The sequence below is a fragment of the Pseudomonas sp. RP-B7 genome, from assembly GCF_059803535.1.
This window is the reverse complement of sequence record NZ_JAPFHC010000023.1, coordinates 56,759-99,018: the sequence shown is the minus strand read 5'-3', so window position 1 is coordinate 99,018 and position 42,260 is coordinate 56,759. Positions and strand designations below refer to the sequence as shown.

Sequence of the window (42,260 nt, the reverse complement as noted above, 5' to 3'; positions counted from 1 at the left end):
AACCTGTAAACCATGTCCCCGGTTAGATATGTAAACGATGTCCCCGGTTTGTACCGGGGCAAGCCCGCTCACTACAGGGTCAGTCGTTTTCGTGGGTCAGCTCGAGCACCCGGTCTACCAGCTTGTTGATGCCCGACGCCACCTCGCTGATGCTTTTGCCCACCATATAGGCCGGTGTGCTCACCAGCCTGCGCGCCGTGTCCTCGACGATGTCGTCCACCGCGCATTCCTGGTGGGTGGCGCCCATCTTGTCCAGGGCCGCTGCCGTGTCAGCGCAATTGCCGATGGTGCAGGTCACGCCGGGGCCGTAGATCTTCGCGGCCAGGGCCGGGGAGATGCAGATCAGTCCTACCGGCTTGCCCGCTTCGGCAAAGGCTTCGGCCAACGCCAGTACCTGCGGGTTGACGCTGCAACCGGCGCCTTCCACGGCAAAGTTCGACAGGTTTTTCGCCGCCCCAAACCCTCCGGGCACGATCAGCGCGTCGAAGTCGGCGGCGTTGGCCTCGCCAATGTCCTTCACGTCACCGCGAGCGATACGTGCCGACTCCACCAGTACATTGCGCGACTCGGGCATTTCTTCGCCGGTGAGGTGGTTGATCACGTGCAGTTGCGCAATGTCCGGGGCAAAGCATTGGACCTGAGCGCCGCGCTGGTCCAGACGCAGCAGGGTGATCACGCTTTCGTGGATTTCGGCGCCGTCGTACACGCCGCAGCCGGAAAGGATCACTGCAATTTTTTTGCTCATGGGCATTTCTCCTAGGGTCTTGGCGTTAAATGTCTACTAATTTGTCACCTGTTGCCAATGGGCTCTCGCGGCGCTACACCTACTCTAGATGTAACAAAAATAGACCGGACTAGCCCATGGACTTCGTGCCTTACGCGGTACCGTTTTTCATCGCCTTGATCGTGGTAGAGCTGCTTGCCGACCGCTGGCGCGGCGCGCGCAATTACCGGGTGGCAGACGCCATCAACAGCCTCAGCACCGGCGTGCTGTCCACCACCACAGGCTTGCTGACCAAAGGCGTGGGGCTGCTCACCTACGCGTTTGCCCTCAAACACTTGGCGCTGCTTGAATTGCCTGCCCAGAACCCCTGGACCTGGGTATTCGCTTTCGTGTTCTACGACTTCTGCTACTACTGGCTGCACCGCATGGGCCACGAGCGCAATATTTTGTGGGCCGCGCATTCGGTGCACCATCAGAGTGAGGACTACAACCTCAGCACCGCCCTGCGCCAGACCAGCACCGGTTTCCTGCTGAGCTGGATCTTCTACCTGCCGCTGGCGGTGGTCGGCGTGCCGCTGGTGGTGTTTATCAGCGTGGCGTCGCTCAACCTGCTGTACCAATTCTGGGTGCATACCCGCCACGTGCCCAAGCTTGGCTGGTTCGAATGGTTCTTCGTCACACCGTCCAATCATCGGGCGCACCATGCACAAAACGCTCTCTACATGGATCGCAACTACGGCGGTGTGTTCATTATTTGGGACCGGCTGTTCGGCACCTTCCAGGAAGAAGACGACAACGAACCGGTGATTTTCGGCGTGACCACGCCCCTGGCCAGTTGGAACCCACTGTGGGCCAACCTGCAGTTTTATGCCCAGCTGTGGAGTGATGCGCGGCGCACCGAGAAGTGGTGGGACAAATTGCGCATCTGGTTCATGCGCACCGGCTGGCGCCCGGCGGACGTGAAAGCCAGGTACCCGTTGGCCAAGCACGACTTGAGTCAGTTCCGCAAATTCGAGGTGCCGCTGGATGTGCGCCAACAGGTGTACATCGCCCTGCAATTTGCCGCGTATGTGGGGTTTGGCAGCTATCTGATGAATTTCGGTGAAGGCCTGCCGACCGCGGCGTTGATTCTGGGCTGGAGTGCCATGGCACTGGGATTGTTTACCCTGGGCGTGGCCCTGGAGGACCGGCCGTGGGCGCTGAAGGCTGAGCTGACGCGGCTGGCGCTGAATGTGCCGCTGGTGTGGCTGGCGCCGCAGGTCGGGCTGTGGCCGGCCAGCAACCTGGGCTGGCTGGGCCTGGCGAGTTACAGCCTGCTCAGCGTGATCGGCCTCTACTGTTGCAGAAGCCGGCTTACTCGACTGGTGTCTTAGACGCCTCGACCGCCGCCGGCTCGGCCGCGAGCCGGGCCTTGGCGTCGGCGCAGGCTTGACGGGCGATGCGCGCGTTCTTGATCCGGCGGCGCAGCCACAGGCCAAAGCCCAGCACCAGCAGCGCGCCCAGCACCCACAGCTCGTACTTCTTGACGCTGCCGAGCATGCCTTCGAGCACCGCGCCGAAGTGGTACGCCGCTGCGCCCAGCGCTGCCGCCCAGATCGCCGCGCCAATGCCGTTGAGGATCAGGTAACGCACCGGCGGATAACCGGAAAGGCCGATCGCCACGGGCATCACCGTGCGCAAGCCGTAGACGAAGCGGAAGCTCAGTACCCAGATGTCCGGGTGCTTGCGGATATGCTCCAGGGCTTTGTCGCCCATCAATTGCCAGCGCGGCTTGCGCGCCAACAGCTTGCGGCCGTGCTTGCGCCCCAGGAAGTACCACAACTGGTCGCCGGCATAGCTGCCGAAGAAGGCAACGACCACCACCAGATTGATGTCCATGTACCCACGGAACGCCAGGAAGCCTGCGAGCACAAGGATGGTCTCACCTTCAAAGAAGGTGCCCAGGAAGAGCGCAAAGTAGCCGAAGTCATGCAGGAATTGTTGAAGCATGGTCTGGGGTGCTGGCGAAATGAACGCGCAGCCTACGCCTTCGTGAACATTCATGAAAGTATCGAGATGTGTCTTGAAGTGAACAATTCCTACATAAATGACGAATGCGGCTACAGGTCGCACCGTTAAGCACAACTGTCATTCATTCGTCATAATGCCCGCTTATAACTGCAACGCTCGCCCGTAAACGCGGGCTCAGGAGTCTGTCGTGAGCTTTACCCCTGCCAATCGCCTGTTCCCCGCCACCCGCCTGCGTCGCAATCGTCGTGATGATTTTTCTCGCCGTCTGGTCCGTGAAAACGTGCTGACGACGAATGATCTGATCCTGCCGGTGTTTGTGCTCGACGGCGAGAATCGGCGCGAAGCAGTGGCGTCGATGCCGGGCGTGGAGCGCTTGACCATCGATCAGTTGTTGATCGAGGCGGCGGGTTGGGTCGAGCTGGGGATTCCGGCGGTGGCGTTGTTCCCGGTCACACCGGCGGGGCTCAAATCTCTCGACGCGGCCGAAGCCTGGAACCCGCAGGGCATCGCCCAGCGCGCCACCCGCGCCCTGCGCGAGCGTTTCCCGGAGCTGGGCGTGATCACCGACGTTGCCCTGGACCCGTTCACCACCCACGGCCAAGATGGCATTCTGGACGAAGACGGCTATGTTCAGAACGACATCACCGTCGATGCGCTGGTCAAGCAAGCCTTGTCCCATGCCGCAGCCGGTGCCCAGGTGGTTGCACCGTCGGACATGATGGACGGCCGCATCCAGGCGATCCGCGAAGCCCTGGAGCTGGCCGGTCACGTCAATGTGCGGATCATGGCCTACTCGGCCAAGTATGCCAGCGCCTATTACGGCCCGTTCCGCGATGCGGTGGGTTCGGCACTGAACCTGGGCAAGGCCAATAAGGCCTCGTACCAGATGGACCCGGCCAACAGCCACGAAGCCCTGCACGAAGTGGCGGCCGACCTGGCCGAAGGCGCCGACATGGTGATGGTCAAGCCCGGCATGCCGTACCTGGACATCCTTTACCGGGTCAAAGAGGAATTCAAAGTGCCGACCTTTGTCTATCAGGTCAGCGGTGAATACGCCATGCACATGGCCGCGATCCAGAATGGTTGGTTGAGTGAAGGGGTGATCCTTGAATCCCTGACTGCCTTTAAACGTGCCGGCGCTGATGGCATCCTGACTTACTTCGCCGCCCGCGCTGCCCAATTGCTTAGAGAGCAACAATAGCCCTCACAGGAACACTTGATGAATACCGAAGGACTCACAGAAGTTGCCGTAAAAGACGCTCACCCGGTGGTTGAACCTGTCACCGAGACCCCGCCGGAGCTGGAGCCGGCCCCACCTGTCGTGGTGGTCGAAACACCGGCCCCGGCGCCTGTGGCGGTGGTGACCAACCTGGATGACAGCAGCCTGTACATCCATCGCGAGCTGTCACAACTGCAATTCAACATCCGCGTGCTGGAACAGGCGCTGGATGAGTCCTACCCGTTGCTGGAACGCCTGAAGTTCCTGCTGATCTTCTCCAGCAACCTGGACGAGTTCTTCGAAATCCGCGTCGCCGGCCTCAAGAAGCAGATCACCTTCGCCCGTGAACAAGCCGGCGCCGACGGCCTGCAACCTCATCAAGCGCTGGCGCGCATCAGCGAGCTGGTGCATGGCCACGTGGACCGCCAGTACGCGATCCTCAACGACATCCTGCTGCCGGAACTGGAGAAACATCAGGTCCGCTTCATCCGTCGCCGCCACTGGACCACCAAGATCAAGACCTGGGTGCGCCGTTACTTCCGTGACGAAATCGCGCCGATCATCACCCCGATCGGTCTCGACCCTACGCACCCGTTCCCGTTGCTGGTGAACAAGAGCCTCAACTTCATCGTCGAGCTGGAAGGTATCGACGCCTTCGGTCGCGATTCCGGCCTGGCGATCATCCCGGCGCCGCGCTTGCTGCCACGGATCATCAAAGTACCGGAAGAGGTGGGGGGCGCTGGCGATAACTATGTATTCCTGTCGTCGATGATCCATGCCCATGCCGATGACCTGTTCCAGGGCATGAAGGTCAAAGGCTGCTACCAGTTCCGCCTGACCCGCAACGCCGACCTGGCGCTGGACTCCGAAGACGTCGAAGACTTGGCCCGTGCCCTGCGCGGCGAGCTGTTCTCGCGGCGCTACGGCGATGCGGTGCGCCTGGAGGTGGCCGACACCTGCCCGAAACATCTGTCGGACTACCTGCTCAAGCAGTTCAACCTGGGCGAGACCGAGCTGTATCAGGTCAACGGCCCGGTGAACCTGACGCGCCTGTTCAGTATCACCGGCCTGGACAGCCACCCGGAGCTGCAATACACGCCGTTCACCCCGCAGATCCCGAAACTGCTGCAAAACAGCGAGAACATTTTCAGCGTGGTGAGCAAGCAGGACATCCTGCTGCTGCACCCGTTCGAGTCGTTCACCCCAGTGGTCGACCTGCTGCGCCAGGCCGCCAAGGACCCGCACGTTCTGGCCGTACGCCAGACCCTGTACCGCTCCGGCGCCAACTCGGAAATCGTTGACGCCCTGGTCGACGCTGCGCGCAACGGCAAGGAAGTCACCGCGGTGATCGAGTTGCGGGCGCGCTTCGACGAAGAGTCCAACCTGCAACTGGCCAGCCGCCTGCAAGCGGCCGGTGCGGTGGTGATCTACGGCGTGGTCGGCTTCAAGACCCACGCCAAGATGATGCTGATCCTGCGCCGCGAAGCGGGTGAGATTGTGCGCTACGCCCACTTGGGCACCGGCAACTACCACGCCGGCAACGCCAAGCTCTACACCGACTACAGCCTGCTGACTTCCGACGACGCCCTGTGCGAAGACGTCGGCAAGTTGTTCAGCCAGTTGATCGGTATGGGCAAGACGCTGCGCATGAAAAAGCTGCTGCACGCGCCGTTCACCCTCAAGAAGGGCATGCTCGACATGATTGCCCGCGAAACCCAGTTCGCCCTCGACGGCAAGCCGGCGCACATCATTGCCAAGTTCAACTCGCTGACCGATCCGAAGATCATCCGCGCGCTGTACAAGGCCAGCCAGTCCGGCGTACGCATCGACCTGGTGGTGCGCGGCATGTGCTGCCTGCGTCCGGGGATTGTCGGCGTATCGCACAATATCCACGTGCGCTCGATCATCGGCCGCTTCCTGGAGCACACGCGGGTGTTCTATTTCCTCAATGGCGGCGAAGAGCAGATGTTCCTCTCCAGCGCCGACTGGATGGAGCGCAACCTCGACAAGCGTGTGGAGACTTGCTTCCCGGTAGAAGGCAAGAAGCTGATCATGCGCGTCAAGAAGGAGCTGGAAAGCTACCTGACCGACAACACCCACAGCTGGAGCCTGCAATCGGACGGGCGCTACGTGCGCAACACGCCAACCGGCAACCAGAACCCGCGCAGTGCGCAGGCGACGTTGTTGGAGCGGTTGGGTAGCCCGATCCTGACGGTGAGCTGAAACCTGCGACAAACCAAATGTGGGAGCGGGCTTGCCCGCGATAGCGGTAGGTCAGTCAAAGATGCATTGACTGACACTCCGTCATCGCGGGCAAGCCCGCTCCCACATTTGTTTTTGCAGCGTTCTTTAGAGCGCCTCAGCGCACGTTCAGCGTGAACCCCACCCGCGTCAACCATTCCGCTTCTTGCGCAAAATCCGCCTGGGTCAGCTGGTTTTCATCCAGCCAGCCTTTCGGGAACACCACGTCCAGGCTCTCGGCGTCGGCGCGCAAGGTCACCTGGGGCATTTCCTGGGTACCACGGATGTGATGGAACAGGATCGCAAAACGCAGCAGCACGCACAGGCGGATCAGCTTGATGCCGTCGTCGCCGAACTCGGCAAACTTGTCCTTGGGGATGTTGCGGCGGTGGCCGCGCACCAGCAGGGCGAGCATCTGTTGGTCTTCGCGGGAGAACCCGGCGAGGTCGGAGTGCTCGATCAGGTAGGCGCCGTGCTTGTGGTAATGGTAGTGGGCGATGTCCAGGCCCACTTCATGCACCTTGGCCGCCCAACCCAGCAGCTCACGCCAGACACCGTCTTCCAGGTCCCAGTCGGCCGCGACCTGGTCGAAGGCGTGCAGGGCTTTGCGCTCCACGCGCACCGCTTGTTCCATGTCGACGTGATAGCGCTCCATCAGCGAGCCGAGGGTGCGCTCACGCACGTCTTCGTGGTGATGGCGGCCCAGCAGGTCGTAGAGCACGCCTTCACGCAGGGCTCCGTCGCAGTGGTCCATGCGTTGTAGTTCGAGGGCGTCGAAGATCGCCTCGAGAATCGCCAGGCCCGCCGGAAAGATGGTGCGACGGTCGGGCTTGATGCCGTCAAAGTCGATTTTTTCCGCGTCACCCAGCTTGAACAGCTTGCGCTTGAGCCACGCCAGGCCTTCGGCATTCACCTCGCCGGTGCCATGGCCGCCGGCTTTCAGGGCCAGGCCGATGGCGCGGATGGTGCCGGAGGAGCCGATGGCTTCGTCCCAGGTCAGGCGGTGCAGGGCGTGCTCGATGCTCATGATCTCCAGCCGCGCCGCCGTGTAGGCCTGGGCGTAGCGTGCCGGGGTGATCTTGCCGTCCTTGAAATAGCGCTGGGTGTAGCTGACGCAGCCCATCTGCAGGCTTTCGCGCAACAATGGCTCGAATCGTTGGCCGATGATGAATTCGGTACTGCCCCCGCCGATGTCGGCGACCAGGCGTTTGCCGGGGGTGTCGGCCAGGGTGTGGGATACACCGAGGTAGATCAGGCGTGCTTCCTCACGGCCGGAGATGACTTCCACCGGGTGCCCGAGGATCTCTTCGGCGCGGCGGATGAATTCGCCACGGTTGCGCGCTTCACGCAGAGCATTGGTGCCGACGATACGCACGGCGCCCAATGGCATACCGTTGATCAACTGGGCAAAACGCTTGAGGCAATCGAGGCCGCGTTGCATGGATTCTTCGTTGAGCTGACGCTCATCATCGATCCCGGCTGCCAGTTGTACTTTCTCGCCGAGCCGCTCAAGGATGCGGATCTCACCGTTCTGGGCCTTGGCCACGACCATGTGAAAGCTGTTGGAGCCCAGGTCGATGGCGGCGATCAGGGACAGATTCTTGGCTTGGGATTGCGGCATGGTTTGGGGGTCTCGGTCGATAACCTAGCCATCGTGCCACGATCGACCGCTGGAGCCAACGCGTAGTGCTTCGGGAATTTCGCTGAGGCCGCTTGTGAAGCTTTTTTGCAGAAAATATAGGTTGTCTTTACGGGCTTATGTCGAGGTGGATGACGGATATGTAGGAGTTGTTAACTGGGGACTGTTGTAGAACTTCTTATGACTTCTCCTACAGTAGTTGGTCAATGTTCTTTTTGTTTTATTGTTCTGCGCCTACCACTGAGGCGGGCTCTTTGCGCAACTTGTCTTTTACTGGTCCTACGCTAACTGATGTGTTGTCTTATTCTTTAATGGAGTACCAAAGCGACAGACTGTCACCCGGCAATTTCGCCGTGGTGTTATTTATTTATGGATTTATGTTTCCAGGATAAAAATAAATACGCCTGATAACTTTAAGTGACGGGTCGACTATGAAGAAAATTATTGGATTGACGCTTGGTATCGCTTGCCTGGCAGCAACGCTTAGCGCCCAGGCAACCACCAGCGCTCAGTTGGTGGTCAGGGGCTCAATTACACCTGCCGCCTGCAACCTCAGCCTGGCGGGCAGTGGCATTGTCGATTACGGCGTGATCCGTTCTGGTGAGCTCTCCCAGACAGCATTCAACCCGCGCGAGGAGAGGACCACTTCCCTGGTCGTCAACTGCGGTACGACGCCAGCGAAGTTCGGCCTCACCTTCACCGACCTGCAAGCGGGTAGCAAGGTGACGGGTATCCTGGGTGCCGGCTTTACCGAGGCGCAGAACTATGGCTTGGGCATGGCAGGAAACCGCAGAACCGGCGGCTACTCGATCACGCTCAAGGATCTGCGGTCTTCCGGCGTAACGCTGTATCCGATCATGCGCTCCGGTGGCGGAGCTTGGCAGAGCAGTGATGGCAAGGTTGCGCAGTCACCCAGCCAGTACTCCTGGCGCAACGGTGCGACGATTACACCTGCCTCCATCACCCAACTGACAGGGACCATTGCAGTGAAGGCCGTCATCAATAAAGCCCAGGACTTGGACCTGAGCCGCGACGTCTCCATTGATGGGCGAGCCACGCTGGTATTGAGTTACATCTAAACGACGACAATACAGCCGTTCAAGAAGTGTAACTACTTCTTGTCGGCTGTTTTACGTGGGCGCTTGGCTATCAACCGTTAACTTCATGGATTGCGGGGAATACTGCGTGCGTGGTTCTTCAGTAATAAACAGTGTGCTGTTACAGGTGGCAAGTTTATTTATTCTTTTAACCAATGTTGCGGCAGCGGACGGCATGCAGCCGGAAAGTACTGTGGTCGTGCTGTATGAAGAAGCGGGTGAAGCCACACTCAATGTCAAGAACACGGACGCGGGCCCGGCGCTGCTGCATTCCGTCGTAGAAAATGTGCCCGAGGACCAGGCCCCGCTACTGATTGTCACGCCGCCGATCACACGGGTGGAGGCGGGCGATACGCAGCTGGTGCGTTTTATCGGCACATCGACGGAACCGCTGAAGACCCAGCGGCTCAAGCGTGTGTCCTTCGAGGGGATTCCCCAGGCACGTGCCGCCGGCGCTGCGACCATCGGTATCACCCTGCGCCAGAATTTGCCGCTGATCCTTCACCCGCGGGGCCTGCCTTGGCATCACACGCCCTGGGAACTGCTGGTGTGGCGGCGGGCCGGTGAGCAGCTCACGGTGCATAACGACAGCGCGTATGTCGTACGCCTGGCGCCAGACGTGCGTTTGTTGCCGCAGGGCGTCCCGGCCACATTGCCGCGTGCCTACCTCTTGCCGGGTGAAACGCTGACCGCGAAGGCCGACGGGCCCATGGCGGGCTCAGTCACGGTCGAGATCCAGCCGGCCACGGTCTACGGTTTCTCGGTAGACAGTTACCAGGCGCCGATCACCCAGGGCGAGGGTTGATCAGCCCATGACAAACCTGTCGACTGTCCCCATTACGGCCTCTTCCAGGTCGCGCCGGCCGTCACTGTTCGTGGGGGTTGCCACGCTCTGGAGCTTGCCGGCCCTGGTATCGGCCCTCGAGTTGGGCGAGGGTTTCGACCTGGCGGCGCTTACCACCCTTGGCATTGACCCGAAGGTCTCCGATTATTTTCGCAGCGCCGCGCGTTTTCGCGAGGGCGTCCATGTGGTCGGTTTGCGGGTCAATGGAAACCCGCTCGGGCTGGTGGATGCCCGTTTCGATGCACAAGGCCGATTGTGTTTTACCCCTGGTTTGCTGGAAAAGGCCGGGTTGGTCAAACCCGATACGGTCATTGGCGAGGGCGCGGCACCGGGCGAGGCCTGTCATGACTTCCTCGGTGAGTTCCCGACGACCATGGTGAGACTGCGCCCCGGCATCGACGAAGTCGCGTTGGTGGTGCCCACCCAGTCATTGCGTGAGCCCCAATGGGAAGCCGGACAGTTTTCCCAAGGCGGAGGGGCGGCATTGTTCAACTATGACCTGCTGGGTTTTGACAGCCGCTCGCGCAGTGGGCCCAGCCGGTTCGTGTCGGCCTATACGGAGGCGGGCTTCAACTGGGAGGACTGGATCGTTCGCAGCCGCCAGTTTTATGTGTCGGATAACGGCAAGGTCCGCACCGAGCACCTGTACGCCTATGCCCAGCGGGACATCGCTGCGTTGCAGTCGACCTTTCAACTGGGCCAGATTTCCAGCAACAACCCGCTGTTTGGCGGTGTGCAGTTGTCGGGTTTGCAGTTTTCCCCCGATGGCCAGTCGCGAGTGCCGGCAGGCAGTCATAACGCGGTGGTCGAGGGGCTTGCCCATAGCCAGTCGCGGATCGAGGTGCGTCAATCCGGTGTGCTGATCCACAGCACGCTGGTGCCCGAGGGGCCGTTTCGTCTGACGGGGTTGCCCCTGCTCAATGGCACCAGTGACCTTGAAGTCAGCGTGATCGATGTGCGGGGCGCCAAGCGCAGCTTTGTTGTGCCGGCCGCGTCGTTCGGCGGCGCTGCGGCTGCCCCCGGCTACTACTTCTCGGTGGGGAAGGCGCGTGAAAGCACTGGCGAAGGGGCGGCGTCACCGATGGTTGCCATGGGCAGCGGCACCTGGGGGCTTGGGCGCGATTCGTCCATGGGGCTTGGCGTGTTGGGCGCCGAAGACTACTGGTCGGCGGGAGGCAGTTTGAGCAACGTGTTTTTCCAGCGGGTTGCAGTGGGCGCGCGCCACAACCTTTCCCGGGACAGCCGCAACGCAGTGTCCGGTTCGCGCAGTACCGTGTCGGTGAGCAGCCCCGTTTCCGCCAATGTGCAAGCCAACCTCAGCGCCACCCGCCAGACCCGTGGTTATCGGGAGGTGCTCGAAGCGGGCCGGTCATGGACGGCCGATGAGCTGGGTACGCGGTTCAAGAACCAATATACGGCGGGCATGAGCTGGGTTGATCCCTCGCTGGGCGTGTTCTCCCTGGGATATACCCGCAGTGCGCAATTCGACGGGCGAGCCACCGAGCAGGTGTTCGCTTCGTGGAACAAGTCGTTCAATCGCGTGGATGTCGCGTTGATTGCCGATTCGCAGGTAGGCGGCACGCGTGATTCCACGCCCGACGGCAACCGCCGCAACGCGCCCCAGGACAATGACCTGGCGGTACGCCTGCAAGTCAGCGTGCCCCTGGGCGCTGATCGTCGCCTGAACAGCTATGCCAGCCGCCGTGGGGATCAGTTCGGCGCCGGCACTGCGCTGAACGAGCGGGTCAACGAGTACGTGAACTACGAGGTGGGCGTCGAGCGAGACCTCAAGGCTGGGGAGCAATCGACTCGCGCTCATGTCGACCTGCTGCCGCGCTATACGCGGGTCGGCCTGGGGGTCAGTCGCGACCCGCTGGGCACCAGCTACTCGGGACAGTTGCAGGGCGGGATCGTGGCACACGAGCGCGGCGTGACCTTTTCGCCCTACGCCGTACAGGACACGTTTGGCATCGTTTCCGTGGGCGACATCGGCTCGGCCCGGATCGAAACCCCGCAAGGCCCGGTGTGGACCGACTACCGTGGGCACGCGGTGATCGCCGGCTTGCCGGCGTATACCAACAGCCGCGTCGAAGTGCAGACCCGCTCGCTGCCCAAGCGCGTCGACTTGAAGAACGGCACCCAGGTGCTTGCTGCTGGCCGTGGTTCCGTCAATACCGTGGATTTCGATGTGGTGAAAGTCCGTCGCGTGTTGCTCAACGCCAGTGATGCGCAAGGCCGACCACTGCCCCAGGGGGCTGCGGTACTCGGCAAGGGCAACCGCTTCCTTACCAGCGTGGCGGGTGAGGGCATGGTTTTTCTGAATGATGTCAATGAGTCGCAAGACCTGCGGGTATCACTGCCGGACTCCTCCACCTGCTCACTGCGTGTCGACGCCGAGGCCAAGCCGGATAATGACAAGTTCTACGAGACTGCATCGGCGGTGTGCCATGCTCTTTAAGTGGGCAATGCTGCTTTGCGCGGTACTGATCGCTCCGGGAGCGTGGGCCGAAAACTGCCGCTTGTCGTTGAGCCAGGCTCATATCGACTACGGTGCCATTCGCCGGGCCGGGCCGGTGACAGGCGCCTCCATGGCACTGCCGACTCGCTCGCTGCACCTGACTGTGCTGTGTGCCGAGCCCTCGGCAATGGCGTTGCGCTTTACCGGCGCGGCTGCCGATGGCCAGGGGTTTCAGTTTGGTCGCCCAGGGCGCTTTCGCCTGAGCCTCAAGCACGCGCGGGTGGACGGCCGCGCGGTCGAGTGGGCGGCGATGCAACGGCCCGACGAGTCGGCGGATGGGCAATTGCTGCCTGGCCAGACCCTGGAGGTGCGAGTGGCGGGGATGCGGGTGGCAGGGCGAAGGCTGACCGCTCAAGTCGACATCGACACCGACCTGCCAGCCGATGCCCTGGAGGTGCGCAACGAGGCGCGCCTGGAAGGACGCGGCAGCCTTGAGCTGATCAGCCTGCCTGCTCCACCGAGCCAATGAAGTTGGCGAACTCAGTGGTCTGCGGGTTGGCGAACAGCACCTTGGGGTCGCCCACTTCATGCACCTTGCCCTGGTGCATGAACACCAGCTTGTCGCCGACTTCGCGGGCGAAGCGCATTTCGTGGGTCACCATGATCAGGGTCATGCCGTCCTTGGCCAACTGGCGCACCACGCTGAGCACTTCGTTGACCAACTCCGGGTCCAGGGCCGAGGTGATTTCGTCGCACAGCAAGACTTTCGGCGACATGGCCAGCGCACGGGCAATCGCCACGCGTTGTTGCTGGCCGCCGGACAAGCGATCAGGGAAGGCATCGAATTTTTCGCCGAGCCCGACGCGTTCCAGCATCTGCCTGGCCAGTTGCGCGGCCTTGGCCTTGGGCACTTTCTGCACCACCTGTGGTGCGAGCATCACGTTTTCGCCCACCGTCAGGTGTGGGAACAGGTTGAATTGCTGGAACACCATGCCGACTTTCTGTCGCAGGCTGCGCAGGTCGGCGCGAGCGGCGTCGAGGTACTCGCCGTCGACTTCGATCACGCCGTCGTTGATCGATTCCAGGCCGTTGAGGGTGCGCAGCAAGGTGGACTTGCCCGAGCCGCTGCGGCCGATGATCGCCACCACCTGGCCTTCTTCAACGGTCAGGTCGATGCCCTTGAGGACGTGGTGATCGCCGTAGTACTTATGCAGGGCGGAAATTCTAAGCAGAGGCATGCAGTCTCCTTTCCAGGTAGCGCGCGCTGAGGGACAGGGGGTAGCAGAGCAAAAAATAACCAAGGGCCACCAGGCCGTAGACCATGAAGGGCTCGAAGGTGGCGTTGGCGAGCATGCCGCCGGTCTTGGTCAGTTCGGTGAAGCCGATGATCGAGGTCACGGCGGTGCCTTTGACCACCTGCACCGAGAAGCCCACGGTGGGCGCCACGGCAATTCGCAGGGCCTGGGGCAGGATCACGTAGCGCAGTTGCTCCAGTGGGTTGAGCGCCAGGCTGGCCGAGGCTTCCCATTGCCCGTGGGCGATGGAGTCGACGCAGCCGCGCCAGATTTCGGCGAGGTAGGCACTGGTGAACAAGGTCAGGGCAATCGCGGCGGCAAGCCAGGGCGAAATATCCACACCGAGCAGGGCGATGCCGAAAAACACCAGGAACAGTTGCATCAGCAACGGTGTGCCCTGGAACAGTTCGATATAGGTGCGCGCCACGTTACGCGGGAACGCCGTGCTGCTGATGCGCAGGGTCATCACCAGCAAGCCGATCAGGCCGCCGCCGATGAACGCCACCAGCGACAGCAATAGGGTCCATTGCAGGCCGGTGAGCAGGTTGCGCACGATGTCCCAGAACGAAAAATCACTCATCGGCTATTCCTCATCACAAACCGGCGGCCGATCCAGTTGAGCAACTGGCGAATCATCAAGGCCATGCACAGGTACACCAGGGTGGTCAGGGCATAGGTTTCAAAGGCGCGGAAATTGCGCGACTGGATAAAGTTGGCGGCAAAGCTCAACTCTTCGGTGGCGATCTGCGAGCACACTGCCGAACCGAGCATCACGATGATGATCTGGCTGCTCAAGGCCGGCCACACCTTGCCCAGTGCCGGTAGCAGCACCACGTGGCGAAACGCTTCGAAACGCGTCATCGCCAGCGCCGCTGCGGCTTCCAGTTGCCCACGGGGGACGGCCTGGATGCCGGCGCGGATGATTTCGGTGGAGTAGGCGCCCAGGTTGATCACCATCGCCAGCACGGCGGCTTGCCATTCGGTGATCTTCAGCCCCAGGGACGGCAGGCCGAAGAAGATGAAGAACAGCTGCACCAGGAACGGCGTGTTGCGGATCAACTCGACGTACACGCCGAAGAACCAGGCGAACGGCTGGATCTTCCACGCCCGCACCACGGCGCCGGCAGTGCCCAGGGCCACCCCGAGAATCGCGCCAATGGCGGTCAGCTCCAAGGTGAACAGCGCGCCACGCAGCAGCAGGTCGGTGTTGGCCAGCACGGGCACAAAGTCGAACTGATAGGCCATGGGTCAGCTCCGCCTTCAAAGATCAGCCGGCAAAGGCTCTTTCAGCCATTGCAGGGCGTTCTTTTCCAGGCTGCCATCGGCCTTGGCGGACACCAGGATCTGGTTGACCTTTTCCAGCAGCGCCGGCTCGTTCTTGTTCACGCCCACGTACACCGGCGAATCCTTGAGCTTCACCTTCAGCGCAGGCACGCGTTTGGGGCTGCGCTCGCTGATCGCGACCATCACCACGTTGCCGCTGGCGATCAGGTCGACCTGGCCGGCCAGGTAGGCGGCGATGGTCGAATTGTTGTCTTCGAAGCGCTTGATCGTGGCTTCCTTGGGCGCAACGGCGGTCAGCTCGATGTCTTCGATGGCGCCACGGGTCACGCTGATGGTCTTGCCCTTGAGGTCGTCGAGGCCAGTGATCGCCGCGTCAGGCGGGCCGAATACGGCCAGGTAGAACGGCGCGTAGGCCTTGGAGAAGTCGATGACCTTTTCCCGCTCGGGGTTCTTGCCCAGGCTGGAGATCACCAGGTCGACCTTGCCGGTGGTCAGGAACGGAATGCGGTTGGTGCTGTTGACCGGGGTCAGCTCCAGCTTGACCTTGAGCTGGTCTGCCAGCAGCTTGGCGGTGTCGATGTCCAGGCCGCGCGGTTTCATGTCCGGGCCGACCGAGCCGAAGGGCGGGAAGTCCTGGGGCACGGCGACCTTGAGGGTGCCACGGGCGACGATGTCGTCCAGACCGTTGGCCTGGGCGGGTGCCTGGCTCAGCATCAGGCTGGCAAACAGGGCAGTGAGCAGGGCGCTGTAGCGCTTGGTCATGGCAACTCTCCGAGAAGGGCGAAGGGGTTTTCTGGATTGGGCTGATGGGGTAATTGCACAGCCCATGCCAGCCTGCGCAGGATCGTCTGCAAGGCAGGGTTTTGCTGCGCTGCGCTGGTCTTACTGGTCTGAACAGTGGTGGGGCTTTTCGCACCCTTTTCGAGCGCCGTTAAAACCGCGCGAGCCCCTTTGGGGCGTGGCTTGCCGCCGGCCGCGAATAGCTTTACAACTAGCCGCTCAGTTGACTGGAACCTTGAGTTTTTTATGAATTCCATCGCCCAAGCCGTACCGGAAGCGGCCCTGCAGGCCATCCGCAAACTGATCAAGGAGCAAGGCTTCGGGCCGGGCGATGCATTGCCGTCCCAGCGCGATCTGGCGCTGCAGTTGGGGGTGAGCCGGGCGTCTTTGCGCGAGGCGCTGTCGTCTTTGAGCGCCTTGGGCGTGGTCAGCGTGCAGCCGGGCAAAGGTGTGTTTGTGCAAGCAGTCGACGAGGCGCCGGGATTTGCCTGGCCGTTTGCGGCACAGGCCACGCCGTTGGATATTTTCCAGTTGCGCTATGCCCTTGAAGGCTTTGCGGCGGGTCTGGCGGCGGTGACGTTGACCATCGACGAGCTGGACAGCCTGGACGATAACGTCGAGGCGATGCGCAAGGTGCTCAAGGCCGGTGACTTTGAAGCGGCGGCGCGGCTGGACTTCGAATTCCACCAGCGCATCCTGCTGGCCAGTGGCAATCAGGCGATGGTGAGCATCCTGAGCGCCAGCGCCGAGGTGTTCCTGGAAAGTCAGAAACTACCGTTCATCCGGCCGGAGCGGGCCATGGAAACCTGGCAGGAACACCGCAAGATCCTGCGCGCCCTGGCCCGGCGCGCCAGTGCGGCGGCGCAGAAAACCATGCAGGAACACGTGCGCAATGCGGCGCTGCGCACCGGCATTGCCTTTGTGACTCCCGTAGCGCCTTGAGTTGGGCTATACCCAAACTCATGCACCACCATAGCAAGACTCAATCAGAGGCGGCTTCCTGAACGGGGGAAGGGCAGCTATGATGGGCCACGTTTTTTTTGCTTACAATCCGGAGACATCCATGAGCAACGATCTTATCAAGCACGTCACCGACGCGACCTTTGAGGCCGAAGTACTCAAGGCTCAAGGCCCGGTGCTGGTTGACTACTGGGCTGAATGGTGCGGCCCTTGCAAAATGATCGCTCCTGTTCTGGACGACATTGCAACCACCTACGAAGGCAAATTGACCATTGCCAAGCTGAACATCGACGACAACCAGGAAACCCCGGCCAAGCACGGCGTGCGTGGTATCCCGACGCTGATGCTGTTCAAGAACGGTAACGTCGAAGCCACTAAAGTGGGCGCGCTGTCGAAGTCCCAGTTGCAAGCTTTCCTCGACGCGAACATCTAAACGTCGTCAGAAAGGCCCCGCAAATTGCGGGGCTTTTTCGTGAAACAGGGCTAGACGCTCCGAAACTCAGGTGGTACATTCGGCCCCGCACTGGTTTCTCCACTGCCCCCTGCATGCCGTCGCCGACGCACTCCTTTTCGATTAGTACGCGATCCTGTCGCCTTCTCTGCGGCGCGGCCTCATTAAGCCAAAAGCTTAATTTCCCCCCTCCATAAATGATTACGTCATTCCTATATGAATCTGACTGAACTCAAGCAAAAGCCGATTACCGACCTGCTCCAGCTGGCCGAAGAAATGGGCATAGAAAATATGGCCCGTTCGCGCAAGCAGGACGTGATTTTCTCCCTGCTGAAAAAGCACGCGAAAAGCGGCGAGGAAATCTCCGGTGATGGCGTGCTGGAGATTCTCCAGGACGGCTTCGGCTTCCTCCGCTCTGCAGACGCCTCCTATCTTGCCGGCCCAGACGACATTTACGTCTCGCCGAGCCAGATCCGTCGCTTCAACTTGCGCACCGGTGACACCATCGTTGGCAAGATCCGCCCTCCAAAGGAAGGCGAGCGTTATTTCGCCCTGCTCAAGGTCGACACGATCAACTTCGATCGTCCTGAGAACGCGAAAAACAAGATTCTCTTCGAGAACCTGACCCCGCTGTTCCCGACTGTGCGCATGAAGATGGAAGCCGGCAACGGTTCCACCGAAGACTTGACCGGTCGTGTGATCGACCTGTGCGCCCCGATCGGCAAAGGCCAGCGTGGTCTGATCGTCGCACCGCCGAAAGCCGGTAAGACCATCATGCTGCAGAACATTGCAGCGAACATCGCGCGTAACAACCCTGAAGTTCACCTGATCGTGCTGCTGATCGATGAGCGTCCGGAAGAAGTGACCGAAATGCAGCGCACCGTGCGCGGCGAAGTGGTTGCCTCGACGTTCGATGAGCCGCCAACCCGCCATGTGCAGGTTGCCGAAATGGTGATCGAGAAGGCCAAGCGCCTGGTCGAACACAAGAAGGACGTGGTGATCCTGCTTGACTCCATCACCCGTCTGGCCCGTGCCTACAACACCGTGATCCCGAGCTCCGGCAAGGTATTGACCGGTGGTGTCGACGCCCACGCCCTGGAGAAACCGAAGCGTTTCTTCGGCGCCGCGCGCAACATCGAAGAAGGCGGCTCGCTGACCATTATCGCCACCGCACTGGTTGAAACCGGTTCGAAGATGGACGAAGTGATCTACGAAGAGTTCAAGGGTACCGGCAACATGGAACTGCCCCTGGACCGTCGCATCGCGGAAAAACGCGTATTCCCGGCCATCAACATCAACCGTTCCGGCACCCGCCGTGAAGAGTTGCTGACTGCCGACGACGAACTGCAGCGCATGTGGATCCTGCGCAAGCTGCTGCATCCGATGGATGAAGTTGCTGCCATCGAGTTCCTGGTCGACAAGCTGAAGACCACCAAGACCAACGACGAGTTCTTCTTGTCGATGAAGCGTAAGTAATACGACGCTTGCGGTCCGAAAGAATGGCGCCCCCAGGGGCGCCATTTTTTTTGCGCCCGCTTTTTAAGTGCTCCGGCAGCCAAATGCCCCTCGGAGCAGGTAGGATGTACGCCTATTTTACGGGTGGCATGGTTAATGAAATTCAAGGATCTTCGGGATTTCGTGCAGCAGCTTGAGCAGCGCGGAGAGTTGAAACGTATCCAGATGCCGGTTTCCCCGGTGCTGGAAATGACTGAGATTTGCGACCGTACCCTGCGCAACAAGGGCCCGGCGCTGCTCTTCGAAAACCCGACCGGCTTTGACATTCCGGTGCTCGGCAACCTGTTTGGCACCCCCGAGCGGGTGGCGTTTGGCATGGGCGCCGAGTCGGTCAGCGAGCTGCGCGAAATTGGCAAGCTGCTGGCTTTCCTCAAGGAGCCCGAGCCGCCCAAGGGGTTGAAGGACGCCTGGTCGAAGCTGCCGATCTTCCGCAAGATCATTGCCATGGCCCCCAAGGTGGTCAAGGACGCGGTGTGCCAGGAAGTGGTCATCGAAGGTGATGACGTCGACCTCGCCATGCTGCCGGTGCAGACCTGCTGGCCCGGCGACGTCGGCCCGCTGATCACCTGGGGCCTGACCGTCACCAAAGGCCCGAACAAGGACCGCCAGAACCTCGGCATCTACCGCCAGCAAGTAATCGGCCGCAACAAGGTGATCATGCGTTGGCTGAGCCACCGTGGCGGCGCGCTGGATTACCGTGAATGGTGCGAAAAACACCCAGGCCAGCCATTCCCAGTCTCCGTGGCCCTGGGCGCCGACCCGGCCACCATCCTTGGCGCCGTGACGCCGGTGCCTGACAGCCTGTCCGAATACGCCTTCGCCGGCCTGCTGCGCGGTAACCGCACCGAGCTGGTGAAGTGCCGTGGCAACGACCTGCAAGTGCCGGCCACCGCCGAAATCATCCTCGAAGGCGTGATCCACCCGGGGGAAATGGCCGACGAAGGCCCGTACGGCGATCACACCGGCTACTACAACGAAGTCGACAGCTTCCCGGTGTTCACCGTCGAGCGCATCACCCACCGGATCAAGCCGATCTACCACAGCACCTACACTGGCCGGCCGCCGGATGAGCCGGCCATTCTGGGCGTGGCGCTCAACGAAGTGTTCGTGCCGATCCTGCAAAAGCAATTCCCGGAAATCACCGACTTCTACCTGCCGCCGGAAGGCTGCTCGTACCGCATGGCCATCGTGACCATGAAGAAGTCGTACCCAGGCCACGCCAAGCGGGTAATGCTCGGTGTGTGGTCGTTTTTGCGACAGTTCATGTACACCAAGTTCGTTATTGTCACCGACGACGACATCAACGCCCGCGACTGGAACGACGTGATCTGGGCCATCACCACGCGCATGGACCCCAAGCGCGACACGGTGATGATCGACAACACGCCGATCGACTACCTCGACTTCGCCTCGCCGGTGTCGGGCCTGGGCTCGAAGATGGGCCTGGATGCCACCCACAAATGGCCGGGTGAAACCACGCGCGAGTGGGGCCGGGTGATCGTCAAGGACGAAGCTGTCACAGCCCGTGTCGATGCAATGTGGAAAGAATTGGGAATAGATTGATGCGTGTAACCCTGCAACCGTCCGGCGCCGTGCTGGAGTTGGTCCCTGGCGAGCGAATTCTTGAAGGCGCCCGTCGCCTGGGCTACGAGTGCCCCCAGGCCTGTCGCAACGGCGTGTGTCACATATGCGCGGCGTTGCTGGTGGAAGGCCGGGTGCAGCAAGCCGGTGAGGTGCGCGACCACGGTGAGTTCTACACTTGTATCGCCGAGCCGCTGGAAGATTGCATTGTGTTGTGGGATGGCGTGCTGGCGCCGGGAGAGTTGCCGTTGCGCAAGTTGTCGTGCCAGTTGAGTGAGTGCGTGGACGTCGGCGGCGACGTGTGGCGCGTGCGCCTGCGTGCACCGGCCGGCAAGGCGGTGCGTTACCACGCCGGTCAATACCTGATGATCGAGCGGGACAATGGCGACAAGTCGGCGTTCTCCCTGGCCTCGGCGCCCCACGCCGGGCGTGACTTGGAGCTGCACGTGCTGGCCCGTGAAGACAGCGCCCGCAGCTTGTTGGCGCAGTTGCAGCGCAACCAGATGGCGCGCGTCGAGCTGCCATTTGGCGACACCCACCTGGCCGAACTGCCGGACGGGCCGCTGGTGCTGATCGCCGCCGGCACCGGCATGGCACAGATGCACAGCTTGATCGAACACTGCCGCGCCTCGGGCTTCAAGCACCCGGTGCATCTGTATTGGGGCGTACGTCGCCCGGAAGATTTCTACACCATCGAGCACTGGGACCAGTGGCTGCAACTGCCCAACCTGTTCCTGCACAAAGTTGTCAGCGACCTGTGCGGCTGGGACGGGCGTTGCGGGTTGTTGCATGAAGCAGTGTGTGAGGACATCGCCGACCTCAAGGCCGTGCACGTCTATGCCAGTGGTTCGCCGGCGATGATATACGGCACATTGGATGCCCTGGTCGAAGCCGGGATGGACGCGCACCAGATGCGCGCCGACGTATTTGCCTACGCTCCCCGTCCATAAATTACTGGCCTACACCGATCAAAATGTGGGAGCGGGCTTGCTCGCGAAAGCGGTGTGTCAGCCAAAGATGTTTTGACTGATCCACCGCTTTCGCGAGCAAGCCCGCTCCCATACAAGCCCGCTCCCACATTGGATTGTGTCGTGTCAGGGTCAGAAGCGTACGCCGGTTGTCACCATCGCCGCATTGAACCCCAGCAACACCAGTTCCGCCGCCACCGGCCCGTAATGGGTGCCCACTGACGGAATGATCACCGGCGCCACGCCGAAACGGTTCAACGGAATCTTGTCGCGGTATTCGCCGCGATAGCCCTGGATCACCCCGCCGGTCAGCTTGAGGTACACCGGATAGTCGCTCATGTCATAGCGCTTGCCCGCATAGGCGTAGTACGAGCGCTGGCTGAACGAGTTGCGAAATGTCGCCCCGCCATATACCCAACCAGATGCGTCATTGCGCTCCAGGCCGATCAGGTCCTGGTTGTTGTTGTGCTTGGGGTCCGGTGAGAAGTGCCGGGTGTAGACGCTGGTCTGCGCGTACCAGAAGCCCTTGTCGTCTGGCGCAGCGGTTTCGTTGGCCAGGGCAGCGGTGGCTTGTGCCAGAAGCAGCAAGCCGAGGAAAAGCTGTTTCATGATCCGACCTCGGTAGTCGTTTGGATGGGCGGCTAGTGGGGTCGCTTAATCCCTGTAGTTTGACGGCTAGCGCCCGACCTGGCCTGAACGTGGGCTGAAAGTATGACCGCCTATGCTTATGCATTTAAGGTCTTTTAAATGTAGGAAAAGTCTTATTAAGATATAAGGCAACGGACTACCGACGTTCTGCCAAACACCAACAACTGACCGCCACCGCCCGCCAGCCGGATCGATCGTACGCATTCAGAGCATGACGTTCTGATAGATGATTCCAAGGGGAGCGGTATGGGGAGCTACAAGAAACACGCGCTGTACTCGGCGATTTTGTCAGCCAATTTGCTGACCGCCGCAGGCTTCAATCCTGTCTTTGCGGCCGAAACGTCCGCCACCGATGCGCCTAAGCTCGACACCGTGATCGTCACCGGCACCCGCGCCCAGGAGCGGACTGCCAGTGCCTCGCTGTCGCCGGTGGATGTGATTTCCGGCGACACCCTGCGCAGCACCGGTTCCGATGAGCTGGGCGCAGTGTTGGCGCGGCTGATTCCGTCGATCAACTTTCCACGTCCAAGCCTGGTGGATGGCGCCGAACTGGTACGCCCTGCGCAGCTGCGCGGGTTGTCGCCGGACCAAGTGTTGGTGCTGGTCAACGGCAAGCGCCGCCACACTAGTGCCTTCGTCAACCTCGGCGGGGCGGTGGGGCGTGGCTCGGCCCCAGCGGACCTGAACGCGATCCCGCTGTCGGCGGTGGACCATATCGAAGTGCTGCGCGACGGCGCGTCCGCGCGCTACGGTTCGGACGCGATTGCCGGGGTGATCAACGTAATCCTCAAGCATGCCGACCATGGCGGCTCGATCTCCAGCAAGTTCGGCCAGTACAAGAAGGGCGACGGCATCCAGCGCAATATCAGCGGCAACACCGGCCTGGCCTTGGGCGACAACGGCTTTATCAGCCTCTCCGGCGAAGGCGCCGACAACGATTACACCAACCGTGCCGGCAAGGATTACCGCACTGCCAGCATTGGCTCCACCACCTACGGCCAGCGCGTGTTCCGCCAGGGCGAACCGGCGACCAATGAAGGCAAGCTGGCGTTCAACTCCGAATATTCCTTCAACGATGCGGCCGAGTTCTACAGCTTTGGCGGTTACAGCAAGCGGCGTGGCGAGACGGCGGCGTTCTACCGTGCAAGCAATGCGTCCAACAACATCGCGGCGCTCAACCCCAATGGCTACCTGCCGCTGATCAAGGGCAGCCTGGAAGACACCTCGCTGGTGGTGGGCCTGCGCGGCTTGCTGGCCTATGACTGGCATTACGACCTGTCGGCCAACTACGGCAAGAACACATACGAGCTGAGCACCGAAACCATCAACACCTCCCTGGGCCTGGCCACGCCGCGCAAGTTCGACAACGGCACCCTGAGCAACGACCAGAAGCAAGTCAGCCTGGACCTGTCCCGTGAGTTCGACGTGGGCTTGCTGCCGTATCCGGTGTCCGTCGCGTTTGGCGGTGAATACCTGCGCCAGGGCTATGAAATCGAAGCGGGCGAGCCTGCATCCTACTACCAGAGCGGCAGTTCGGGCCTCGGCGGCTTCCGTGAGGCTGACGCCGGCAGCAGCTCGCGCCACAACTGGGCCCAGTACCTGGACCTGGAAACCAACTTCACCGAAAAACTCAGCGCCTCGGCCGCCGTGCGGCATGAGGATTACAGTGACTTCGGCTCCAATGTCAGCGGCTCGCTGTCGGCGCGCTACGATTTCACCCCGCAGGTGGCCTTGCGCGGCAGTATTTCCAACGGTTTCCGCGCACCGTCCCTGGCCCAGCAGAACTTTGCGTTTACCTCGTCCCAACTGATCGGCAGTGAAATCCGCGAGGCCGGCACGTTCCCGGCCTCCAGCCAGGTTGCCCGCCTGCTTGGCGCAGAGGACCTGAAGGCCGAGAAATCGCGCAACTACAGCCTCGGCCTGGTACTGGAGCCCGCCGATGACCTGACCGTGACGCTGGATGTGTACCGCATCGATATTCGCGACCGCATCAGCCTATCGTCCAACCTCAACCTGAGCCCCGCGACCCAGGCCTACCTGCAAGCCAACGGCGTCGGCAACATCAACTACACCACGGCGCGCTACTTCACCAATGCCACCGACACCAGCACCGACGGCGTCGACCTGGTGGCCAACTATCGCTACCAGTTCGACAACGGCATCCGCTGGAACAGCACCGTCGGCTACAACTACAACCACACCAAGGTCACGGACGTGAAGGCCAACCCGGCGATCCTCGACAGCCTGGGGGCCAACCTGGTGCGGGTCGACCGCCGCGAGAAAAGCGGCCTGCTCGGCGATACCACGCCAGAGCACAAGCTGAGCCTGGGCAACGACTTCACCTTCGGCAATTGGGCGTTGCACAGCAACCTGGTGCGCTATGGTGAGTTCACCAGCTATCAGGCGGACAAGGTCAACGACCAGACCTTCAAGGCAGCGTGGGTGCTGGACCTGTCGGCGGACTACAAGTTGCAGAACTGGACCTTCACCCTGGGCGGCGACAACGTCACCGATAAATACCCGGAAAAGGTCAATGCGTTCGCCAGCAGCGGCGGCAACCTGGCCTACAGCACATTTTCGCCGTACGGTTACAGCGGCGCGTTTTATTACGGTAAAGTTGCTTACAACTGGTAACACACAGGAGACCTAAGCGATCTGCCATGACCGTTATTGAATCCGATCTTATGCAATTGGCTTACCCTCCGCGGCTCGATCTGGGGCCGCAACTCACTCACGAGCAGTTGATGAGTTCGATGCAGGCGACCATGGGCCGGCACAAGGGTGGGCCGGTCTGGCTGTTCGCTTACGGCTCGTTGATCTGGCGTCCTGAATGTTCATCCACCCAACGCGTGCGGGCGCGGGTCCACGGTTATCACCGTGGCCTGTACCTGTGGTCCCACGAGCACCGGGGGACGCCGGAATTGCCGGGGTTGGTCTTTGGCCTGGATCGCGGCGGCTCATGCAGCGGGTTTGCCTACCGTTTGCCGGAAGACCAGCTGGAAGCCTCGCTCTACGCACTGTGGTGCCGCGAAATGCCGTACCCCTCGTATCGGCCACACTGGCTCAGTTGCCGTCTTGAAGATGGCAGTCAGGTGCAGGCCTTGGGGTTTGTGTTGGAGCGGCACTTGCCCAGCTACGCGGGCAATCTTCCCGACGCCATCTTGAACCACGTGTTGGAAAGCGCTTGCGGGCGTTACGGCACTACGCGCGATTATGTCGAGCAGACCGTCCACGCCCTGCGTAGCCACGCCATGCCAGATAAAAACCTGGAGGCGCGGCTCAAGCGTTGTGCGAAGGGGTGTTCAGGCGGTTAACGCGCCGAACTGACGCTGTTGGTGTGCCACAGCGTGGGGATCAGGAACGCAATCGCCAACACGCACGCGCCGATCAGCAGCACGAAACCACCGTCCCAGCCGAAGTGGTCCACGGTGTAGCCCATGGCCGCACTCGCCGCCACCGAACCGCCCAGGTAACCGAACAGGCCGGTGAAACCCGCCGCCGTACCGGCAGCTTTCTTCGGTGCGAGTTCCAGCGCCTGCAGGCCGATCAACATCACCGGGCCGTAGATCAGGAAACCGATGGAGAACAGCGCGATCATGTCGATCATCGGGTTGCCCGGCGGGTTGAGCCAGTAAACCAGGGTCGCCACCGTCACCAGCGCCATGAACACGATGCCGGTCAGGCCACGGTTGCCACGGAAGATCTTGTCCGACATCCAGCCGCACAGCAGCGTGCCCGGAATACCGGCCCACTCGTAGAAGAAGTACGCCCACGACGACTTGTCGACGGTGAAGTGCTTGGCTTCCTTGAGGTACGTCGGTGCCCAGTCCAGCACGCCGTAGCGCAGCAGGTAGACGAACACGTTGGCGAAGGCGATGTACCAGAGCATTTTGTTGCGCAGCACGTACTTGACGAAGATTTCCTTGGCGCTGAATTCGTCTTCGTGGCTGGCGTCGTAGCCTTCCGGATAGTCGTTCTTGTACTTCTCGATGGGCGGCAGGCCGACCGATTGCGGGGTATCGCGCATGGTGATGAAGGCAAACGCTGCCACCAGCAGGGCCACGGTGGCCGGTACGTAGAACGCCGCGTGCCAGTCGTTGAACCAGGCCATGCCAAGCAGGAACAGCGGGCCGATCAGGCCGCCGCCGACGTTATGCGCCACGTTCCACACGGAAACCACGCCGCCGCGCTCCTTCTGCGACCACCAGTGCACCATGGTCCGGCCACTTGGCGGCCAGCCCATGCCTTGGGCCCAGCCGTTGATGAACAGCAAAATGAACATCATGGTCACGCTGGACGTCGCCCAAGGTGCGAAACCGAAAATGAACATCACACCCGCTGAAACCAGCAGGCCGAAGGGCAGGAAGTAACGCGGGTTGGAGCGGTCGGACACCAGGCCCATGAGGAACTTGGACAGGCCGTAGGCAATCGCGATGGCGGACATCGCCAGGCCCAGTTCGCCGCGGGTGTAACCCTCGTCGATCAAGTACGGCATGGCCAGGGAGAAGTTTTTACGCAGCAGGTAGTAGCCGGCGTAACCAAAGAAAATACCGGCGAAGATCTGCCAGCGCAGGCGTCGGTAGGTGCTGTCTATTTTTTCTTCAGGCAGGGGCGCCTGGTGTGCGGCAGGACGAAAGAAAGCAAACATTCAAGAGCTCCAAATTTCTTGTTTTGACTGCGGATGCGAATGTTACAGTTTCGTTACCGAAAATAGCATCGCCTCTTATCTGCAAACACAGGAAATGAGCGTCAGTGGATGTTCTCTTACGAACATGTCGCGAATGGATAAGTGTGGGTCGTGATGGGGTCTCGCAGGACACTGGAGATCCAAATGTGGGAGCAAGCTTGTGTGGGAGCGGGCTTGCTCGCGAATGCGGTGGATCAGTCACCGAATATATTGACTGGCACACCGCTTTCGCGAGCAAGCCCGCTCCCACATTTAACTGTATTTCAAGTGGGTTAGCGGGTTTGGACGACGACTTTCCCGACAGCCCGGCGCTGCCCCAGGTCATTGATCGCCTGCGCCGCCTGTTCCAGCGGATACACCTGCGACACCAACGGCTTCAACTTGCCCTCGCCATACCAAGTGAACAGCTGCTGGAAATTCGCGGCATTGTCTTGCGGCTGGCGCTGGGCGAACGAGCCCCAGAACACCCCGACCACCGCCGCGCCCTTGAGCAGCGCCAGGTTCACCGGCAGCTCCGGGATGCGCCCGCTGGCAAACCCCACCACCAGCAAGCGGCCGTTCCAGGCGATGCTGCGGATGGCCTGGTCAAACAGGTCGCCACCCACCGGGTCGTAGATCACATCCGCGCCGTTGCCGTCGGTGAGGCGCTTGATCTCATCCTTCAGGCTGGTTTCGCTGTAGTTGATCAACTCATCGGCACCGGCGGCTTTTGCCACCGCGAGTTTGTCGGCGCTGCTGGCCGCCGCGATCACACGGGCGCCCATGGCCTTGCCGATTTCCACCGCCGCCAGGCCCACGCCACCGGAGGCGCCGAGTACCAGCAGGGTTTCCCCGGGTTGCAGGTGGCCGCGCTGTTTGAGCGCGTGCATCGAGGTGCCGTAGGTCATGCTGAAGGCGGCGGCGGTGTTGAAGTCCATGCTCGGCGGGATCGGCAGCACGTTGTAGCCCGGCACCGCGACCTGCTCGGCAAAGCTGCCCCAGCCGGTCAGGGCCATGACCCGGTCGCCGACCTTCAGGTGGCTGACCTTCTCGCCGACTTCACTGACCACACCCGCCGCTTCGCCACCCGGCGAGAACGGAAAGGGCGGCTTGAACTGGTACTTGCCCTCGATGATCAAGGTGTCCGGGAAGTTGACCCCGGCAGCATGCACGTCCAGCAGGATCTCGTTTTTCTTGATCGCTGGGCTTGCGACATCTTCCAGCACCAGGGTTTCGGCAGGGCCGAAGGCTTTGCACAGCACAGCTTTCATCGGACTATTCCTTTGGGCGTCGTGGCCGATAAGTGTAGAAGGGTGCGTCTGGGGGTCAACGAGCATGCTCGTGCCTGATACGTCGCCATAAGCTTGTGCTGAGCGTTGCTAGCGTTATGCTAGCGCGCAACCGAATGTGAGGAATGAACTGTGAAAGCGTGGATCCTGTTGATGCTGGCCCTGATCTTGCCGATGGCAGCCCAGGCCCAGGAAGCGAAAGAAGGCGAGGCGCCGAAAGTCAGCTATATCAGCCTGACGCCACCGTTCGTCGGCAACTATGGCCTGGACGGCACCGCCAAGCTGAAGGTGTACAAGGCCGACATCGCCCTGCGCGTGACCGGCACCGAGGCGGCCGCGGCGGTCAAAGCCAACGATGCGTTGATCCGTAATCAACTGGTGGCGCTGTTCACCCAGCAGACCAACGAGACCATGAGCACCGTCGAAGGCAAAGAGAAACTGCGCCAGGAAGCGTTGAAGCAGACTCAGCAAGTGATGAACGATGAGACGGGCAAGCCAGTGGTGGAAGATCTGTTGTTCAACAACCTGATCATTCAGTAACCCGGGCGCTTCGCGCCATTCGCGCGCAAGCCCGCTCCCACAGTTGACCGCATTCTCATGTTGAAACGCGGTCAACTGTGGGAGCGGGCTTGCTCGCGAAGAGGCCCTGACAGTCACCTCAGGACGCCAAACTCTTCCTGAACCGTCCCAGCGCCACCGCAAAAAACACCAACCCGATCCCCGCCAGCGCCAGCAAGTCCGGCCACACCACACCCACCCCCGCATCCCGAAACAGAATCGCCGCGCTCAGGCTTACAAAATGCGTCGAGGGCGATGCCTGCATCACCCACTGCAACCACTCGGGCATGCTGTCCAACGGCGTACTGCCGCCGGACAACAACAGCATCGGGATAATCACCGGAATCGCCAGCAAGCCAAATTGCGGCGTCGAACGGGCCAGTGTGGCGAGAAAGATCCCCAGTGCGGTGCTGGCAAACAGATACAGCGCCGTGACAAACAGGAACAACCCCAGCGACCCCGCCAGCGGTACGCCGAGCAAACCCTTGACCACCACCTCCAGCGACACCCAGGTGCACAACACCACCACCAGCATGTTGCTCCAGATTTTTGCCAGCATGATCTCCAGCGCGGTCAGCGGCAGCACCAGCAAATGGTCGAGGGTGCCGTGCTCGCGTTCCCGCAGCAGCGCAGTGCCGGTGAGCACGACGGCGAGGATGGTGATGTTGTTGACGATCTGGATCACCGCCAGAAACCAGCCGCCTTCCAGGTTGGTGTTGAACAGCGCGCGGGTGGTCAGCAGGGCCGGCGTGTTGCTCGCGGCAGCGGTCTGCCCGCTATAGGCCAGCAGCTCACGCTGGAAAATCCGCCCGATGTAGCCCGCGCCCATAAACGCCTGGCTCATCGCCGTGGCGTCCACATTCACCTGCACGCCGGGTTGGCGACCGGCCAGCAGGTCGGCCTGGAAGTTCGCCGGCACATTGATGACGAAGGTATACGCGCCGCTGTCCATGACCTTGTCCAACTGGTCATAGGCTAATGGCACAGGCGCTTGAAACTCGGGTGGCTGCAGCGCTTCGGCCATCTGCCGCGAGAGCGTGCTGTGGTCTTCGTCGATAAACGCCACACTGGCGTTGTGTACGCCAATCACCGAACCGGCGGCGGGCATATAGATGGCTACGGTGAAGGCGTAGAACAGGAACAGCAGCAAGACGCTGTCGTGGCGCAGGCTGGTGAGTTCCTTCAGACCCAGGCGCAGGATGTGCGCGAACTTGTGCATCAGGCCTCCTGCTTCTTGAGCATGATCAGGCTCAACCCGGTGAACCCGACGAAAAACCCGAACAGCGCCAGGCACTGCGGCCACAGCTGGCGCAGGTCCAGGGCCTTGGTAAAGGTGCCTACCGCAATGTCGAGGAAATGCCCCGCCGGAAACAGCATGCCCATCAGCGCGGCGGCGCCTTCCAGGGACGAACGCGGCACGATCAGCCCGGAAAACTGGATAGTCGGCAGGCTGGTGATGATCATGGTGCCGAGGATCGCGGCGATCTGGGTGCGGGTGAACGCGGAAATCAGCAGGCCCATGCCGGTGGTGGCCAGCACATACAGCAGGCCGCCGAACGCCAACGTCAGGCCGCTGCCCTTGAATGGCACGCCGAACAGCCAGCGGTTCATCGCCACCAGCAGTGCCAGGTTGATCAGGCTGACGGCCAGGTACGGCGCCTGTTTGCCCAGCAGGAACTCCAGGCGTGTAAGCGGCGTGGCGTAGAAGTTGGTGATCGAGCCCAGCTCCTTTTCACGCACGATGCCGAGGGCGGTGAGCATCGCCGGAATAAACGCCAGGATCAGCGCCATTACGCCGGGGCCGATGGCGTTTACGCTGACCACGTCCTGGTTATAGCGAAAGCGCGTTTCCAGTTTGGCCGCTGCCGGGGTGTTTTGTGGCCGGCTGCTCAGTTCGCCCAGTTGCTGGAGGTTGGCTTGGTGCACGGCTTCTACATAGTTGCGGCTGGTTTCCGCACGAAACGGCATGCCGCCGTCGAGCCAGGCGGCCACGGTGGGTTGGCGACCGGCGTAGAGGTCGCGGCCAAAACCGGGGGGGATCTCCAGGGCCAGTTTGATTTCCGAGCGTTGCAGGCGCCGGTGCAGTTCGCTCGAATCCTGAATCGCCGGTTGCTCCTCGAAGTACCGCGAGCTGCGGAACGCCTCCAGGTAGGCGCGACTCTGCGGGGTCTGGTCTTGGTCATAGACGGCGAAGGCGAGGTTTTCCACATCCAGGGAAATGCCGTAGCCGAAGATCACCATCATGAACATCGCGCCGAGCAGGGCGAAGGCCATGCGCACCTTGTCGCGCAGCAGTTCCTTGCCTTCGCGGCTGGCCACGGCCAACAGGCGCGCCAGGCTGAAACCGCGCTTGCTCACCGGCGGCGCCGCGGTTTCGCTGACCGTGGCGGTGGGCGCAGTCGGCTCGGGTTCGCCCTGGGCCTGTTCCAGGCAGGTGACGAAGGCGGCTTCGAGGGTGTCGCCGTGGAACTGCTGTTGCAGCGCGTGCGGCGTGTCGCAGGCCAGCACCTTGCCCGCGTGCATCAAGGAAATGCGGTCGCAGCGCTGGGCTTCGTTCATAAAGTGTGTGGACAGAAAGATGGTCACGCCCTGTTCGCGGGACAACTCGATCAGCAGCCGCCAGAAGTCATCCCGCGCCGCCGGATCGACGCCCGAGGTCGGCTCGTCGAGGATCAGCACTTCCGGGCGATGCAGCACCGCCACCGCCAATGACAGGCGCTGGCGCAGGCCCAGGGGCAGTTCGCCGGAGGGTTGCTCGGCGACATCACCGAGGTCGAAACGCTGGATCAACTCGTCGATCCGCGGCCCGCTCTCGGCCGGGTTCAGGTCGAACAACTGCGCGTGCAGTACCAGGTTCTGGCGCACGCTGAGTTCGCCATACAGCGAGAAACTCTGCGACATGAACCCCACGCGCTTGCGGGTGGCCAGGTCCTTGGCATTCACCGGGTTGCCCAGCAACTTCGCGCTGCCTTCGGTGGCCGGCATCAGCCCGGTCAGCACCTTCATGGTGGTGGTCTTGCCGCAACCGTTGGAACCGAGGAAACCGAAAATCTCGCCACGGCCGATGGCGAAACTGACCTTGTTCACCGCGGTGAAATCACCGAAACGCAGGGTCAAGTCGTGGGCTTCGATGGCGATGTCGGTGTTGGCACTTTCCCGGGGTGGGATCAGCAGCGGTTGGTTGTCGTGGGCGCTGTCGCCCTGGAAGTGGGTGAAGGCCTCATCCAGTTTGCCACTGGGTGTGGCGGCGGCCAGTTCGCTGCTCAGGCCGTCGGCGATCAGTTTGCCGCGATCGAGCATCAGGCAATGTTCGAATTGTTCGGCTTCTTCCATGTAGGCCGTCGCCACCAGCAACGTCAGCTGCGGGCGCTCGCTGCGTACGGTTTCTACCAGCTCCCAGAAGCGTCGGCGCGACAGCGGATCGACGCCGGTGGTGGGTTCGTCGAGGATCAGCAGGTCCGGGTCGTGGATCAGCGCGCAGCACAGGCCGAGCTTCTGCTTCATCCCGCCGGACAGCTTGCCCGCCGGGCGTTCGGCGAAGCGTGCGAGGTCGGTGGCCAGCAGCAGGTTGTGCATGCGCTGGTCGCAGTCGGCTCTGGACAGGCCGAACAGCGTGGCGAAGAAACGGATGTTTTCGCTGATCGACAGCTCGGGGTACAGGTTGCCGCCCAGCCCTTGGGGCATGAAGGCGATGCGCGGGTAGAGGCTGTTGCGGTGGCGCCGGTCCTGGATCGAGCCGCCAAGCACCTCTAGCTGGCCTGCCTGGAGCTTTTTGACCCCGGCGATCAACCCCAGCAGGCTCGACTTGCCTGCGCCGTCCGGGCCGATCAAGCCGCAGCGCGTTCCGGCGGGCAGGCTGAAGGCGATGTCGAGCAAAGCCTGTTGTTTGCCGTAGCGATGGCTGATCCCGCTGGCGTGCAGCGCCAGGCCGGTCATTGCAGGTTGGCCGGCCAGGCGATGTCTGCCGTGCGCACGTAACCGGCGCCGGGCATGCCCGGTTTGGCTTGGGGCACGGCGTCGGGTTGGGTCAGGCGCAGTTTGACGCGGAACACCAGTTTCTGGCGCTCGTCGCGGGTTTCCACTTCCTTGGGCGTGAACTGGGATTTGGCGGCGACAAAGCTGATCTTGGCCGGCAGCGGTTGCTGGGGCAGGGCATCAAGCAGGATGCGCGCGTCGCTGCCGACGGTCAGGCGACCGGTGACGGAGGCGGGCAGGTAGAGGTTCATGTACTGGTCATTCGGATCGATCAACAGCAGCACACGTCCGCCCGCGCCAAGCACTTCGCCGGGCTCGGCCAGGCGCAGTTGGATGATCCCGTCGATGGGCGCGCGCAGGCTGCTGTCGTCGATCTCGCTGTTGAGCTGGGCGACTTGGGCCTGGGCCGCACCGATGGCGGCCTTCACCGAGTTGACCTGGGCTTGCGCGGCGATCACCGCGGCGTTGCCGGTGTTCTGCCGGGCTTGCTGCTGGTCGATCAGTTGGCTGCTGGCGAAGCCGCGCTTGTACAGCTCCTGGGTACGCTTGAGTTCCTGGTTGGCCAGCAACTGCTCGCTTTGGCGCAGTTGCACATTGGCCTCGGCGGCGGCGAAGTTTTCCTTGGCGCGCAGCACTTCGGCCTCGGCCTGGGCGCGTTGGGCCTCGAGGGTGCGGGTGTCCATGCGTGCGAGCAGTTGGCCTTTGAGCACCTTGTCGCCTTCGTCCACGCGCACCTCGGCCAGGCGCCCGGGGATCTTGGCGGCGATCTGCACTTCGGTGGATTCCAGGCGCCCGTTGCCCATGCTCAGGCCTTCGGGGAGGCGGTCCTGGAGGGAGCGCCAATAGCCGAAGCCGCCGGCACCCAGCAACAGGGCGATGAGTGCGATGGCGAAAAGACGGGAGGTGTGGTGATTCGTCGACATGGCGGCTTCCTGCGGCATTAGCATCCTAGTTTGACCGGATGGCGCCCAGGGGCGGTTGATTCCGGTCAAATGAAGCACCAGCCTAACCCGCCCGGCGTGCAGATGCATGCGTCTGGCGCGTGACTGCCGGGTTCTGGGTGTTTAACCCAGGGCGAGCACCGCCGCCCATTGTTCGGCGGTCACCGGCATCACCGACAGTCGGCTGCCTTTTTGCACCAGCGGCAACTCGGCGAGGGCGGTTTGCTGCTTCAGGTAGCCCAGGCCCAGCACCTTGGGGAATGTCTTGACGTGGGCGACGTCGATCGCGCTCCACGGATTTTTGTCCGGGGTGGCCTTGGCGTCGTAGTAGTGGCTTTGCGGCTCCAGGGCTGTGGGGTCCGGGTAGGCTGCCTTGATGATTTTTCCGATGCCGGCAATCCCTGGCTCCGGGCAGCTGGAATGGTAGAAGAAAAACTCGTCGCCCTCGGCCATGGCGCGCAGGAAATTGCGCGCCTGGTAGTTGCGGACCCCATCCCAGCGAGCTTCGCCGAGCTTTTCCAGGCCCTTGATGGAGAGTTCATCGGGCTCGGATTTCATCAGCCAGTAGGCCATTTTTGCGCTCCTCAAAATGGGATTGGGCAAGTTGTCGGGCAATTGCATGACAAACCGACAGTCGGTTGGCGTCAAGGTTTGCGTGTTGGTTCACGTTACCGCAGAATGCGCGCTTTTAAGCTTGACAGCGCCGCAACGGACTCCTGAGGAACGTTGTTGTCATCGTGTACGAAGTGCCTGAAGGGGGGCAATCGATGCAACGTAAGCCGGATTTACTATGGATTTTGGTTATTTTGTTTGGTCTGGGCGTCGTGACCACCGGGTATGCCCAAAGCTTGTGGTCGAACAAGACCGATGCTCCCGTTGAATTGACTCAGCAACAGCCGCAACCGTTCAAGCGTTGACCCTTCTTCCAGACGCCGCTTTTTTTACTGCGGCGTCTGCGCGATATACCACTGCTTATCCGTGACGGTGCCGGCCAATGGCACATCCCAGCTCGCCTGCGTCAACTTCTCGACCTTCTGGCATTCATGGGCCAGGCCCAGCAACGTCGGCTTGCGCCAGCTCTGGCGGCGCGCGAGGTAAGCGAGGCTGCGGTCGTAGAAGCCGCCGCCCATGCCCAGGCGGCCCCCCGCATCATCGAAACCGACCAACGGCAACAACACCAGGTCCAGCGCCCAGACCTTGCGCTGTTGGCCGATGTTGACCCGTGGCTCGAGGATGCGGAAGCGATTGGGCCTTAGCTTTTCCCCAGGCCGCACGCGCTGGAACACCATCTTGGTGCGTGGCCATGCGCTGAGCACCGGCAGGTAAGTGGCCTTGCCCCGGCGCTGGGCGGCACGCAGCAACAGGCGCGGGTCGATTTCGCCGTCCGTCGGTAGATACAGGGAAATGTGTTTGGCCCGGCGAAACAGCGGCTGCTGTGCCAGTTGCCGATAGAGGCCGTGGGCGGCCTTGCGCTGCTGGCTCGGGCTGAGCTCGCGGCGGGCCTTGCGCAACATGCGTCGAAGTTGCGGACGGGAAAGCGGCGCAGGTTCGGTCATGGTTTTCGGCTCATAAAACAATGCCAGTCCGAAGACTGGCATTGAGTTTGGGAATTCAGGCTCCCCGACAGAGCCGCTGTCGACTTAGCCCTTGAACCCGAAAGTTCAAGGTGGAAGAAGCAGTAGGCTTTAAGGCTTTCCGTCTAGCGGACATGCACACCAGCCCAACGTGCAACTTCCAGGGTAGTGCGAATCGGCTCAGGGACATCGCCGACTGGCAAACACGCCAGGGAGTGGGGCGAGTATACCTTAAACAGTCGCGGCAATCAGCCCTTGGGTGTGTCTGAATCGCTGGACAGCACCAGATCCACACGTTCCAGCAGGTCGCGCACCTGCTCGCGCGTCGAGCCGCTGGCCTGCACGTCAGGGCGTTCCTGCTTGTGCAGCAGATCGTGAGTGATGTTCAGCGCGGCCATCACGGCGATACGGTCGGCGCCGATGACTTTGCCGCTGCTGCGGATTTCACGCATCTTGCCATCCAGGTAGCGGGCGGCGCTCACCAGGTTGTTGCGCTCTTCCTGGGGACAGATGATCGAATATTCTTTATCCAGGATCTGCACGGTGACGCTATTGCTTGAACTCATGAGTCTTGCTCCAGGGCCTTCAGGCGCGAAATCATCGATTCGACCTTACGCCGGGCGATTTCGTTTTTTTCAATGAGGTGAGCGCGTTCCTCGCGCCAGGTTTTTTCCTGAGCTAGTAGGAGTCCGTTTTGACTCTTAAGTTGCTCGACCCGATCAATTAGCAACTCGAGTCTGGCCATCAGCGCTTGCAGGTCGGTGTCTTCCATTGGGTTCCACTGGATTTGTCTGATGAATGGCAACTGCAGGATAAACGATCTGACGCCCTTGATAGTCTTGGTACGTCTGCCGGTGCTAGGATACAGCGCTTCATTCTAGACATTGCGCCGTCTGGCGCCTAGCTCACCATGCCCATTCAGAACTCCCCGTACGATGCTTTTTCCAAACTGCTGAGCGCCAGCGGTCACCCATGCTCGCCTGCCGAATTGCACGGCGTGTTGCTGGGCCGCAGCTGCACCGGCGTAGGCTTTGATGCCGACAACTGGCTGGCCGATGTGGCCGAGCTGCTGGAGACCGAGCCGACCGACAACGTGCGCAACGCGCTGATCGGCCTGCAGGAAATGGTCAAGGGCGAGCTGACCGGTGACGACGTCACCGTGGTCCTGCTGCTGCCGACCGACGACGCACCGCTCACCGAACGCGCCGCCGCACTGGGCCAATGGTGCCAGGGCTTCCTCCACGGTTTCGGCGTGAACGCCGGCGGCCTGGAACTGAGCACCGACGCCAAGGAAGTGTTGCAGGACCTTGCGGCCATCTCCCAGGTACAAGACGCCCTGGAAGAGTCCGAAGACGGCGAAGGCGACTACATGGAAGTCATGGAGTACCTGCGCGTCGCGCCGCTGCTGCTGTTCACCGAGACCAAGAAGTCCGCAGAACCTGCCGCACCCAAGCCGTCGCTGCACTAAGCAAGGAAGCCCATCTGCCCATGATTCATATCCCCAGAGCGGAATACACCCGGCGTCGCAAGGCGCTCATGGCGCAGATGGAACCCAACAGCATCGCGATCCTGCCGGCCGCCGCCGTGGCGATCCGCAACCGTGATGTCGAGCATGTCTACCGCCAGGACAGCGACTTCCAGTACCTGAGCGGTTTCCCCGAACCCCAGGCGGTGATCGTGCTGATGCCCGGTCGCCTGCATGGCGAGTACGTGCTGTTCTGCCGCGAACGCAACGCTGAACGCGAATTGTGGGACGGCCTGCGCGCCGGCACCGAAGGCGCGATCCGCGACTTTGGCGCCGACGACGCGTTCCCCATCACCGACATCGACGACATCCTGCCCGGCCTGATCGAAGGCCGCGACCGGGTGTATTCGGCCATGGGCAGCAATGCCGAATTCGACCGCCACCTGATGGAGTGGATCAACGTGATCCGCTCTAAAGCGCACCTCGGCGCCCAGCCGCCGAACGAATTTGTTGCGCTGGATCATCTGCTCCACGACATGCGCCTGTATAAATCGGCGGCGGAAGTGAAGGTGATGCGCGAGGCGGCACGGATTTCCTGCGCGGCCCACGTACGGGCGATGCAGGCCAGCCGCGCCGGTTTGCACGAATTCAGCCTGGAAGCCGAACTGGACTACGAATTCCGCAAGGGCGGCGCAAAGATGCCGGCCTATGGCTCCATCGTCGCCGCCGGGCGCAACAGCTGCATCCTGCATTACCAGCAGAATGACGCCGTGCTCAAGGACGGCGATCTGGTGCTGATCGACGCCGGTTGCGAGATCGACTGCTACGCCAGCGACATCACCCGCACCTGGCCGGTCAACGGCAGGTTTTCGCCCGAGCAAAAGGCGGTCTACGAGATTGTGCTGGCCTCCCAGGAAGCCGCCTTTGCCCAGATCGCCCCCAACAAACATTGGAACCAGGCCCACGAGGCGACGGTGCAAGTCATCACCGCCGGGCTGGTCAAGCTGGGCTTGTTGCAGGGCGACGTCGACGAGTTGATCGCCAGCGAAGCCTACAAAGCCTTCTACATGCACCGCGCCGGCCACTGGCTGGGCATGGATGTGCATGACGTGGGCGAGTACAAGGTGGGCGGTGAATGGCGCGTGCTGGAGGTGGGCATGGCATTGACCGTGGAGCCGGGGATCTACATCTCGCCGGACAACCAGAATGTGGCAAAGAAATGGCGTGGCATTGGCGTGCGCATTGAGGACGACGTGGTAGTGACCAAGCAAGGCTGTGAAATCCTGACCGGCGGCGTGCCCAAGACCGTCGCCGAGATCGAAGCGTTGATGGCGGCTGCCCGATGAACCGGGTCAACCTCGCGATCATCGGCGGTGGCCTGGTGGGCGCCAGTCTGGCCCTGGCGTTGCAGGCCGGGGCCAAGGCGCGTGGCTGGAAGATCGTGATGATCGAGCCGTTCGCACCGGGCGACAGCTACCAGCCGAGCTACGATGCGCGCTCGTCGGCGTTGTCCTACGGCGCCCGGCAGATTTATCAGCGCCTGGGCCTGTGGCAGGACATTTCCCGTCGCGCCGAGCCGATCAAGCAGATTCACGTGTCGGACCGGGGGCGTTTTTCCACGGCGCGCCTGTCTGCCATGGAAGAGGGCGTGCCAGCCCTGGGTTATGTCGTCGAAAACGCCTGGCTCGGCCAATGCCTGTGGCAAGGTTTGGATAAAGACGTGGTCAGCTGGCGCTGCCCGGCTGAAGTCACGCGCATGGAACCACTGCCCGACGGCTATCGCCTGACCCTCAACGATGAAACCGTGCTGGAATGCGACCTCGCCGTGCTGGCCGACGGCGGCCGTTCCGGCCTGCGCGAGCAACTGGGCATCGGCGTGAAAACCCGGCCGTACAACCAGAGCGCGCTGATCGCCAACATCACCCCGAGCGAAGCCCACAACGGCGAAGCCTTCGAGCGTTTCACCGATGAAGGCCCGATGGCCTTGCTGCCGCTGCCGGACAACCGTTGCGCACTGGTGTGGACGCGCATCGGCATGGACGCCCAGCGCCTGGCGAACCTCGATGAGCGCAGCTTCCTCAGTGAATTGCAGGGCGTGTTCGGCTACCGCCTGGGCACCCTCAAGCAAGTTGGCGCACGTCACCTGTATCCGTTGACCCTGGTGGAAGCCGAAGAACAAGTGCGCTCCCACCTGGCGATCCTCGGCAACGCCGCCCACAGCCTGCACCCGATTGCCGGGCAGGGCTTCAACCTGTCCCTGCGGGATGCCCACGCCTTGGCCGAAGCCTTGCTGGCCGGGCCTGAGGTGCCGGGCGACCTGGCGACGTTGCAAGGCTACCGCGAGCGCCAGCGCCTGGACCAGAAACTTACTGTGGGCTTCTCCGACCAGGTCACGCGCCTGTTTGGCAGCGCCCAGCCGCTGGTCGCCCTGGGCCGCAACATGGGCCTGCTCGGTCTCGACCTGCTACCGCCGGCCAAACGCTGGTTCGCCCGTCAGGCCATGGGCCTGGGCACGCGTCCCGATGCGTAAGTGGTTGATTGAGCGCCTGGGCAAGGCGCGCTTGTTGCGTTGGATCATGACCCTGTACCCGCCGTACCTGGGGGCGGGCGTCAGCGTGCAGCAGATGAGCGCGGACTTTCGCCACGTCAAAGTGCGCATGGGCCTGGGCTGGTACAACCGCAACTACGTCGGCACGCAGTTCGGCGGCAGCCTGTATTCGATGGTCGATCCCTTCTACATGTTGATGCTCATGGAGAACCTGGGCCGCGACTACATCGTCTGGGACAAGGCCGCGAGTATCGATTTCATCTCGCCGGGCAAAGGCCCGGTGTTTGCCGAGTTTTCCATCGACGATACGTTGCTCGATGAAATCCGCCGGCAGACCGAGGGTGGCGAGAAGTATTTGCCTCACCTCAAGGTACAGATTCATGACGGCGCCGGCACCCTGGTGGCGCGCGTCGACAAAACCCTTTACGTGCGGCGCAAGCCGCCAGCGAGACAGGCTTAAACCATGGACATGCGCGCAGATGTGCTGATTGTCGGGGCCGGAATGGTCGGAAGCGCCCTGGCGCTGGCGTTGCAGGGCAGTGGCTTGCAGGTGTTGCTGCTCGACGGCAGCCCGCTGAGCGTCAAGCCGTTCGCTCACGACGCGGCGTTCGAACCCCGCGTGAGCGCCTTGTCGGCCGCCAGCCAGCGCATCCTCGAGCGCCTGGGCGTGTGGGACGGCATCGTCGAGCGCCGCGCCAGCCCTTACGGCGAGATGCAGGTGTGGGACGGCAGCGGCACCGGGCAGATCCACTTCTCGGCGGCCAGCGTGCATGCCGAGGTGCTTGGCCATATCGTCGAAAACCGTGTGGTCCAGGATGCCTTGCTTGAGCGCCTGCACGACTGCGACCTGGGCTTGCTGGCCAATGCGCGCCTGGAACAGATGCGCCGCTCCGGCGATGACTGGCTGCTGACCCTGGCCGATGGTCGCAAGTTGCGCGCGCCGCTGGTGGTGGCGGCCGACGGCGCCAACTCCGCCGTGCGCCGCCTGACCGGCACCGCGACCCGCGAATGGGATTACCTGCATAACGCCATCGTCACCAGCGTGCGCAGCAGCCAACCGCACCAGCGCACGGCGTGGCAACGTTTCACCGACACCGGGCCGCTGGCGTTTTTGCCCCTGGTACGCGATGGGCAAGAGGACTGGTGTTCGATCGTCTGGTCGACCACGCCGGCGGAGTCCGAGCGCCTGATGGCACTGGACGATGAAGGCTTTTGCCGTGAATTGGAGCGCGCCTTTGAAGGCCGCCTGGGCACGGTGATCAGCGCCGATCCGCGTGTCTGCGTGCCGCTGCGCCAGCGCCACGCCAAACGCTACGTGGCCGAAGGCCTGGCGTTGATCGGCGACGCAGCCCACGTGATTCACCCGTTGGCGGGGCAGGGCGTGAACCTGGGCTTTCTCGATGCGGCGACGCTGGCCGAAGTGCTGTTGTCCGCCACCGAGCGCGGCGAACGCCTGGCGGATGTAAAAGTGCTGAGCCGCTACGAGCGCCGACGCATGCCGCACAACCTGGCGTTGATGGCCGCGATGGAGGGCTTCGAGCGGTTGTTCCAGGCCGACCAACTGCCGCTGCGCTGGTTGCGCAATGCCGGGCTGAAGATGGTCGACCAGATGCCCGAAGCCAAGGCCGTGTTCGTGCGCCAGGCCTTGGGCCTGACTGGCGATCTGCCTGATTTGGCAAAGCCCTGAGCTTGAAACCCGGCCCCCTGTGGGAGCTGGCTTGCCTGCGAAGAGGCCATCAGCCCCACTATAAATCCTAGTCATGCAACATCTGGTAACGCCTCCAGCAAGCGCCGGCAAATGTGAGTCCTTATCATTTGCGCTCTTTTTGCAAATGAGAGACCGCACCCATGTTGGCACCCAAGCGCCTCCTGACTGCCCTGGCACTCACCCTGATCGGCAGCACCACCGTGCAGGCAGCCGACGAAGTGGTGGTCTACTCCTCGCGCATCGACGAACTGATCAAGCCGGTGTTCGACGCCTACACCCAGAAGACCGGTGTGCAGGTGAAGTTCATCACCGACAAGGAAGCTCCGCTGATGCAACGCATCAAGGCCGAGGGCGAAAACGCCACCGCTGACCTGCTGCTGACCGTCGATGCCGGCAACCTCTGGCAGGCCGAGCAAATGGGCATCCTGCAACCGTTCACCTCGCCGGTGATCGACAAGAACATCCCCCTGCAGTATCGCTCCTCCAACCACGCCTGGACTGGCCTGAGCCTGCGTGCCCGTACCATCGCCTATTCCACTGACCGGGTGAAACCGGGTGACCTGACTACCTACGAAGCCCTGGCCGACAAGCAGTGGGAAGGCCGCCTGTGTCTGCGCACCGCGAAGAAGGTCTACAACCAGTCGCTGACCGCCACCCTGATCGAAACCCATGGCGCGGCCAAGACCGAAGAAATCGTCAAGGGTTGGGTCAACAACCTGTCCACCGACGTGTTCTCCGATGACATCGCCGTACTCGAAGCGATCAACGCCGGGCAATGCGACGTGGGCATCGTCAACACCTATTACTACGGGCGCCTGCACAAGCAGAACCCGAAGCTGGCGGTGAAGCTGTTCTGGCCGAACCAGGGCGACCGTGGCGTGCATGTGAACCTGTCGGGCATCGGCCTGACCAAGCACGCGCCGCACCCGGAAGCCGCCAAGGCCTTGGTCGAGTGGATGACCACGCCTGAGGCGCAGAAGATCTTCGCCGACGTGAACCAGGAATTCCCGGCCAACCCGGCAGTGCCGCCGTCGGCGGAAGTGGCGACCTGGGGCAAGTTCGTGGCGGACACCTTGCCGGTGGAAGTGGCGGGCAAACGTCAGGCCGAGGCGATCCGCCTGATGGATCGCGCTGGCTGGAACTAAGTACAATCTGCCAGGCACCGCAGTCCTGAATGTGAGAGCTGGTTTGTGTGGGAGCTGGCTTGCCTGCGATAGCATCACCTCGGTGTATCAGTGATACCGAGGTGATGCTATCGCAGGCAAGCCAGCTCCCACATTGGTTAGCGGCGACTTCAAATTCTTCATTATTCCGAGAGCTTTTCCTTGGCCCACCCTGCCCAACGCCGCTGGTACCTGCCGGTTTTCACCGTCGCCGCCCTGGTGCTGCTGCCGCTGAGCGTGCTGTTGCTGTCGTGGCAGAGTATCGATGTGCAGATCTGGTCCCACCTCTGGGAAACCCAGATGCCGCGCCTGCTGGGCAACACCCTGACTCTGGTGCTGGGCGTCGGCGTCGGTGTGACCCTGCTTGGGGTCAGCCTGGCCTGGCTGACCAGCCTGTGCGAATTCCCCGGGCGGCGCTGGCTGGATTGGGCGCTGATGCTGCCCTTCGCCATTCCGGCCTATGTACTGGCGTTTGTGTTTGTCGGCCTGCTGGATTTTTCCGGGCCGGTGCAAACCCTGCTGCGCGAGTGGTTCGGCACCGGCCTGCGCCTGCCACGCGTGCGTTCCACCAGCGGCGTGATCACCGTGTTGGTGCTGGTGTTCTATCCCTATGTCTATCTACTGGCGCGCACCGCGTTCCTCGCCCAGGGCAAGGGCCT

40 protein-coding genes and 1 other RNA gene (1 of these 41 cut by a window edge) are annotated in these 42,260 nt (G+C 62.0%); 23 read left to right on the top strand and 18 right to left on the bottom strand.

Translation table 11 applies throughout. From position 1 onward, the window contains the following. Positions 1-79: 79 nt before the first annotated feature. Positions 80-745, bottom strand: a complete 666-nt coding sequence (elbB, locus tag OPU96_RS20170; protein ID WP_226454636.1) for an isoprenoid biosynthesis glyoxalase ElbB — start codon at positions 743-745, stop codon at positions 80-82. A gap of 116 nt (positions 746-861) precedes the next feature. Between elbB and OPU96_RS20165 the strand changes: the two genes are divergently transcribed. After that, complete coding sequence (locus tag OPU96_RS20165) at positions 862-2,097, top strand: sterol desaturase family protein (RefSeq protein WP_463983673.1); 1,236 nt, start codon at positions 862-864, stop codon at positions 2,095-2,097. On the opposite strand, the gene OPU96_RS20160 is transcribed toward OPU96_RS20165, so the two are convergent. Further along, positions 2,078-2,713: a DedA family protein gene (locus OPU96_RS20160; RefSeq protein ID WP_226454826.1), complete on the bottom strand. Its 636-nt coding sequence runs from the start codon at positions 2,711-2,713 to the stop codon at positions 2,078-2,080. The genes OPU96_RS20165 and OPU96_RS20160 overlap by 20 nt on opposite strands. Before the next feature lie 208 nt (positions 2,714-2,921). Between OPU96_RS20160 and hemB the strand changes: the two genes are divergently transcribed. Together hemB and ppk1 are read left to right on the top strand one after the other, a co-directional pair. Further along, positions 2,922-3,935: a porphobilinogen synthase gene (gene hemB / locus OPU96_RS20155; RefSeq protein WP_192297947.1), complete on the top strand. Its 1,014-nt coding sequence runs from the start codon at positions 2,922-2,924 to the stop codon at positions 3,933-3,935. Between the two features lie 18 nt (positions 3,936-3,953). Beyond that, complete coding sequence (gene ppk1, locus OPU96_RS20150) at positions 3,954-6,176, top strand: polyphosphate kinase 1 (protein ID WP_305391721.1); 2,223 nt, start codon at positions 3,954-3,956, stop codon at positions 6,174-6,176. A 136-nt stretch (positions 6,177-6,312) separates the two neighbouring features. Here the strand turns inward: ppk1 and ppx are convergent, their stop codons facing one another. Next, positions 6,313-7,815, bottom strand: coding sequence for an exopolyphosphatase (gene ppx / locus OPU96_RS20145; RefSeq protein WP_226454633.1), 1,503 nt, complete (start codon positions 7,813-7,815; stop codon positions 6,313-6,315). A gap of 449 nt (positions 7,816-8,264) precedes the next feature. Here ppx and OPU96_RS20140 point away from each other — a divergent pair, with 449 nt between their 5' ends. From OPU96_RS20140 to OPU96_RS20125, 4 genes are all read left to right on the top strand, one after another. Continuing rightward, positions 8,265-8,912 carry a DUF1120 domain-containing protein gene (locus tag OPU96_RS20140; RefSeq protein ID WP_226454632.1) on the top strand — a complete coding sequence of 216 codons (648 nt, stop codon included), beginning with the start codon at positions 8,265-8,267 and terminating at the stop codon, positions 8,910-8,912. An 85-nt stretch (positions 8,913-8,997) separates the two neighbouring features. Beyond that, a complete protein-coding gene (locus tag OPU96_RS20135) occupies positions 8,998-9,735 on the top strand; it encodes a fimbria/pilus chaperone family protein (protein ID WP_498559551.1) in 738 nt (245 codons plus the stop codon). A 7-nt stretch (positions 9,736-9,742) separates the two neighbouring features. Continuing rightward, a complete protein-coding gene (locus OPU96_RS20130; RefSeq protein WP_498559549.1) occupies positions 9,743-12,232 on the top strand; it encodes a fimbria/pilus outer membrane usher protein in 2,490 nt (829 codons plus the stop codon). After that, the gene (locus OPU96_RS20125) at positions 12,222-12,761 is read left to right on the top strand and encodes a DUF1120 domain-containing protein (RefSeq protein WP_226454630.1); all 540 of its coding nucleotides are present in this window, start codon (positions 12,222-12,224) and stop codon (positions 12,759-12,761) included. The genes OPU96_RS20130 and OPU96_RS20125 overlap by 11 nt, the downstream gene beginning before the upstream one ends. Here OPU96_RS20125 and OPU96_RS20120 read toward each other — a convergent pair. From OPU96_RS20120 to OPU96_RS20105, 4 genes are read right to left on the bottom strand one after another with little or no spacing between them, the layout of a single operon-like run. After that, positions 12,733-13,470 (bottom strand): amino acid ABC transporter ATP-binding protein, encoded by a 738-nt coding sequence (locus tag OPU96_RS20120; protein ID WP_305391717.1) that lies wholly within the window; start codon positions 13,468-13,470, stop codon positions 12,733-12,735. The genes OPU96_RS20125 and OPU96_RS20120 overlap by 29 nt on opposite strands. Beyond that, positions 13,457-14,107 carry an amino acid ABC transporter permease gene (locus OPU96_RS20115; protein WP_498559548.1) on the bottom strand — a complete coding sequence of 217 codons (651 nt, stop codon included), beginning with the start codon at positions 14,105-14,107 and terminating at the stop codon, positions 13,457-13,459. Before OPU96_RS20115 ends, OPU96_RS20120 begins: the two co-directional genes overlap by 14 nt. Then, positions 14,104-14,772 (bottom strand): amino acid ABC transporter permease, encoded by a 669-nt coding sequence (locus tag OPU96_RS20110; protein WP_192297939.1) that lies wholly within the window; start codon positions 14,770-14,772, stop codon positions 14,104-14,106. Before OPU96_RS20110 ends, OPU96_RS20115 begins: the two co-directional genes overlap by 4 nt. Positions 14,773-14,787: 15 nt before the next feature. Next, positions 14,788-15,573 (bottom strand): transporter substrate-binding domain-containing protein, encoded by a 786-nt coding sequence (locus tag OPU96_RS20105; protein WP_192297938.1) that lies wholly within the window; start codon positions 15,571-15,573, stop codon positions 14,788-14,790. Positions 15,574-15,837: 264 nt separating this feature from the next. Between OPU96_RS20105 and OPU96_RS20100 the strand changes: the two genes are divergently transcribed. The 5 genes from OPU96_RS20100 (at position 15,838) to OPU96_RS20080 (ending at position 21,048) form a co-directional block, all read left to right on the top strand. Then, positions 15,838-16,533 carry a FadR/GntR family transcriptional regulator gene (locus OPU96_RS20100; protein ID WP_192297937.1) on the top strand — a complete coding sequence of 232 codons (696 nt, stop codon included), beginning with the start codon at positions 15,838-15,840 and terminating at the stop codon, positions 16,531-16,533. 121 nt (positions 16,534-16,654) lie between these two features. Beyond that, entirely contained in the window at positions 16,655-16,984 is a 330-nt protein-coding gene (gene trxA, locus OPU96_RS20095; protein WP_003213989.1) for a thioredoxin TrxA, read from the top strand. A gap of 234 nt (positions 16,985-17,218) precedes the next feature. Continuing rightward, positions 17,219-18,478 carry a transcription termination factor Rho gene (rho, locus tag OPU96_RS20090; protein WP_016973082.1) on the top strand — a complete coding sequence of 420 codons (1,260 nt, stop codon included), beginning with the start codon at positions 17,219-17,221 and terminating at the stop codon, positions 18,476-18,478. 135 nt (positions 18,479-18,613) lie between these two features. After that, positions 18,614-20,080: a 4-hydroxy-3-polyprenylbenzoate decarboxylase gene (gene ubiD, locus OPU96_RS20085; RefSeq protein WP_305391716.1), complete on the top strand. Its 1,467-nt coding sequence runs from the start codon at positions 18,614-18,616 to the stop codon at positions 20,078-20,080. After that, the gene (locus OPU96_RS20080) at positions 20,080-21,048 is read left to right on the top strand and encodes a CDP-6-deoxy-delta-3,4-glucoseen reductase (RefSeq protein WP_226454626.1); all 969 of its coding nucleotides are present in this window, start codon (positions 20,080-20,082) and stop codon (positions 21,046-21,048) included. Before ubiD ends, OPU96_RS20080 begins: the two co-directional genes overlap by 1 nt. A gap of 150 nt (positions 21,049-21,198) precedes the next feature. Here the strand turns inward: OPU96_RS20080 and OPU96_RS20075 are convergent, their stop codons facing one another. Next, entirely contained in the window at positions 21,199-21,675 is a 477-nt protein-coding gene (locus OPU96_RS20075; RefSeq protein WP_226454625.1) for a sn-glycerol-3-phosphate transporter, read from the bottom strand. 285 nt (positions 21,676-21,960) lie between these two features. On the opposite strand from OPU96_RS20075, the gene OPU96_RS20070 reads away from it, so the two are divergent. Together OPU96_RS20070 and OPU96_RS20065 are read left to right on the top strand one after the other, a co-directional pair. Then, entirely contained in the window at positions 21,961-24,348 is a 2,388-nt protein-coding gene (locus OPU96_RS20070) for a TonB-dependent receptor plug domain-containing protein (protein WP_226454624.1), read from the top strand. Between the two features lie 26 nt (positions 24,349-24,374). Continuing rightward, positions 24,375-25,028: a gamma-glutamylcyclotransferase gene (locus OPU96_RS20065; RefSeq protein ID WP_226454623.1), complete on the top strand. Its 654-nt coding sequence runs from the start codon at positions 24,375-24,377 to the stop codon at positions 25,026-25,028. Here OPU96_RS20065 and glpT read toward each other — a convergent pair. Further along, positions 25,025-26,362: a glycerol-3-phosphate transporter gene (gene glpT, locus OPU96_RS20060; protein ID WP_192297931.1), complete on the bottom strand. Its 1,338-nt coding sequence runs from the start codon at positions 26,360-26,362 to the stop codon at positions 25,025-25,027. The genes OPU96_RS20065 and glpT overlap by 4 nt on opposite strands. 311 nt (positions 26,363-26,673) lie before the next feature. After that, on the bottom strand, positions 26,674-27,651 hold the full coding sequence (locus OPU96_RS20055; RefSeq protein WP_226454622.1) for an NADPH:quinone oxidoreductase family protein: 978 nt from the start codon (positions 27,649-27,651) through the stop codon (positions 26,674-26,676). 150 nt (positions 27,652-27,801) lie between these two features. Between OPU96_RS20055 and OPU96_RS20050 the strand changes: the two genes are divergently transcribed. Continuing rightward, positions 27,802-28,209 (top strand): flagellar basal body-associated protein FliL, encoded by a 408-nt coding sequence (locus OPU96_RS20050; RefSeq protein WP_226454621.1) that lies wholly within the window; start codon positions 27,802-27,804, stop codon positions 28,207-28,209. Between the two features lie 118 nt (positions 28,210-28,327). Here the strand turns inward: OPU96_RS20050 and OPU96_RS20045 are convergent, their stop codons facing one another. The 4 genes from OPU96_RS20045 to OPU96_RS20030 all read right to left on the bottom strand — a co-directional run bounded on the left by OPU96_RS20045 (position 28,328) and on the right by OPU96_RS20030 (position 33,716). Next, positions 28,328-29,446, bottom strand: coding sequence for an ABC transporter permease (locus OPU96_RS20045; RefSeq protein WP_305391714.1), 1,119 nt, complete (start codon positions 29,444-29,446; stop codon positions 28,328-28,330). Then, positions 29,446-32,163, bottom strand: a complete 2,718-nt coding sequence (gene rbbA / locus OPU96_RS20040) for a ribosome-associated ATPase/putative transporter RbbA (protein ID WP_226454619.1) — start codon at positions 32,161-32,163, stop codon at positions 29,446-29,448. Before rbbA ends, OPU96_RS20045 begins: the two co-directional genes overlap by 1 nt. Beyond that, positions 32,160-33,125 (bottom strand): HlyD family secretion protein, encoded by a 966-nt coding sequence (locus OPU96_RS20035; protein WP_192297926.1) that lies wholly within the window; start codon positions 33,123-33,125, stop codon positions 32,160-32,162. Before OPU96_RS20035 ends, rbbA begins: the two co-directional genes overlap by 4 nt. A gap of 141 nt (positions 33,126-33,266) precedes the next feature. After that, entirely contained in the window at positions 33,267-33,716 is a 450-nt protein-coding gene (locus OPU96_RS20030; RefSeq protein ID WP_305391713.1) for an EVE domain-containing protein, read from the bottom strand. A gap of 194 nt (positions 33,717-33,910) precedes the next feature. Here OPU96_RS20030 and OPU96_RS20025 point away from each other — a divergent pair, with 194 nt between their 5' ends. Further along, the gene (locus OPU96_RS20025) at positions 33,911-34,060 is read left to right on the top strand and encodes a hypothetical protein (protein ID WP_092355790.1); all 150 of its coding nucleotides are present in this window, start codon (positions 33,911-33,913) and stop codon (positions 34,058-34,060) included. A gap of 24 nt (positions 34,061-34,084) precedes the next feature. On the opposite strand, the gene OPU96_RS20020 is transcribed toward OPU96_RS20025, so the two are convergent. From OPU96_RS20020 to OPU96_RS20005, 4 genes are all read right to left on the bottom strand, one after another. Continuing rightward, the gene (locus OPU96_RS20020) at positions 34,085-34,699 is read right to left on the bottom strand and encodes a 5-formyltetrahydrofolate cyclo-ligase (protein WP_226454616.1); all 615 of its coding nucleotides are present in this window, start codon (positions 34,697-34,699) and stop codon (positions 34,085-34,087) included. Positions 34,700-34,756: 57 nt separating this feature from the next. Continuing rightward, positions 34,757-34,935, bottom strand: a non-coding RNA gene (gene ssrS, locus OPU96_RS20015) — 6S RNA. 30 nt (positions 34,936-34,965) lie between these two features. After that, positions 34,966-35,283 carry a cell division protein ZapA gene (locus OPU96_RS20010; protein WP_159937738.1) on the bottom strand — a complete coding sequence of 106 codons (318 nt, stop codon included), beginning with the start codon at positions 35,281-35,283 and terminating at the stop codon, positions 34,966-34,968. Then, complete coding sequence (locus OPU96_RS20005) at positions 35,280-35,489, bottom strand: TIGR02449 family protein (RefSeq protein ID WP_003177365.1); 210 nt, start codon at positions 35,487-35,489, stop codon at positions 35,280-35,282. Before OPU96_RS20005 ends, OPU96_RS20010 begins: the two co-directional genes overlap by 4 nt. A 138-nt stretch (positions 35,490-35,627) precedes the next feature. Here OPU96_RS20005 and OPU96_RS20000 point away from each other — a divergent pair, with 138 nt between their 5' ends. From OPU96_RS20000 to OPU96_RS19970, 7 genes are all read left to right on the top strand, one after another. Beyond that, positions 35,628-36,185, top strand: coding sequence for a YecA/YgfB family protein (locus OPU96_RS20000; RefSeq protein WP_058426458.1), 558 nt, complete (start codon positions 35,628-35,630; stop codon positions 36,183-36,185). A 20-nt stretch (positions 36,186-36,205) separates the two neighbouring features. Continuing rightward, positions 36,206-37,528 carry a Xaa-Pro aminopeptidase gene (pepP, locus tag OPU96_RS19995; RefSeq protein ID WP_192297923.1) on the top strand — a complete coding sequence of 441 codons (1,323 nt, stop codon included), beginning with the start codon at positions 36,206-36,208 and terminating at the stop codon, positions 37,526-37,528. Next, positions 37,525-38,712, top strand: coding sequence for a 2-octaprenyl-6-methoxyphenyl hydroxylase (ubiH, locus tag OPU96_RS19990; protein WP_498559547.1), 1,188 nt, complete (start codon positions 37,525-37,527; stop codon positions 38,710-38,712). Before pepP ends, ubiH begins: the two co-directional genes overlap by 4 nt. After that, entirely contained in the window at positions 38,705-39,190 is a 486-nt protein-coding gene (locus OPU96_RS19985; protein ID WP_226454615.1) for a DUF4442 domain-containing protein, read from the top strand. The genes ubiH and OPU96_RS19985 overlap by 8 nt, the downstream gene beginning before the upstream one ends. Positions 39,191-39,199: 9 nt before the next feature. Then, on the top strand, positions 39,200-40,417 hold the full coding sequence (locus OPU96_RS19980) for a 2-octaprenyl-3-methyl-6-methoxy-1,4-benzoquinol hydroxylase (RefSeq protein ID WP_226454824.1): 1,218 nt from the start codon (positions 39,200-39,202) through the stop codon (positions 40,415-40,417). 161 nt (positions 40,418-40,578) lie between these two features. After that, positions 40,579-41,583, top strand: coding sequence for an extracellular solute-binding protein (locus tag OPU96_RS19975; RefSeq protein WP_017739066.1), 1,005 nt, complete (start codon positions 40,579-40,581; stop codon positions 41,581-41,583). Positions 41,584-41,763: 180 nt separating this feature from the next. Further along, a protein-coding gene (locus OPU96_RS19970) for an ABC transporter permease (RefSeq protein ID WP_226454613.1) crosses the window boundary here: on the top strand, positions 41,764-42,260 show its 5' end (the start). Its footprint extends 1,120 nt past the window's final position; only the first 497 of its 1,617 coding nucleotides appear in the window; it begins with the start codon at positions 41,764-41,766; the stop codon falls past the right edge of the window.

Excerpts from the sequence above, each read along its gene's own strand:
- OPU96_RS20110 (WP_192297939.1), bottom strand. The coding sequence starts at position 14,772 with ATGGCCTATCAGTTCGACTTTGTGCCCGTGCTGGCCAACACCGACCTG.
- OPU96_RS20010 (WP_159937738.1), bottom strand. The coding sequence starts at position 35,283 with ATGAGTTCAAGCAATAGCGTCACCGTGCAGATCCTGGATAAAGAATAT.
- rbbA (WP_226454619.1), bottom strand. The coding sequence starts at position 32,163 with ATGACCGGCCTGGCGCTGCACGCCAGCGGGATCAGCCATCGCTACGGC.
- OPU96_RS20125 (WP_226454630.1), top strand. The coding sequence starts at position 12,222 with ATGCTCTTTAAGTGGGCAATGCTGCTTTGCGCGGTACTGATCGCTCCG.
- OPU96_RS20055 (WP_226454622.1), bottom strand. The coding sequence starts at position 27,651 with ATGAAAGCTGTGCTGTGCAAAGCCTTCGGCCCTGCCGAAACCCTGGTG.
- OPU96_RS20160 (WP_226454826.1), bottom strand. The coding sequence starts at position 2,713 with ATGCTTCAACAATTCCTGCATGACTTCGGCTACTTTGCGCTCTTCCTG.
- OPU96_RS19980 (WP_226454824.1), top strand. The coding sequence starts at position 39,200 with ATGCGCGCAGATGTGCTGATTGTCGGGGCCGGAATGGTCGGAAGCGCC.
- OPU96_RS20000 (WP_058426458.1), top strand. The coding sequence starts at position 35,628 with ATGCCCATTCAGAACTCCCCGTACGATGCTTTTTCCAAACTGCTGAGC.
- OPU96_RS19985 (WP_226454615.1), top strand. The coding sequence starts at position 38,705 with ATGCGTAAGTGGTTGATTGAGCGCCTGGGCAAGGCGCGCTTGTTGCGT.
- OPU96_RS20165 (WP_463983673.1), top strand. The coding sequence starts at position 862 with ATGGACTTCGTGCCTTACGCGGTACCGTTTTTCATCGCCTTGATCGTG.
- OPU96_RS20135 (WP_498559551.1), top strand. The coding sequence starts at position 8,998 with ATGGATTGCGGGGAATACTGCGTGCGTGGTTCTTCAGTAATAAACAGT.
- OPU96_RS20115 (WP_498559548.1), bottom strand. The coding sequence starts at position 14,107 with ATGAGTGATTTTTCGTTCTGGGACATCGTGCGCAACCTGCTCACCGGC.
- ppx (WP_226454633.1), bottom strand. The coding sequence starts at position 7,815 with ATGCCGCAATCCCAAGCCAAGAATCTGTCCCTGATCGCCGCCATCGAC.
- OPU96_RS20005 (WP_003177365.1), bottom strand. The coding sequence starts at position 35,489 with ATGGAAGACACCGACCTGCAAGCGCTGATGGCCAGACTCGAGTTGCTA.
- OPU96_RS20120 (WP_305391717.1), bottom strand. The coding sequence starts at position 13,470 with ATGCCTCTGCTTAGAATTTCCGCCCTGCATAAGTACTACGGCGATCAC.
- OPU96_RS20035 (WP_192297926.1), bottom strand. The coding sequence starts at position 33,125 with ATGTCGACGAATCACCACACCTCCCGTCTTTTCGCCATCGCACTCATC.
- glpT (WP_192297931.1), bottom strand. The coding sequence starts at position 26,362 with ATGTTTGCTTTCTTTCGTCCTGCCGCACACCAGGCGCCCCTGCCTGAA.
- OPU96_RS20100 (WP_192297937.1), top strand. The coding sequence starts at position 15,838 with ATGAATTCCATCGCCCAAGCCGTACCGGAAGCGGCCCTGCAGGCCATC.
- ubiD (WP_305391716.1), top strand. The coding sequence starts at position 18,614 with ATGAAATTCAAGGATCTTCGGGATTTCGTGCAGCAGCTTGAGCAGCGC.
- elbB (WP_226454636.1), bottom strand. The coding sequence starts at position 745 with ATGAGCAAAAAAATTGCAGTGATCCTTTCCGGCTGCGGCGTGTACGAC.
- OPU96_RS20020 (WP_226454616.1), bottom strand. The coding sequence starts at position 34,699 with ATGACCGAACCTGCGCCGCTTTCCCGTCCGCAACTTCGACGCATGTTG.
- OPU96_RS20105 (WP_192297938.1), bottom strand. The coding sequence starts at position 15,573 with ATGACCAAGCGCTACAGCGCCCTGCTCACTGCCCTGTTTGCCAGCCTG.
- OPU96_RS20025 (WP_092355790.1), top strand. The coding sequence starts at position 33,911 with ATGCAACGTAAGCCGGATTTACTATGGATTTTGGTTATTTTGTTTGGT.
- OPU96_RS20065 (WP_226454623.1), top strand. The coding sequence starts at position 24,375 with ATGACCGTTATTGAATCCGATCTTATGCAATTGGCTTACCCTCCGCGG.
- OPU96_RS20030 (WP_305391713.1), bottom strand. The coding sequence starts at position 33,716 with ATGGCCTACTGGCTGATGAAATCCGAGCCCGATGAACTCTCCATCAAG.
- OPU96_RS20045 (WP_305391714.1), bottom strand. The coding sequence starts at position 29,446 with ATGCACAAGTTCGCGCACATCCTGCGCCTGGGTCTGAAGGAACTCACC.
- pepP (WP_192297923.1), top strand. The coding sequence starts at position 36,206 with ATGATTCATATCCCCAGAGCGGAATACACCCGGCGTCGCAAGGCGCTC.
- OPU96_RS20140 (WP_226454632.1), top strand. The coding sequence starts at position 8,265 with ATGAAGAAAATTATTGGATTGACGCTTGGTATCGCTTGCCTGGCAGCA.
- OPU96_RS20080 (WP_226454626.1), top strand. The coding sequence starts at position 20,080 with ATGCGTGTAACCCTGCAACCGTCCGGCGCCGTGCTGGAGTTGGTCCCT.
- OPU96_RS20075 (WP_226454625.1), bottom strand. The coding sequence starts at position 21,675 with ATGAAACAGCTTTTCCTCGGCTTGCTGCTTCTGGCACAAGCCACCGCT.
- rho (WP_016973082.1), top strand. The coding sequence starts at position 17,219 with ATGAATCTGACTGAACTCAAGCAAAAGCCGATTACCGACCTGCTCCAG.
- ppk1 (WP_305391721.1), top strand. The coding sequence starts at position 3,954 with ATGAATACCGAAGGACTCACAGAAGTTGCCGTAAAAGACGCTCACCCG.
- ubiH (WP_498559547.1), top strand. The coding sequence starts at position 37,525 with ATGAACCGGGTCAACCTCGCGATCATCGGCGGTGGCCTGGTGGGCGCC.
- OPU96_RS20130 (WP_498559549.1), top strand. The coding sequence starts at position 9,743 with ATGACAAACCTGTCGACTGTCCCCATTACGGCCTCTTCCAGGTCGCGC.
- trxA (WP_003213989.1), top strand. The coding sequence starts at position 16,655 with ATGAGCAACGATCTTATCAAGCACGTCACCGACGCGACCTTTGAGGCC.
- OPU96_RS20070 (WP_226454624.1), top strand. The coding sequence starts at position 21,961 with ATGGGGAGCTACAAGAAACACGCGCTGTACTCGGCGATTTTGTCAGCC.
- OPU96_RS19975 (WP_017739066.1), top strand. The coding sequence starts at position 40,579 with ATGTTGGCACCCAAGCGCCTCCTGACTGCCCTGGCACTCACCCTGATC.